This window comes from Streptosporangium sp. NPDC005286 (assembly GCF_040607515.1).
Classification (GTDB): Bacteria; Actinomycetota; Actinomycetes; order Streptosporangiales; family Streptosporangiaceae; genus Streptosporangium.
In genome coordinates this window covers 1-42,109 of record NZ_JBEXGU010000075.1, presented here as the reverse complement: position 1 = coordinate 42,109, position 42,109 = coordinate 1, and the positions used below count along the sequence as shown (strand labels likewise).

General features: G+C 69.3%; 33 protein-coding genes. 19 read left to right on the top strand and 14 right to left on the bottom strand.

Features of this window, described 5'->3' with window-relative positions:
• Positions 1–67 precede the first annotated feature (67 nt).
• Positions 68–442, bottom strand: coding sequence for an FKBP-type peptidyl-prolyl cis-trans isomerase (locus ABZU75_RS25480; RefSeq protein WP_343980220.1), 375 nt, complete (start codon positions 440–442; stop codon positions 68–70).
• A gap of 624 nt (positions 443–1,066) precedes the next feature.
• Between ABZU75_RS25480 and ABZU75_RS25475 the strand changes: the two genes are divergently transcribed.
• The 5 genes from ABZU75_RS25475 (at position 1,067) to ABZU75_RS25455 (ending at position 6,716) form a co-directional block, all read left to right on the top strand.
• Positions 1,067–2,371, top strand: coding sequence for an extracellular solute-binding protein (locus ABZU75_RS25475; protein ID WP_355558931.1), 1,305 nt, complete (start codon positions 1,067–1,069; stop codon positions 2,369–2,371).
• 102 nt (positions 2,372–2,473) lie between these two features.
• Positions 2,474–3,448 (top strand): sugar ABC transporter permease, encoded by a 975-nt coding sequence (locus tag ABZU75_RS25470; RefSeq protein ID WP_355558928.1) that lies wholly within the window; start codon positions 2,474–2,476, stop codon positions 3,446–3,448.
• Complete coding sequence (locus ABZU75_RS25465) at positions 3,445–4,296, top strand: carbohydrate ABC transporter permease (RefSeq protein WP_350964185.1); 852 nt, start codon at positions 3,445–3,447, stop codon at positions 4,294–4,296. Before ABZU75_RS25470 ends, ABZU75_RS25465 begins: the two co-directional genes overlap by 4 nt.
• A complete protein-coding gene (locus tag ABZU75_RS25460; protein WP_355558925.1) occupies positions 4,293–5,711 on the top strand; it encodes a GH1 family beta-glucosidase in 1,419 nt (472 codons plus the stop codon). Before ABZU75_RS25465 ends, ABZU75_RS25460 begins: the two co-directional genes overlap by 4 nt.
• Positions 5,712–5,720: 9 nt before the next feature.
• Positions 5,721–6,716, top strand: a complete 996-nt coding sequence (locus ABZU75_RS25455) for a LacI family DNA-binding transcriptional regulator (protein WP_355558922.1) — start codon at positions 5,721–5,723, stop codon at positions 6,714–6,716.
• On the opposite strand, the gene ABZU75_RS25450 is transcribed toward ABZU75_RS25455, so the two are convergent.
• Both ABZU75_RS25450 and ABZU75_RS25445 read right to left on the bottom strand, forming a co-directional pair.
• Positions 6,700–7,698 (bottom strand): LacI family DNA-binding transcriptional regulator, encoded by a 999-nt coding sequence (locus ABZU75_RS25450; protein WP_355558919.1) that lies wholly within the window; start codon positions 7,696–7,698, stop codon positions 6,700–6,702. The two genes, ABZU75_RS25455 and ABZU75_RS25450, sit on opposite strands and share 17 nt — an antisense overlap.
• Positions 7,695–9,074 (bottom strand): GH1 family beta-glucosidase, encoded by a 1,380-nt coding sequence (locus ABZU75_RS25445; RefSeq protein WP_355558916.1) that lies wholly within the window; start codon positions 9,072–9,074, stop codon positions 7,695–7,697. The genes ABZU75_RS25450 and ABZU75_RS25445 overlap by 4 nt, the downstream gene beginning before the upstream one ends.
• 193 nt (positions 9,075–9,267) lie before the next feature.
• Here ABZU75_RS25445 and ABZU75_RS25440 point away from each other — a divergent pair, with 193 nt between their 5' ends.
• From ABZU75_RS25440 to ABZU75_RS25430, 3 genes are all read left to right on the top strand, one after another.
• On the top strand, positions 9,268–10,623 hold the full coding sequence (locus tag ABZU75_RS25440) for an ABC transporter substrate-binding protein (protein WP_355558913.1): 1,356 nt from the start codon (positions 9,268–9,270) through the stop codon (positions 10,621–10,623).
• 82 nt (positions 10,624–10,705) lie between these two features.
• Positions 10,706–11,680 (top strand): sugar ABC transporter permease, encoded by a 975-nt coding sequence (locus ABZU75_RS25435; protein WP_355558910.1) that lies wholly within the window; start codon positions 10,706–10,708, stop codon positions 11,678–11,680.
• A 46-nt stretch (positions 11,681–11,726) separates the two neighbouring features.
• Positions 11,727–12,677, top strand: a complete 951-nt coding sequence (locus ABZU75_RS25430) for a carbohydrate ABC transporter permease (RefSeq protein WP_355558907.1) — start codon at positions 11,727–11,729, stop codon at positions 12,675–12,677.
• Positions 12,678–12,820: 143 nt separating this feature from the next.
• Here the strand turns inward: ABZU75_RS25430 and ABZU75_RS25425 are convergent, their stop codons facing one another.
• The 3 genes from ABZU75_RS25425 to ABZU75_RS25415 all read right to left on the bottom strand — a co-directional run bounded on the left by ABZU75_RS25425 (position 12,821) and on the right by ABZU75_RS25415 (position 15,968).
• Positions 12,821–13,108, bottom strand: coding sequence for a hypothetical protein (locus tag ABZU75_RS25425; RefSeq protein ID WP_355558904.1), 288 nt, complete (start codon positions 13,106–13,108; stop codon positions 12,821–12,823).
• Positions 13,109–13,482: 374 nt separating this feature from the next.
• Positions 13,483–14,286: a general stress protein gene (locus ABZU75_RS25420; RefSeq protein ID WP_355558901.1), complete on the bottom strand. Its 804-nt coding sequence runs from the start codon at positions 14,284–14,286 to the stop codon at positions 13,483–13,485.
• A gap of 242 nt (positions 14,287–14,528) precedes the next feature.
• On the bottom strand, positions 14,529–15,968 hold the full coding sequence (locus ABZU75_RS25415) for a GuaB1 family IMP dehydrogenase-related protein (protein WP_350964206.1): 1,440 nt from the start codon (positions 15,966–15,968) through the stop codon (positions 14,529–14,531).
• 134 nt (positions 15,969–16,102) lie between these two features.
• Here ABZU75_RS25415 and ABZU75_RS25410 point away from each other — a divergent pair, with 134 nt between their 5' ends.
• On the top strand, positions 16,103–16,570 hold the full coding sequence (locus ABZU75_RS25410; RefSeq protein ID WP_350925923.1) for an effector binding domain-containing protein: 468 nt from the start codon (positions 16,103–16,105) through the stop codon (positions 16,568–16,570).
• A 36-nt stretch (positions 16,571–16,606) separates the two neighbouring features.
• On the opposite strand, the gene ABZU75_RS25405 is transcribed toward ABZU75_RS25410, so the two are convergent.
• The 6 genes from ABZU75_RS25405 to ABZU75_RS25380 all read right to left on the bottom strand — a co-directional run bounded on the left by ABZU75_RS25405 (position 16,607) and on the right by ABZU75_RS25380 (position 20,965).
• Positions 16,607–17,140, bottom strand: a complete 534-nt coding sequence (locus ABZU75_RS25405) for a hypothetical protein (protein WP_355558896.1) — start codon at positions 17,138–17,140, stop codon at positions 16,607–16,609.
• A 12-nt stretch (positions 17,141–17,152) separates the two neighbouring features.
• Complete coding sequence (locus ABZU75_RS25400) at positions 17,153–17,383, bottom strand: helix-turn-helix transcriptional regulator (protein ID WP_350925919.1); 231 nt, start codon at positions 17,381–17,383, stop codon at positions 17,153–17,155.
• Between the two features lie 20 nt (positions 17,384–17,403).
• Positions 17,404–17,544 (bottom strand): hypothetical protein, encoded by a 141-nt coding sequence (locus ABZU75_RS25395; RefSeq protein ID WP_355558893.1) that lies wholly within the window; start codon positions 17,542–17,544, stop codon positions 17,404–17,406.
• A gap of 196 nt (positions 17,545–17,740) precedes the next feature.
• The gene (locus tag ABZU75_RS25390) at positions 17,741–18,979 is read right to left on the bottom strand and encodes a cytochrome P450 (protein WP_355558891.1); all 1,239 of its coding nucleotides are present in this window, start codon (positions 18,977–18,979) and stop codon (positions 17,741–17,743) included.
• 199 nt (positions 18,980–19,178) lie between these two features.
• Positions 19,179–19,832 (bottom strand): nitroreductase family protein, encoded by a 654-nt coding sequence (locus ABZU75_RS25385; RefSeq protein ID WP_355558888.1) that lies wholly within the window; start codon positions 19,830–19,832, stop codon positions 19,179–19,181.
• Complete coding sequence (locus ABZU75_RS25380; RefSeq protein WP_355558885.1) at positions 19,832–20,965, bottom strand: CaiB/BaiF CoA-transferase family protein; 1,134 nt, start codon at positions 20,963–20,965, stop codon at positions 19,832–19,834. The genes ABZU75_RS25385 and ABZU75_RS25380 overlap by 1 nt, the downstream gene beginning before the upstream one ends.
• A 204-nt stretch (positions 20,966–21,169) precedes the next feature.
• Here ABZU75_RS25380 and ABZU75_RS25375 point away from each other — a divergent pair, with 204 nt between their 5' ends.
• The 5 genes from ABZU75_RS25375 to ABZU75_RS25355 all read left to right on the top strand — a co-directional run bounded on the left by ABZU75_RS25375 (position 21,170) and on the right by ABZU75_RS25355 (position 29,650).
• Positions 21,170–22,834, top strand: coding sequence for a serine/threonine-protein kinase (locus ABZU75_RS25375; RefSeq protein ID WP_355558883.1), 1,665 nt, complete (start codon positions 21,170–21,172; stop codon positions 22,832–22,834).
• A 1-nt stretch (position 22,835) separates the two neighbouring features.
• Positions 22,836–23,816, top strand: a complete 981-nt coding sequence (locus ABZU75_RS25370; RefSeq protein WP_350964227.1) for an NAD(P)-dependent oxidoreductase — start codon at positions 22,836–22,838, stop codon at positions 23,814–23,816.
• 110 nt (positions 23,817–23,926) lie between these two features.
• Positions 23,927–25,285, top strand: coding sequence for an FAD-binding oxidoreductase (locus tag ABZU75_RS25365; protein WP_355558880.1), 1,359 nt, complete (start codon positions 23,927–23,929; stop codon positions 25,283–25,285).
• Between the two features lie 14 nt (positions 25,286–25,299).
• Entirely contained in the window at positions 25,300–26,559 is a 1,260-nt protein-coding gene (locus tag ABZU75_RS25360) for a cyclopropane-fatty-acyl-phospholipid synthase family protein (protein WP_355558877.1), read from the top strand.
• A gap of 700 nt (positions 26,560–27,259) precedes the next feature.
• Positions 27,260–29,650 (top strand): discoidin domain-containing protein, encoded by a 2,391-nt coding sequence (locus tag ABZU75_RS25355; RefSeq protein WP_355558874.1) that lies wholly within the window; start codon positions 27,260–27,262, stop codon positions 29,648–29,650.
• 94 nt (positions 29,651–29,744) lie between these two features.
• Here the strand turns inward: ABZU75_RS25355 and ABZU75_RS25350 are convergent, their stop codons facing one another.
• On the bottom strand, positions 29,745–31,277 hold the full coding sequence (locus tag ABZU75_RS25350) for a long-chain fatty acid--CoA ligase (RefSeq protein ID WP_355558871.1): 1,533 nt from the start codon (positions 31,275–31,277) through the stop codon (positions 29,745–29,747).
• 165 nt (positions 31,278–31,442) lie between these two features.
• On the opposite strand from ABZU75_RS25350, the gene ABZU75_RS25345 reads away from it, so the two are divergent.
• The 4 genes from ABZU75_RS25345 to ABZU75_RS25330 all read left to right on the top strand — a co-directional run bounded on the left by ABZU75_RS25345 (position 31,443) and on the right by ABZU75_RS25330 (position 36,543).
• Positions 31,443–33,005 (top strand): GMC family oxidoreductase N-terminal domain-containing protein, encoded by a 1,563-nt coding sequence (locus ABZU75_RS25345; RefSeq protein WP_355558869.1) that lies wholly within the window; start codon positions 31,443–31,445, stop codon positions 33,003–33,005.
• A 77-nt stretch (positions 33,006–33,082) separates the two neighbouring features.
• A complete protein-coding gene (locus ABZU75_RS25340; protein WP_355558866.1) occupies positions 33,083–34,339 on the top strand; it encodes a cytochrome P450 in 1,257 nt (418 codons plus the stop codon).
• A gap of 70 nt (positions 34,340–34,409) precedes the next feature.
• Positions 34,410–35,258: an alpha/beta hydrolase gene (locus tag ABZU75_RS25335; RefSeq protein WP_355558863.1), complete on the top strand. Its 849-nt coding sequence runs from the start codon at positions 34,410–34,412 to the stop codon at positions 35,256–35,258.
• 109 nt (positions 35,259–35,367) lie between these two features.
• The gene (locus ABZU75_RS25330; protein WP_355558937.1) at positions 35,368–36,543 is read left to right on the top strand and encodes a cytochrome P450; all 1,176 of its coding nucleotides are present in this window, start codon (positions 35,368–35,370) and stop codon (positions 36,541–36,543) included.
• A gap of 124 nt (positions 36,544–36,667) precedes the next feature.
• Here ABZU75_RS25330 and ABZU75_RS25325 read toward each other — a convergent pair whose 3' ends face one another.
• A complete protein-coding gene (locus ABZU75_RS25325) occupies positions 36,668–38,932 on the bottom strand; it encodes a hypothetical protein (protein ID WP_355558860.1) in 2,265 nt (754 codons plus the stop codon).
• A 555-nt stretch (positions 38,933–39,487) separates the two neighbouring features.
• Here ABZU75_RS25325 and leuS point away from each other — a divergent pair.
• The gene (leuS, locus tag ABZU75_RS25320) at positions 39,488–41,959 is read left to right on the top strand and encodes a leucine--tRNA ligase (RefSeq protein ID WP_355558934.1); all 2,472 of its coding nucleotides are present in this window, start codon (positions 39,488–39,490) and stop codon (positions 41,957–41,959) included.
• The last annotated feature ends 150 nt before the right edge of the window (positions 41,960–42,109 follow it).

Genomic DNA, 42,109 nt, shown 5'->3' with positions numbered 1-42,109 from the left:
GCCCCGTCACCGAAGTTCTTCGGTGACGGGGCGGCCCGCCCACCGGTGCTGTCCCGTCTCCTGGGCGTCAGCTCACGCCGAGCAGGTCCACGACGAAGATGAGCGTCTCGCCGGGCTTGATGCGGTTACCCGCACCGGCGTTGCCGTAGCCGAGGTGCGGCGGGATGGTGAGACGGCGACGGCCGCCGACCTTCATGCCCGCGACGCCCTGGTCCCAGCCCGCGATGACCCGGCCCCCGCCCAGCGGGAACTGGAAGGCGTCGCCGCGGTTCCACGACGCGTCGAACTCCTCGCCCGTCGAGAAGGCCACGCCGACGTAGTGCACGGTGACCTGGTGCCCCGGCTTGGCCTCCGGGCCGTCCCCTACGACGATGTCGACGATCTCCAGCTCCGAGGGCGGGGCGCCTTCCGGAAAGTCGATCTCCGGCTTCTCCAGTGCCACGTGGTTCTCCTTGGTTGGATACGCGCCGGTCGATTTCCGACCGGCCGGACGACTCTACGGGGTCCGGCGCCGCCACGAGAGCCACGGGGACGGGATGGCTCCCGCGTCGTCCTTCGGGAAAGGATCGTGGAGCGGGCGGGGAGGCGAGGCGCACGGGATTCACCACCGGAGTAACGGCGCGCGTGGGCATGCTGGGACCCGACCGCGGGACGAGTCGTCGGGCCACCTGGGCCACCTGGTCCACAGTCGGCGGCATCCACGCCGCGGGTGGCCGGCGACGGGTGGAGCCCTGTTGAGAGTCACTGGGGAGCGCTCTCTGGTTGAGAGAGTGACCCGGCTCGCGAGGAGTGTCAAGGGTGTGGAGCAGCATCGGGGAACACGATGGAAACGCGACCTTAATGTGACCTTTTATTGTGGGAGCGCTCCATCCACTGCTAAATCTAACTCTTAAACATGCTTGACCTGGGAAAACGCCCCAAAGTCTGGGAGAGCGCTCTCCAAGAAAAGCCGACTTCGGGACGCAGGTCGGCGTTCGGGGGGCCGTTGACACGCAACCCCGTTGGTATCAATCTGCTCAGGGAGCGCTCTCTCCATGATCATTTATGAGGACCCTAGGAGGGTTCCATGCGTAAGTCACGCCACCGGTTCCTCGCCCCGATGGTCGCCGTCTCCGCCCTGGCCCTGGGCCTCACCGCCTGCGGCGGCGGCGACGGCGGCGGTACCACCGCAGACGGTGGGGCGGCCTCCCAGCCGGCCGAGAAGATCAAGCTGACCGTCGGGCTGTTCAGCGACTTCCACTTCGCGCCGCTGTACGAGGAGTTCAAGAAGACCCACCCCAACGTGGAGATCGTGGAGCGCCGCGCGCAGTTCAACGACCACCACACCAACCTCATCACGCAGCTCACCACCGGCGCGGGCGCCGCGGACGTGGTCGCGGTCGAGGGCGGCTACATCGCCTCCTTCACGCCGGTGCCCGACAAGTTCTACAACCTCAAGGACTACGGCCTGGACTCGCGCCAGAGCGAGTACCTCGACTGGAAGTGGAAGCTGGGCGTCTCCAACGACGGCTCCTCGCTCATGGGACTGGGCACCGACGTCGGCGGCCTGGCCATGTGCTATCGCCCCGACCTGTTCAAGAAGGCCGGCCTGCCAACCGACCGTGACGAGGTGTCGGCGCTCTGGCCGACCTGGGATGGCTACATCGAGACCGGCAAGAAGTTCGTCGCGGCCAAGGTGGCGGGCGCCAAGTTCACCGACGGTCCCGGTGAGCATTTCCGCGCCATGGTCGAGCAGGCCCCCGTCGGTTTCTACGACGACCAGTACAACATCGTCGCCGCCACCAACCCCGAGGTGCGCAAGGCGTTCGACGCGGGCGTACAGATGATCGACAACGGTCTCTCCGCCAACCTCGCCGCCTTCTCGCCGCCGTGGAACACCGGAATCGCCAAGGGCACCTTCGCCACCATGGTCTGCCCGGCCTGGAAGACCGGCACGATCAAGGACCAGAAGCCCGGTGAGGGCACCTGGGACATCGCCGCGGTGCCCGGCGGCGGCGGCAACCAGGGCGGCACCCACCTGATGCTGCCCAAGCAGGGCAAGCACCCCAAGGAGGCCGCGGAACTGATCAACCTGTTGACCAGCAAGGAGAGCCAGATCAAGCTCTTCAAGGAGGCCAGCGCGCTGCCCTCGCTGCCCGCACTGTACGACGACCCGGCGGTGTCTGAGTACGTCAACCCGTACTTCGGCAACGCGCCGATCGGCAAGATCTTCACCGACGCCGCCAAGGCGCTCAAGCCGCAGCCCGTCGGTCCCAAGGGCGGTGACGTCCTGCAGGCGATCGGCAACGGTCTTCAGCGGGTCGACCAGGGCAAGCAGAACCCCGAGGAAGCCTGGAAGCAGGCGCTTGAGGACGTCAGCAGGATCAAGTAGCCGCCCCTTCGGCCGACTGGTCTCGCACCGGTCGGCCACCTGCTTGTCGTCCACCTGAGCCGCACGCCTGTCTTCCCCAGCGAATCATCGAAAGGAGCTGCCATGGCCACTCGGGCACCCGATCGCCTGGCGGCGGTCCCACCGGGCAAGCCGACGGGACCTCGTCGCCGCCGCCTCCAACGCCACCTGGTTCACCAGCTCGACGTCAAAGGCTCGCCTTACGCGTATGTGGCCCCGTTCTTCCTGCTGTTCTCCGCCTTCGGGCTGTTCCCCCTGGCCTACACCGCCTGGGTGAGCCTGCACGAGTGGACGCTGCTCCGGGACGAACAGCCCTTCGTCGGCCTGGAGAACTTCAGGACGCTGCTCGCCGACGACTACTTCTGGAACGCCACCTTCAACACCCTGTCCATCGGGGTGCTGTCCACGGTTCCGCAGTTGCTGCTGGCCATCTGGCTGGCCCACCTGCTGAACCGGCCGCTGCGGGCGCAGACCTTCTTCCGCGTCACGTTGCTGCTGCCCAACGTGACCAGCGTGGTCGCGGTGGTGGTCATCTTCAGCCAGCTCTTCGGCCGCGACTTCGGCATGATCAACTGGACGCTGTCGCTGTTCGGCGTCGATGGTGTCGCCTGGAACGAGGGCGTGCTGAGCTCCCACGTCGCCATCTCCATCATGATCATGTGGCGGTGGACGGGCTACAACGCGCTGATCTTCTTGGCGGCCATGCAGGCCGTGCCGCGTGAGCTGTACGAGGCGGCCACCCTCGACGGCGCGAGCGACATGACCCAGCTCCGCAGGATCACCATCCCGATGATCAGGCCCACGATCGTCTTCGTCGTGATCACCTCGACGATCGGTGCCATGCAGATTCTCGCTGAGCCGCTGCTGTTCGGCTCCTACCTCATCACCGGAGGGGTGGACCGGCAGTACCAGACGCTCTCGCTGTTCATCTACGAGAACTTCACCAAGCTCGACTTCGGCTACGCCTCGGCCATCTCCTGGATGATGTTCGTCTTCATCGTCCTGGTCGCCGGCGTCAACTACCTGATCACCCGCCGCGCGAAGGGAGGGTTGACGTGAGCGCCCGTACCGCCGTCTCCGGAGCCCGGCGCTCCACGGCCGCCCGCAGGCTCACCTATCTCACGCTGGCGGCGGTGGCGTTCTTCTCCATGCTGCCGCTCTACTACAGCATCGTGGTGGCCTCACGCGACAACGCGGCCCTGGCCGACGTCCCACCGCCGCTGCTGCCCGGCGGCAACTTCTTCGCCAACGTCGCCCGCGTCTTCGACACCGTCCCCTTCGCCCTGGCGATGGTCAACTCCGTCCTGGTCTCCGGCTCCGTCGCGATCGCGGTGATGTTCTTCTCCACGCTGGCCGGGTTCGCCTTCGCCAAGCTGCGCTTCCGCGGCCGCAACGCCCTGCTCCTGCTCACCGTGGCGACCATGATGGTGCCGACCCAGCTCGGCATCATCCCGCTGTACATGCTGATGGTGAAGCTGGAGTGGACCGGCACCATGTACGCGCTGATCGTGCCCGCGCTCGTCAACGCGTTCGGCGTGTTCTTCATGACCCAGTACCTCTCCCGGGCGCTGCCGACCGAGCTGCTCGAGGCCGGCCGGGTCGACGGCTGCAGCACCTGGGGCCTGTTCTGGCACGTCGTGCTTCCGACCGCCCGCCCGGCGGCGGCGGTGCTGGGCATGCTCACCTTCATGTCGGTCTGGAACGACTACTTCTGGCCGCTGGTCGTGCTGACCCCGGAGGATCCGACGGTGCAGGTCGCCCTGTCCACGCTGGCCAGCGGATACGTCAACGACTACGTGCTCGGCCTGGCGGGCACCACGCTCGGCACCCTGCCGCTGATGCTGGTGTTCGCTCTTCTCGGTAAACAGATCATCGGAGGAATCATGCAGGGAGCGGTGAAGGGATGACCGTCGTCGGCACTCGGGGGGCCACCCTTACGGAAGGGCGTGCGGACTTCCCCACCGGTTTCGTCTGGGGCGCGGCCACCGCGTCCTACCAGATCGAGGGGGCCGTGCGCGAGGACGGCCGCGAGCCCTCGATCTGGGACACCTTCTCGCGTACCCCGGGCAAGGTCGCCGGAGGCGACACCGGCGACGTGGCGTGCGACCACTACTTCCGTCACGCCGACGACGTCTCGCTGATGAGCGAGCTGGGCCTGGCGGCGTACCGGTTCTCGGTGGCCTGGCCCAGGGTCCAGCCGCACGGGAGCGGCCCTGTCAACGCGCGGGGCCTCGACTTCTACAGCCGCCTGGTGGACCGGCTGCTGGAGGCGGGCATCACGCCGTACGTCACCCTCTACCACTGGGATCTTCCGCAGGCGCTGGAGGACGCGGGGGGCTGGCCCGAGCGCGACACCGCCTACCGGTTCGCCGAGTACGCGGCGGCCGTGTACGCGCGGCTGGGGGATCGCGTCCACAACTGGACGACCCTCAACGAGCCGTGGGTGGCGGCCTTCCTCGGCTACGGCAACGGGGTGCACGCGCCTGGCAGGACCGACCCCGCGGCGGCCTTCCGCGCGGCCCACCACATGCTGCTGGGACACGGGCTGGCGGCACGGGCGCTCCGCGAGGCGGGCGCGCGGGAGATCTCGCTGGTCCTCAACCTGTCACCGGTGATCACCCCGGCCCAGGTGGCCGATCCGGGGGCCGCGCCCTCAGCGGCGGACGCGGAGGCGGTCGGCCGGATCGACACCCTGCTGACCAGGCAGTTCATCGACCCTGCGGTACGCGGGGAGTATCCCGCCGAGTTCCTCGACATCGTCGGGCGCAACGGTGGCGTCGACCACATCCGGGACGGCGACCTGGCGATTATCAACCAGCCGATCGACCTGCTGGGTATCAACTACTACAACCCATGCGTGGTGGAGTCGGGTCCCGGCCAGGCGGCCGACGCGGCGTGGCCGGGTAGCGAGGACATCAGGTTCTGCCCGGCGGACGGCGTGCCGGCCACCGCGATGGGCTGGCCGATCGTGCCGAACGGGCTCTCCCGCCTGCTGGTGCGGCTCTCCGACGACTACCCGGAGGTCGGCCTGATCATCACCGAGAACGGCGCGGCATTCGACGACGTCGTGGAGGACGGCCGCGTCCACGACGCGCGCAGGGCCGACTATCTGGACGGTCACCTGCGCGCCGTGCACGCCGCGATCGCGGACGGGGCGGACGTGCGTGGTTACCTGGTCTGGTCGCTGCTGGATAATTTCGAATGGGCCGAGGGGTACCGGCGGAGATTCGGGATCGTACATGTCGACTTCGCCACCCAGCGGCGCCTGCTCAAGGACAGCGCGCTCTGGTATCGCGAGGTCATCGCGCGCAACGGACTGTAGGGGAACACGATGAAACGACCCACCCTGGAGGCGGTCGCCGCCCGTGCCGGGGTCTCCCGGTCGACCGTCTCCCGGGTGGTGAACGGCCAGACCACGGTCACCGCCGACATCCGAGAACTGGTCATGCGCGCGGTGAACGAGCTCGGCTACGTCCCCAACGGGGCGGCGAGGAACCTGGCGACCCAGCGGACCAACTCGGTCGCGCTGGTCGTCTCGGAGTCGCCGAACCGGGTGTTCTCCGACGATCCGATGTTCTCCACGGTCATCCGCTCGGCCAGCCTGGAGCTGGAGGCCGTCAACAAGCAGGTCGTGCTGCTGCTGGCCGGGTCGCCGGAGAGCCACGCCCGGGTGGAGAACTACATAGCCGGCGGTCACGTCGACGGCGTCATGCTCGTGTCGAGCCACGGCGCCGACCCGCTGCCGGTCGCGCTCACCCGGCTGCGCGTCCCGGTCGTCTCCTACGGCAGGCCGGCCGTGCCGGTCGCGATGCCGTACGTCGACAACGACAACGTCGCCGGCGCCGCCACCGCCGTGCGGCACCTGCTGGAGCGGGGCAGGCGGCGCATCGCGACCATCGCGGGACCGCTGGACATGATCGGCGGCCAGGACCGGCTGACCGGGTACCGCGAGGTGCTCCGCGACTCCGACCGCCGCTCGATCATCGCGGTCGGCGACTTCACCCGGGAGTCCGGGGCGGTCGCGATGCGGCAGCTGCTCGCCGACGACCCGGAGCTCGACGCGGTCTTCGCCGCCAACGACCTGATGGCGATCGGCGCCATGCACGCGCTCCGCCAGGCGGGGCGGCAGATCCCCGGCGACGTCGCGATCGTCGGCTACGACGACATAGAGGCCGCCCGCTACACCGACCCGCCGCTCACGACCATCCACACCCCGCACGCCGAGCAGGCCGCGGCCATGGTCCGTCTCCTGCTCGGCCTCCTCGACGGGGGGCCCGCCGAAACCGTGATCGTCTCCACCGAACTGGTCGTCAGGGCGTCGTCGTAGATCCCCGGACGATCAGCTCGGTGGGGAGCATCACCTGTGCCTTCTCCTCCAGGTCGAGCACCATGCGGGCGAGCCTCCGCCCCATCTCGACGGTCGGCTGCCTGACCGTGGTCAGCGGGGGCTCGGTGTAGGACGCGGCGGGGATGTCGTCGAAGCCGACCACCGCGACGTCGCCGGGGACCTGCCGCCCCGCCTGGCGCAGGGCCGTAAGCGCGCCCAGTGCCATCAGGTCGTTGGCCACGAACACCGCGTCGAGCTCCGGGTCGTCGGCGAGCAGCTGCCGCATCGCCGACGTACCCGACTCGCGGGTGAAGTCGCCGACCGCGACGATGGAGCGGCGGTCGGAGTCGTGGAGCACGGCACGGTAGCCGTTGAGCCGGTCGATCCCGGCGATCATGTCCTGCGGTCCCGCGATGGTCGCGATCCGGCGGCGCCCCTGCTCCACCAGGTGCCGCACCGCACGCTCGGCGCCGCCGACGTTGTCCATGTCCACGTACGGCAGGCTGCTGGGCACGCTGGGCCGGCCGCTGCACACCACCGGCACGCCGCGCCTGGCGAGGATGCCGGGCAGCGGGTCGGTTCCGTGCATCGAGGCGATGATCACGCCGTCCACGTGGCCGTTGGTGGCGTAGCGCTCGACCCGCTGGTAACCGCCGGCCAGGCCGGTGAGCATCAGCACGAGCTGCTTGTCGGCCTCCTCGATCTCCATGCTGACCCCCCGGATGATCCCGGAGAAGGTGGGATCCTCGGAGAAGACCCGGGTGGCCGGTTCGGGGAAGACGAGGGCGATCGAGTCGGCCCGTTGGGTGACCAGGCTCCGCGCCGCCTGGTTGGGCACGTAGCCCAGCTCGTCCACGGCACGGTTGACCGCCTCGCGGATCTCCGGCGCCACGCGCGTGGAGCCGTTGACCACGCGTGAGGCGGTCGCCCGGGACACACCGGCCCGGGCGGCCACCTTCTCCAGGGTTGGACGGGCCCTCACAGTCCGTTCCGGCGTACTACCTTGCTGTACCACAGGGCACTGTCTTTGGGGGTACGGCGTTGGGTTCCGTAATCGACATGTACGACGCCAAAGCGTTTGCGGTAGCCTTCGGCCCACTCGAAGTTGTCCAGCAGGGACCAGACGAGGTAACCGCGTAGGTCCGCACCACCCTCGATGGCCGCGTGCGCCGCGCGCAGGTGCCCGTCGAGATAGGAGAGGCGGCCGACGTCGTGCACCTCGCCATCCTCGACGACGTCGTCGTAGGCGGCGCCGTTCTCGGTGATGATCAGTGGGGTGCCCGGATAGTCGCGCGAGAGCCGCAGGAGCAGATCGGTCAGGCCGAACGGCTGGACCGGCCAGCCCATCGCGGTCTTCGGCGCGTCGGCGAGGCCGAAGGCGATGCCCTCGCTGCCCGGGTAGACGGGGTTGGCGGGCTCACCGGTGCGGGCGGCCACGGTCTGCGGGTGGTAGTAGTTCACGCCCAGCAGGTCGATCGGCTGGCTGATGGTCTCCAGATCCCCGTCCCGCACGAAGGACCAGTCGGTGAAACGGCGGGCCCGCTCCACGACGTCGGCGGGGTACTCGCCGCGGAGCACCGGGTCCAGGAAGATCCGGTTCTGCAGGCCGTCGACGAGCTCGGTCGCCGCGACGTCGTCGCCGAGCACGGGGGCGAGGTTGAGCGTGATGCCGACCTTGGTGGCGCCCGAGGCACGCAGTGCCTGGACGGCCAGGCCGTGGCCGAGCAGCAGGTGGTGGGTGGCGGCGAAGCCCAGCGCGGGATCGGCGAGGCCGGGAGCGTGGATGCCCGAGGCGTAGCCGAGGAAGGCCGAGCACCAGGGCTCGTTCAGGGTGGTCCAGGTCTCGACCCGGTCACCCAGCCGGCCGTGCGCGATCGCGGCGTAGTCGGCGAAGTGCGCGGCGGTCTCCCTGCTGGTCCAGCCACCGAGATCCTCCAGGGTCTGCGGCAGGTCCCAGTGGTAGAGCGTCACGATCGGGGTGATGCCCGCGCCGAGGAGTTCGTCGACCAGGCGGTCGTAGAAGTCCAGACCGCGCGGGTTCACCGGGCCCGAGCCGTCGGGCTGCAGGCGGGGCCAGGAGATGGAGAAGCGGTAGGCCGCGAGGCCGAGGTCGCGCATGATGGCGACGTCCTCGGGATAGCGGTGGTAGTGGTCGCATGCGACGTCACCGGTGTGGCCCGAGTAGACCTTGCTAGGGGTCCGGGAGAAGGTGTCCCAGATCGAGGGCCCCCTGCCGTCGTCCCGGGCGGCGCCCTCGATCTGGTAGGCCGCGGTCGCGGCACCCCAGACGAAGCCCTCGGGAAACCTCAGCACGCCGGAGTCCCGAAGGTGGTAGGACTTTTCGGCGGACATGGTCATGTCCTCACCGTCCCATTCTGTGTGGCTGTTCCGTGAGAGCGCTCTCACGAGCATCACGGTAGCGCACGGATCGTGTCAAGAAAAATGAGACTGTAACCGTAATATCACAGTTCTTGACATTGAGTGGTGTGCGGACAATTCTTCCAGAGAGCGCTCTCTCACTCCCCGGCAATGTACATATGGAGGAAGGTCCATGTCGCTCCTCTCTCGGCCTAATCGTGCCGTCCTGGTGGCGGGCACCATAGGGCTGGCGCTGGTCGCCACCGCATGCGGATCCACGGAGGCCAAGCCATCGGCGGGCGGCGGCAGCAGCACGTCCCCCGAATGCGCCGCCTTCAGCCAGTACGGTAAGCACGAGGGCAAGACCGTCAGCATCTACTCGCCGATCCGCGACGCGGAGGCCGACCTCTTCGAGCAGGCGTGGAAGCCGTTCGCCCAGTGCACCGGCATCAAGATCACATACGAGGGCACCGGCGAGTTCGAGGCCCAGATCCAGGTCCGCGCGGACGGCGGCAACCCCCCCGACATCGCCTTCTTCCCCCAGCCGGGACTGCTGGAGCGCTTCGCCAAGGCCGGCAAGCTCAAGCCCGCCTCCGAAGAGGTCAAGAAGCTCACCGGCGAGGGCTGGTCTGCGGACTGGGCCAAGTACTCCACGGTCGACGGCACCTTCTACGGCGCCCCGCTGGGCGCCAGCGTGAAGTCCTTCGTGTGGTACTCGCCGAAGATGTTCACCGAGAAGGGCTGGGCCGTCCCCAAGACCTGGGACGAGCTCATGACGCTCAGCACCACGATCGCCGGCACCGGCATCAAGCCGTGGTGCGCGGGCATCGAGTCCGGTGACGCGACCGGCTGGCCGGCCACCGACTGGATCGAGGACATCCTGCTCCGGGAGATCGGCCCCGAGGGCTACGACGACTGGGTGAGCCACAAACTGCCGTTCAACGACCCCAAGGTCGTCGCGGCGGTGGACAAGGTCGGCGCGATCCTCAAGAACGACAAGTTCGTCAACGGCGGCTACGGCCCGGTCAAGTCGATCGCCAGCACCGCCTTCCAGGAGGGCGGCGTCCCGATCACCGAGGGCAAGTGCGCCCTGCACCGCCAGGCGTCCTTCTACGCCAACTTCTGGCCCGAGGGCACCAAGGTCGCCGAGGACGGCGACGTGTTCGCCTTCTACCTGCCGGGCAACGACCCGGCCAAGAAGCCGGTGCTCGGCGCGGGCGAGTTCGTGGCGGCCTTCGCCGACCGTCCCGAGGTCCAGACCGTCCAGGCCTACCTCGCCTCCGCGGAGTTCCCCGCCGCCCGGATGAAGCTGGGCACCTATGTCACCGCCCGCAAGGGCGTCGACCCGGCCAACGCCCAGAACCCGATCGACAAGCTCTCCATGGAGATGCTGCAGGACCCGAGCACGATCTTCCGCTTCGACGGCTCGGACCTGATGCCGGCCGCGGTGGGCGCGGGCACGTTCTGGAAGGGCATGACCGACTGGATCAACGGCAAGGACACCAAGACGGTCCTCGACTACATCGAGGCCTCCTGGCCCAAGTCCTGACATAAATCGATAGGTCCGGTCCCGCGTGATGCGGGACCGGACCGTCGTTCCCCCCGGCCCGATCCTCCCGGGAGATCCTCCGATGGACTTCGACTTCGCCGCCGAACTGCCCAAACTCGTCCAACTGCTGATCGGCGTCGCCGCGTTCCTCGTGGTGGTCGCGGTGATACTGGTGCTGGTCGACCGCGCCCCGATGCGACGGCGCGCCTGGACCCACGCCACCATCCTGCTGCTGCCCGCAGTCCTGCTTCTCACCATCGGCCTGGTCGTTCCGGCCGTGAGGACCACCCTGCTGTCGTTCATGAGCGGTGACGGCAAGCAGTGGGTGGGCATGGACAACTACGGCTGGATGTTCACCCAGCCGGAAGCGGTGACCGTACTGCGCAACACCCTCATCTGGGTGCTGCTCGTCCCGCTGCTGGTGACCGCGATCGGCCTGGTCTACGCCGTCCTGGTGGACCGCACCCGCTTCGAGTCGCTCGCCAAGTCGCTGGTCTTCCTGCCGATGGCGATCTCCTTCGTCGGCGCGGGCATCATCTGGCGCTTCGTCTATGCCTACCGCGCCGAGGAACAGGACCAGATCGGCCTGCTCAACCAGCTCGTGGTCGCCGTCGGCGGCGAGCCGCAGCAGTGGCTCCAGGAACCCCCGCTCAACACGCTCTTCCTGATCGTGGTCATGGTCTGGATCCAGGCGGGCTTCGCCACCGTGGTGCTCTCGGCGGCCATCAAGGGCATCCCCGCTGAGATCATCGAGGCCGCCAAGCTGGACGGGGCGACCCCGCTGCAGATGTTCTTCAGGGTGACGCTGCCGTCCATCCGCTCGGCCATCGTGGTCGTGATGGTCACCCAGTCGATCGGCACGCTCAAGCTGTTCGACATCGTCCGGACCATGACCGGCGGCCAGTTCGACACCAGCGTCATCGCCAACGAGATGTACAACCAGGCCTTCAGGTACGGCGAGACGGGCAAGGGCGCGGCCCTCGCGGTCTTCCTGTTCGTACTGGTCACCCCAATCGTGATCTACCAGATCCGCCAGCGCAGGGAGGCCCTGAGGTGACCGGGCGATCAGGCTGCGCGAGCACGCCCCGGACGGAGGAGGCCACGTGGCCACGTTGACCCATACCGCGGTGCGGACCCGGGCGGAGAACGCGCCGCAACGTGTACGGCGGCGGCTGAGCGGCCGGGTCGCCAGTGCCGTCGCGATCGTCATCGCCGTGCTGTGGACCACCCCGACCTTCGGCCTGCTGCTCTCCTCGCTGCGGCCGGAGGACCAGATCAAGACCACCGGCTGGTGGACGTTCTTCTCCGATCCGCAGCTCACGCTGGAGAACTACCAGCAGGTCCTGTTCGGCACCTCCTCGTCGTCCGGCCAGATGATGAGCTTCCTGATCAACTCGGTGGTCATCACGATCCCGTCGGTGCTCTTCCCGCTGGCGCTGGCCACCTTCGCGGCGTACGCGCTGGCCTGGCTGCCGTTCCGCGGGCGAGAGTGGATCTACATCGGCATCTTCGCGCTGCAGATCGTGCCGCTGCAGATGTCACTCGTACCGCTGCTGTCGTTCTTCTCCGAGGGCGTGGCCGTCTTCGGCGTCCAACTGCTGCCCGCCTGGGACCTGGAGGGGCCGGCCCGCTTCATCCAGGTCTGGTTCGCCCACACCTGCTTCGCGCTGCCGCTGGGCGTCTTCCTGCTGCACAACTTCATGTCCGAGCTCCCCGGCGAGCTCATGGAGGCGGCCAGGGTGGACGGGGCCAGCCACGGGAAGGTGCTGCGCACGATCGTCCTGCCGCTGGTCGGTCCCGCGCTGGCCACCTTCGCCATCTTCCAGTTCCTCTGGGTCTGGAACGACCTGCTGGTGGCCCTGATCTTCGCCGGCGGTACCCCGGACAGCGCGCCGATGACCGTACGGCTGGCGCAGATGGCCGGCACCAGGGGCAACGAGTGGCAGCGCCTGACCTCGGGCGCGTTCGTCTCGCTGGTCATCCCGCTGATCGTCTTCCTGTCGATGCAGCGCTACTTCGTCCGTGGCCTGCTCGCCGGCAGCGTCAAGGGCTGACCGGCCCCGGGCTCTCCTCGATCCGGGTGTTCACACACGCGGTGAACACCCGGATAAAGAGAGCGAGGTGCCCAGGCATTTCCGACAAATCTGGAAAATGCCCTATTCTGTCGCACGTTCTCGTCGGAGTTTCGTGCCCGGGGTCAGCGAACGGGCTTCCATCGCCATCTGATGTCCCCGCTGGCCTTTATGCACCTATATTTCTTGTTCGTCACCTTCGCGTATCCGTATTTGCCGTGCGCGGCCGCCGGGCAGAACGCGCCCGGTGTGATGCATCGCCAGACCTGACCGTCGCGCCGGTAGGTGCATCCGGCAGCCGAGGTCGCGACGGGCGCGGAAACCGTGGTGGTGGCGGCGTGGACGGCACCGACCGCAGTCGGCGCGATCATGGCGCTGCCGACCAGGGCGGCGACGGCGAGCAAACGTCTCAACAAGCAGGGCTCCTGAAAAAGGGGAATGTGCCGCTTGTGAGACGTCTTAGGCAAAGGGCTGGTTGACCGGAAAATCAGGCTTTGTTGGAGTGCTTTCGCTGGGAATCCGGATCATTATGCTTAGCGAGTGGATTGCCGGTTTTGTCTGGCAGTTGAATCGTTCCCGTTGTGGTTCCGGTGTTCGAAACGGTCAGGGATCGGCCGTCGCCCACCTCATCAGAGGGAGGCGAGAAGCGGGAGCGGAGGGGGCAGGTTCGGATTCCCGGCGGACCTCCGGGGCGAAGAACGATGTGCCACGCGCCTTTTCTGCCGCCCCTGCGGATGCCGGCGGCCCTCCGGTACGCCCCTGGCGTCCGGGGCGTACCGGATGTGTTTCAGGAGCGGGGCTGTTCCGGAGCGGGCCGGTCCGCGGTGCTCGGCGGCGTGGGGGCGGGGGCGTCCGGGGCGGAGGTGACCGGCCTGGCCGGAGGCGGAGTCGAGATGGCCGGGCGCGCGGAGAGGTCGGGAGTGACCGGCTGCGGGGGGAGGTCGGAGGTGACCGGGCGGCCGGAGAGACCGGGGGCGGTCGGCTGCGGAGGGAGGTCCGTGGTGAGCGGCTGCGCGGGGGTGGCGTGGCCGGGGGCGGTGGTCTGCGCGGCGGCGGGGTCGTACATGCCGGCCGACGGCGGGACCTCCACGACGACGGTGTCGGCCGGACCGGGGAGCGACGACTCCAGGATGGCGCGGGCGTGGTCCAGGTGCGAGGCTGTGACCAGCACGTCGTAGCGGCCGGCGACGATCGCGCTGCGCGAGGCGAAGTCCCGCTTGCCGCCGGTGAAGACGTGGTTGATGAACCCGAACGCGGCGCCCATCACGGCGCCCCAGAGGGCGGCCCAGAGCACGAGCACGATGAACGACAGCGTGGTCGAGGTGAACAGCCCGAGGAACATTCCGACCACGGCGCCGAAGGCCGCGCCGCTGCCCGCTCCGGTGAGCGCGGCCCGGCCGTTGGTCACCCTGCCGGTGACGGTCTCCTCAAGTTTCAGGTCGCTGCCGACGATCGCCACGTTCTCGACGGGAAATCCCGCGTCGGAGAGCCCGTCCACGGTTCGCTGCGCCGCGAGGTAGTTGTCGTAGCCTGCCAGGACCCTCCGGTCCACCACGACCTGCGTGTCCAGGCCGGTGGGCGTCTCGTTCATGGGTGCTCGCCTTTCGGGGGTGGGGGACGACTCGATGGTCGGACTACCCCGTGACCGGGGGAGGATGCCTGCCGGTATCGGCATCTTGTCGTGTGTGGCGACTCCGGGCGGGGCAGCGCGGTGCGAGCCCGGTGCCGGTCACCGGCGAGGGCGGACGGTGATGACCCACGGGGGACTGCGATCACCGCTGGGGACGGGGGTGGGCGCCGCGGGGACGGCGGCGCCTCACCCCGGCGGGTGAACTACCAGCTCTGGTGGAGCGGCATGCCCTCGGTGTAGCCGGACGCGCTCTGCACACCGATCACCGCGCGCTCGTGGAACTCCTCCAGCGTGGAGGCGCCCGCGTAGGTGCACGAGGAGCGCAGGCCGGCCACGATGGCGTCGATCTGGTCCTCGACGCTGGGCATGGCCGGGTCGAGATACATCCTGGAGGTGGAGATGCCCTCCTCGAACAGTGCCTTGCGGGCCCGCTCGAAGGGGGAGTCCTCGGCGGTGCGCAGCATCACCGCGCGGGCCGAGGCCATCCCGAAGTTCTCCTTGTACTTGCGCCCGTCGGGGGCGGTACGGGTGTCGCCGGGAGACTCGTAGGTACCGGCGAACCAGGAGCCGATCATCACGTTGGACGCCCCGGCGGCCAGGGCCAGGGCCACGTCGCGGGGGTGGCGGACGCCGCCGTCGGCCCACACGTGGCGGCCCAGCCTGCGGGCCTCGGCGGAGCACTCCAGCACGGCGGAGAACTGCGGGCGGCCCACGCCGGTCATCATCCGGGTGGTGCACATGGCCCCGGGGCCGACGCCGACCTTCAGGATGTCGGCTCCCGCGTCGACCAGGTCGCGCACGCCCTCGGCGGTGACGACGTTGCCCGCCGCGACGGGTACGCCGGGGTCGAGCGCGCGGACCGCCCGCAGGGCGCTGATCATCTTCTCCTGGTGGCCGTGGGCGGTGTCCACCACCAGGCAGTCCACCCCGGCGTCGAGGATCTCCTTGGCCCTGGCGGCCACGTCGCCGTTGACGCCGACGGCCGCGGCGACGCGGAGCCTGCCCGAGTCGTCGACCGCGGGCTGGTACAGGGTGGCGCGCAGCGCGCCGGTCCTGGTCAGGATGCCGACCAGCCGGCCGTCGCCGTCCACGACCGGGGCGAGCCGGTGGCGGCCCTCGTGGAGGCGGTCGAAGACCTCGCGCGGGTCGAGTCCGGCGGGCAGGGTGAGCAGGTTGTCGGACATCACCCGGGAGAGCTGCGTGTACATGTCCACGCCGGAACAGTCGCCCTCGGTGACCACGCCGACCGGGCGGTTCTCCCAGTCGACGACGATGATCGCGCCGTGGGCCCGTTTGGGCAGCAGGTTGAGCGCCTCGCCGACGGTGTCGTGCGGGGTGAGCGTCAGCGGTGTGTCGTGGACCAGGTCGCGCTTCTTGACCCAGTCGACGACGCCTGCGACCACGTCGATCGGGATGTCCTGCGGGATCACGGTGATGCCGCCCCGGCGCGCGACGGTCTCGGCCATCCGCTTCCCCGCCACGGCCGTCATGTTGGCGACCACGACGGGGATGGTGGTCCCGGTGCCGTCCCTGCTGGAGAGATCGACGGCGAGCCGTGAGCCGACGGAGGAGAGCGACGGGACCATGAACACGTCGCTGTAGGTCAGGTCGTAGGCCGGTACCGACTCATTGAGAAATTTCACGTTATTCCACCTTATCCCGCGAATTGCCAGAGGTGAGCGTTCCCCCTTTCCATGCTCTCCAAGAGGATCCAGCAGGTCGGAGCGGAGGCTAAGATCCGGTTTGCGTGAATAATGGGTGGCCAAGAGGAGGCGCTGTGATCCTGGTTGATCGGCCCGAGATGCTCGTAGTAGGCCATGCCGTACGAACGTCGAACGCCGACGAGATGGAGCCGGGTCGGGGGAGGCTCCGCGCGCTGTGGGCGAGGGCGGGGGCCCCCGGAGCCTTCGCGCACGTGCCGGGACGGGTCGACGAGAACATCTACGCCGTGCTCACCGACTACGAGAGCGACCACAACGGCGCCTACACCCAGATCGTCGGGGTCGCCGTGCGCAGTGCCGCGGCGCTGCCCGAGGGCATGGTGGCGGTACGGGTGCCGGGGGTGCCCTCGCTGAAGCTGGAGGCCAGAGGGCCGATGCCGGACGCGCTGACCGAGGAGTGGCAGCGGCTGTGGAAGCACACCGAGTCGGGAGGAACCCCGCCGAGGGCCTTCACCACCGACGTGGAGGTGCACCACCCCGGGGGCGCGGACATCTACGCGGCGGTCCTGTCCCCGATGCGCTGAGCGGTTCGGAGCGGCTCCCGTCGCGCCGGGGCGGGTTCAGTCGTCGTCGTTCGGCGGGTCGGGCAGCCGCCAGCCGGAGATGATCAGTGGCAGCACGAAGTGCGTCAGGAACAGTGCGATCGTCACGGAGACGAGCGCGTCCCATGGCAGGGAGTGGTCGCGGCCCCGGGCGATGCCCACCCCGATGGCGACGGTGGCGAGCGCGACCAGGATGCCGGTCGTGACGCGGTGGGCGATGGCGACCGTCCGCAGGCGCTCGCCCACCTGACGCTCGTCCAGGTCGCGCTCGCGCAACTCGACGACACCGCGGGTGGCGACGTTGAGCAGGGTGACGGCCGGTAGGTAGACGACCATCGCGATCGCCAGCAGGGCGAGGCCGGCCAGGGCACTCCGGTCGTCCCGGGGAACGGCCCAGGAGATGGCCGCGTCCACCCACAGCAGCGATGTCGCGAGGACCACCGCCGAGGCGAGCAGCCGCCTGCGGCCCCGGGTGGCGTACCAGCTGGGCAGGTAGTCGCGCTGCATGATCTCAACGCGGGTCGGGAGCTTGCCTTTTTTCCGGGTGTTCATGACTCCACCTGACTAGTTGCTGCCGAGCCGCGGGAACGGCTTGAGGGAGAAGACGACTTCCAGCGGCACCTCGAAGTGTTCGGCGATGCGCAGGGCGAGGAACAGGCTGGGGCTGTACTCGCCGCGCTCCAGGTAGCCGATCGTCTGGTAGTGGACCCCCAGCGCGGCCGCCAGATCCTTGCGTGAGATCCCGCGCTCGGCTCTCAGCACCGAGATCCGGTTGTACACGTCCTCCGAAGGCATCCGAGTGGGTCTCCCGGCGCTCAGGAGACTCGCGCGGCCGATGGCCGGGCCTGGTCGTGGGGGACGAGGGGCTCGTTCCGGAGACGCGGATCGACGCCCCGCGCCACCTCGGTCGCCCCGCACGCCGCCTGTGGTTTCTGACCGTTCGGTGCAGTACTCATGTGTACGAATGTAGTACACCTACTACATTCGAATCAATACCTACGACGAAAAGCGGCACGTCTATGGCAGACGTGCCGCTGGTGAGGTGGCCGAGTCGATCGGAAGACGAGGGGCGGGTCGGGCCGGTGGGCGGGGAGGCGTGTTCAGCGGGGTTTCAGGACGGCTGGAAAGGAGACGGCCACCGGGGGCGCGCGTTCAGCGGGGTTCCAGGACGATCGGGAAGGAGGTGACCCCCCGGACGAAGGCGTTGGGCAGGATGCGCGGGCCCCGCTCGTCCGCCCGGGCGGCCGAACCGATCCGGCGGACGAACTCCTCGAAGAAGATCCGCAGTTCCAGCCGGGCCAGTGCCGCCCCCAGGCAGAAGTGGGTGCCGAGACCGAAGGCGATGTGGCCGCCACCGGGACGGGTCACATCGAAGACGTCCGGGTCCGTGAAGACCGAGGGGTCCCGGTTGGCGGAGCCGTACATCAGCAGGACCTGACCGCCCGCGGGGATCCGCCGGCCGTGCAGGATCGTGTCACGGGTGGCGCTCCGGCACATGTTGAGGATCGGGGTGGTCCAGCGGATGAACTCCTCGACGGCGTTCCCGATCAGCGAGGGGTCCTCGCGCAGCATCCGCCACTGCTCGGGGTGGTCGATCAGCGCGCCGATGGCGGTGGCGATGACGGTCCTGGTGGTCTCGGCGCCGCCGTCGAGCAGCAGCAGCGCCTCGTTGGCCAGGTGGTCGTCGTCGTAGCCGGCCTCCCGGCTCCAGATCGACGTCAGGTCGTCGCGCGGGCAGCCGCGCCGCTCGGCGGCCAGCTCCAGGACGGCGGTGGCGAACTCCCCGGCGGCGACGGCGGCCTCATGAGTGACATAGCGCAGGCCGCCCCCGGCCGCGACCGTCGTCTCCGACCAGTGCACCAGCTCCGGCCAGCGTTCCTCGGGGAAGCCGAGCAGCCAGCCGATCATCCGGCCCGGCAGCGGCGCGGCCAGCGCGGGCACGGCGTCCACGGCACGCCTCTCCAGCGCCTCGTCGATGAGTTCGGTGACGACGGCGCGTATCCGGCCGGCGTACCGCTCCGCCACGTGGCGCGGGGTGAAGCGCCGGTAGACCAGGCGTCGGCGTTCGGCGTGTTCCGGGTCGTCCATCCCGATCATCGACGGGTCGCTGGGGAGTTGCGGCCGGTAGCCGCCCGCGTTGGACCACAGTTTCGGATCGCGCTCGATCGCCGAGATGTCGGCGTGCCGGGAGACGCCCCACAGTGCGTTCTCCGCGTCGTGATAGACCGGCGCGTGCTCGCGCAGCCAGGCGTACACCGGTCCAGGGGCGCCGGCGTACATGTCGCCGTCGAGCAGATCGATCCCGGCGGCACCGGGTGACTCGGGAGACGCGGGCGCCGCCGCGACGCGGCGCCCGATCTCCTGGCCCACCTCTGAGAACGGGCTGGTCATCGAAGATCCCTCCCTAGCCCTTCGAGGCGTCCCGGGAGGGAGGCGGGGCCACCGGCGCCCGCCGCGGTGTGAATGGCGTGATCAAGCATGGTCAGCTCCGGAACATCGGGTGATTGTGCCGAGCCGCCCGATCGGTCGCGCCAACGCGTCCGGGCGAGGTCGTGCCGTCGTCGGATGGGCGGCCCCGCGCCGCCGGGGCTCAGTCCGCCGGCCTCCACAGGGGTTCGGAAATCTCGAAGCCCACGTCCTGGCCCCATTGGTTGCGGTAGCTCACCTCGTGCACCGGGCGGCGGGGCGCGACGCCCCATCGTCCGGTCGGGTAGCCGAAGGTGACCGTGGCGGCCAGGGTCCAGCCCTTGCCCTCGGGCACGCCGAGCACCCGCAGCGTCTCCTCCGCGTGAAAGAGGCCGAGCACGCTGGTCAGCGCGCTGCCCACGCCGTGGGCGCGGGCGGCCAGCTGCGCGTTCCACACCGCGGGGAAGATCGAGCCGCCGGACGGGTCGTTGCGGTTGAACGCGAACAGGAGCAGCGGGTAGCCCTCGAAGTGGTCGGCCAGGTGCTTCGCCGAGTTCAGGACGCTGAGCGTCCGGGTGTCGCCCTCGGCCTCGGCTCTCTCCCGCATCGGACGGTAGTGGCCCTCGAAGAGCTGTCCGAGCGCGTTCCGGTAGAGCGGCCCGAGCCGCTCCTTCACCGCGAGGTCGTCGACCAGCAGGAAGCGCCAGCTCTGTACGTTGCCGCCGCTGGGCGCGCGGACCGCGGCGTCCAGGATGCTCCGCTGGACCTCCTCGGGGATCGGGTCCGGCTTGACCCGGCGCATCGCCCTGGTCGTGTAGAGAGCCTCGAAGACGTCCATCAGGCCAGCACCCCCGCTTCGCGCAGCTCGGCCGCGGCCTCGTCGGACAGGCCCCAGGAGGTCAGATCCGCCAGCCGGGTGGCGGGGGAGAGGTCCTGCTCCGCCACGCCGAGCAGGCGCGGCGCGGGGGCGGGCTGCCGGATGCCGCCGACCTCGACGAACGTGCCCCTGGCCTTGTTGTGCGGATACTCGGCGGCCTCGCCCACCTCCAGGACGGGGGAGACGCACGCGTCGGAGCCGTCGAAGACCGCCTCCCACTCGGCGCGGGTCCTTGATCGGAAGGCCTCGGCCAGCCGCTCGCGAAGCGCGGGCCACTGCTTCCTGTCGTTGCGGTCGGGCAGGTCCTCAAGCCCCATCAGTTTGACCATCTCCGCCCAGAACTGCGGTTCCAACGGGCCGACGGCCAGATGTCCGCCGTCGGAGGTCTCGTAGGTGTCGTACATCGGCGCGCCGGTGTCGAGCAGGTTCGTGCCGCGCGGGCCCCAGAAGCCGGTCTGCACCCCGTGGTAGAACATCGCGAACAACGTCGCCGCGCCGTCCACCATGGCGGCGTCGATCACCCGGCCCTCACCGGTCCGCTCCCGCTCGATCAGCGCGAGCAGCACGCCGTACGCGAGCATGAGGCCGCCCCCGGCGAAGTCGCCGAGGATGTTGATCGGCGGAGTGGGGCGCTCGCCGTCGCGGCCGAGCATCGACAGCACGCCGGAGACGGCGATGTAGTCGATGTCGTGCCCGGCGGTCGGCGCGAGCGGGCCGTCCTGGCCCCAGCCGGTCATCCGCCCGTAGACCAGGCGCGGGTTGATCGCGTGCAGGTCGTCGGGGCCGATGCCGAGGCGTTCGGCGACCCCGGGCCGGAAGACCTCGATGACCACGTCGGCATGGCGGGCCAGTTCCTTGAACGCGGCCACCCCCTCGGGGGACTTCAGATCCAGGCCGACCGTTCTCTTGCCCCGGTCCATCACGTCGGCGCGTGGGCTGTCCCCCACCTTGGCGACGACGCTCGCGCGCTCGACTCGCAGCACCTCGGCCCCATGGTCGGCGAGCATCATCCCGGCGAACGGCCCGGGGGCCAGCCCCGCCAGTTCGAGCACGCGGACTCCGGCCAGCGGGCCCTTCCTGGTCACGCGCTCCATCGATATTCTCCTCGGATGCGGTATTGACTCTAGTCCGGTACAGTGCACACAAGCAAGCGCTTGGTGTGATGTGTGACCGTTCCCTCCGCCCAAGTAGAACAACATTCGGCTTTCCGTGGCAAGACACATCGCGATGAGCCATGTGGTGCCCGCGTGCGTATGGGAAACTTGCGCCTTCGCCGAATGGGACCTAGGGGTTTTGCGATGACATATCCGCACAGTGAACGGGTGGTCGCTGGGCGCTATCGACTGCTGCGGGAGCTCGGCAGGGGCGGCATGGGCGTCGTCTGGGAGGGCTACGACACCCTCCTCAACCGCTCGGTCGCCGTCAAGGAGGTGCTCCTGCCGCCCAACCTCTCCCCGGCCGAGCACCAACTCCAGCTGACCCGTACCTCCCGCGAGGCCAGGACCGCGGCCCGGCTCAACCACCGGAGCATCGTGGCGATCTACGACGTGGCGGAGCAGGACGGTCGTCCCTGGATCATCATGGAGCTGGTCAGGGCCCGCGGGCTGGACGAGGTCGGTCTGCTGCCGGTGCGCCAGGTCGCCGACATCGGCCGTCAGGTCCTCTCGGCCCTGCGCGCGGCACACGAGGCCGGGATCCTGCACCGCGACGTCAAGCCCAGCAACATCCTGCTGGAGGCCGACGGCCGTGCGGTGCTCTCCGACTTCGGCATCGCCACCATCGAGGGCGACACCTCGCTGACCCAGACCGGCATGGTGACGGGCTCGCCGAGCTTCCTGCCGCCCGAGCGCGCCACCGGCACCGACGCGGGCCCCTGGTCCGACCTGTGGGCGCTCGGCGCCACCCTCTACGCGGCACTGGTCGGGCACGGCCCCTTCGAACGCCGAGACGCCATCGCCACCCTCGGCGCGCTCCTCACCGAGGAGCCCGACTTCGGCAGGGTGCCCCTGGAGATGCGCGCGGTGCTCACCGGCATGCTCCAGCGCGAGCCCGCTCACCGGCTGACCGCCCAGCAGGCCGACGCCATGCTGGCGGAGGTCCTTGACGACCCGTCGGCCGCGGCCCGGCGCACCGGGGAGAGGGCGATCCACCGTACGGCACGGACCGCTGAGAATCCGCACGGTGCCGGGGAGTGGGACAGGCGCGAGACCGAGACCTCGCCCGCGTCCGGCCGCCGGCGCGGTGGGGGGCGGCGCGGCGGGGGGCGAAGCGGCGGCCGGATCCCACTGGTCCTGGCGGCCGTCGTGCTCCTGGCCGCCGGTGGCGCCGTCGCGGCCGTGGCGATGTCACAGCCGGAATCGCAGCCGGTGGCGCGCGCCGAGCCCGCCCCCGCGGAGGCGACGCCCGAACCGGTGGAGGAGACCAGGCCCCGGACGCCCACCCCCACTCCCACCCCCACTCCCACCAGGACCAGAGCGGTGGTGCCCACCGGAGGGTTGAAGGTGTGGCGGGCCCGTCCGCCGGAGAACTGGTCCATCAGCTATCCGGCCGGCTGGAACGGCGACTGGGCGGCCGAGACGGGCTACACCCAGTGGCTGCGCAGGGACGGGGCCGCCCATCTGTCGGTGGAGGTGCTGGAGGCGAACGCCGACGGTCTGGCCTCCCTCCAGGAGATCGTCAAGGAGAACGTGGTCCAGTGGAGCGAGATCCACTCCGAGGACACGGCGAAGATCCCCCTGGCCTACGGCTCCGGACTTCAGTGGGAGTTCACCTGGAGCATGAAGGACAACGGCGGAGCCCCCTGGGCCACGGCTGGAGTGACCTACCACGAGGTGCAGCGTTTCATCGAGGTGGGCGATACGGTCATGCTGCTCAGCTGGACCACCCACGACGACGACTGGGATGCCCAGCGGTCCCTCATGAACCGAGTGTTCGGCAGTTTCCACCCCCGCGGAGGCGAGTGACATGACCTGGAAGGTGCTCGCGCTACCGCCGCTCCCCGAGGGGGCGGTGCGCAACCTGCTCGGCTCGCTGGGCGACCGGGTCGCGGTGTCGGTCCCCGCGGCCCGCGACCGGGAGTCGCTGCTCGCCGCGCTCGGCGAGGCCGAGATCGTGGTCGGTGACTGGAGCGGCGAGCTCGTCCTGGACGCCGAGGCGGTCAGGTCCGCCCCGAACCTGGCGTTCGTGCAGCAGCCGTCGGTGGGCGTGGACGGCCACGACCTCGCCGCGCTCGCCGAGGCCGGTGTGCCGCTGGCCAACACCGCGGGGGTGAGCGCGACAGGGGTGGCCGAGTGGTGCTTCGCGGCCGCGCTCGCACTGTCGCGGCGGCTGATGGAGGCCGACGCCGCGGTCCGCGCCGGCCGCTGGCCGCAGCTGGATCTCGGGCCCACCGAGCTGTACGGCTCGCGCGTCGGCATCGTCGGTTTCGGCCCGATCGGCGAGACCTGCGCGCGGATGTTCGCCGCCCACGGGTGCGAGGTCTCCTACTGGACGCGCACGCCGCGCGAGGTGCCCTACACCTACCGGGGGCTCGCCGAGCTGGTCGCGAGCTCCCAGGTCCTCGTCCTGGTCATCCCGCTGGTGGAGGGGACCAGGAGGCTGATCGACCCGTCCCTGATGCCCGCGGGATCGCTGCTCGTCAACGCGGCCCGGGGGCAGGTGGTCGACTCGGCGGCGCTGCTGTCGGCCCTGGAGTCGGGGCACCTGGGCGGCGCCGCGCTCGACGTGTTCGACACCGAGCCGCTGCCGCCGGACGACCCGCTACGGAGCAGTCCCAGGGTCCTGCTCTCACCGCATGTGGCGGGGGTGACCCCGCAGTCGACCGGCCGCCTGATCCGTTGCGTGCTGGACAACCTGGAGGCCGCGATCGACGGCCGCCCGGTGACGAACGTGGTCAACGGGGTTGATCCGGTGGTCGGCCGCAGGTTCCTGGAAGGGCAGTCGTAGAGTTTTCCAGTGTTTAACGCGCCCCGCCTGGCTCCGGAGACATCCGAGATATAACGTGCCTAGGGGCGATCTTTCCAACGATGGTCATGGGGGTGATTACCGTGCGACAGATGACAGAAATGTCGGCGCACCGGCAAGCGGTGGAGCAGATCAGGGATTCCTACGCCGCCATTCCCGGCGACGCGGTGCCCCGGCTCTCCAAGGCCACCACGAACCTGTTCCGCTTCAGAGAGGGTGCCCGGTCGGCGAAGCTTTCCGCCAGGGACCTGGACCAGGTCATCGCGGTCGATCCGGAGACGATGACCGCCGAGGTCCAGGGGATGACCACCTACGAGCACCTGGTGGACGCCACGCTCGCCCACGGGCTCATGCCGTACGTGGTGCCGCAGCTGAAGACGATCACGCTGGGCGGGGCGGTGACGGGGCTCGGCATCGAGTCCACCAGTTTCAGGGACGGGTTGCCGCACGAGTCGGTGGAGGAGCTGGAGATCCTCACCGGCGACGGAAGGATCGTCGTGGCCCGTGACGACAACGAGCACCGCGACCTGTTCCGGGCGTTCCCCAACTCCTACGGCACGCTTGGCTACGCCCTGCGGATCCGGATCAAGCTCAAGCCCGTCCAGCCGTACGTCAGGCTGACCCACATCCCGTTCGGGGACGCCGACAAGTGCATGCTCGCGATGCGCGAGATCTGTGAAAGCGGCGAGTACGAGGGCGAGCGCGTCGACTTCGTGGACGGCACGTTCTTCGGTCCGGGCGAGCTCTACATCACCGTGGGACGCTTCGCCGAGCGTGCTCCGTACCTGTCCGACTACACCGGGATGCGCATCTACTACCGGTCGATCCAGACCAGGACCCGCGACTGGCTGACCGTCCGCGACTACCTGTGGCGCTGGGACACCGACTGGTTCTGGTGCTCGCGCGCCTTCGGCGTGCAGACCGCGCTGGTGCGCTCCCTGATGCCGCGTAAGTGGATGCGCTCGGACGTCTACCGCAAGCTCGTGGGCCTTGACCGCAAGTACGGGGTGATCGCCAGGATCGACCGCTGGCGCGACCTGCCGGTGCAGGAGTCGGTCATCCAGGACATCGAGGTGCCCGTCGAGCGCGGTGCCGAGTTCCTGAGTTTCTTCCACGACAAGGTCGGGATGGCGCCGGTCTGGATGTGCCCGCTGAGGTCCACCGGCGAGTGGCCGCTCTATCCGCTGGAGCCCGGCCGGCTGTACGTCAATTTCGGCTTCTGGGGAACGGTCCCGTTGCCCAGGGGGCAGTTCGACGGTTACCACAACCGTCTCATCGAGAACCGGGTCCACGAACTGGACGGCCATAAATCGCTGTACTCCACCTCGTTCTACCCAGAGGATGAATTCTGGCGGTTTTATAACGGAACCGCCTATTGGCCGGTCAAGCGGGCATACGACGGGGGTGGCCGGTTGCTCGACCTCTACGACAAGTGTGTTCGGGGGCGTTAAGAGAGGCTGATTCTGTGTTGCTCGCAGAGATCTTCGAAAAGGTGATGGGCCCTGAGGCGGATGTACGCTTCGTCGCCTACGACGGAAGTAAGGCCGGTCCTGCCAGCTCCGACATCAGCGTCGAGGTGAAGACCCCGGCGGCCGTCGCGTACCTGGCACAGGCCCCCGGGGAGCTGGGACTGGCCAGGGCGTACGTGTCCGGCCACCTCGATGTCCAAGGGGACATGTACACGCTGCTCTCCCGGATGTGGTCGCTCACGATCAACGACCTCCCGGTCGGGCAGAAGCTCGCGGCCGTCAGAGCCCTCGGGGTCCGCCCGCTGCTCACCCGGATGCCGCCGCCTCCGCAGGAGGTGCGGCGCAGCATGCTCGCCCGGATGGGCAGCAGGCACGCCAAGCAGCGCGACGCCGAGGCGATCCACCACCACTACGACGTCTCCAACAAGTTCTACTCGTGGGTGCTCGGCCCGTCCATGGCCTACACCTGCGCGGTCTTCCCCGAGCAGGAGTCCACCCTGGAGGAGGCGCAGCACGCCAAGTTCGAGCTGGTCGCCCGGAAGCTGGGCCTGAAGCCGGGGATGAGGCTGCTGGACGTCGGCTGCGGCTGGGGCGGCATGGTCATCCACGCCGCCCGTGAGTACGGGGTGAAGGCGCTGGGCGTCACCCTCTCGCGCCAGCAGGCCGAGTGGGGGCAGAAGGCCATCGCGGAGGCCGGTCTCGGCGAGCTCGCCGAGGTCCGTCACATGGACTACCGCGACGTGCCGGAGACGGGCTTCGACGCCGTCAGCTCGATCGGCCTGACCGAGCACATCGGCAAGGAGCAACTGCCCTTCTACTTCCGCTTCCTGTACGACAAGCTCGTCCCCGGCGGGCGGCTGCTCAACCACTGCATCACCCGGCCGACGGGCACCGAGAAGACCCTCAACGCCGGCGGCTTCATCAATCGCTACGTCTTCCCCGACGGGGAGCTGGAGTCGGTCGGCTACCTGGCCCGTCAGATCGAGGACACCGGTTTCGAGATCCGGCACGAGGAGAACCTGCGCGAGCACTACGCGCAGACCCTCCGCTACTGGTGCGCCAACCTCGACGAGCACTGGGACGAGGCGGTCCAGGAGGTCGGCGAGGGTACGGCACGGGTATGGCGCCTCTACATGGCGGCCTGCGTGGTCGGCTTCGAACGCAACAAGATCCAGCTCCACCAGGTTCTCGGGGTGAAGCTCAACGACGACGGCACGGCCGGCGTCCCGCTCCGCCCCTCGCTCGACTGGCCCTGATCCCCCGGGACACGCGCTCACGCGGGACCCCGCGCGGGAGACGCTCATATGGGATGTTCCTATACGAGAATCCGCGCGGGCCCTCACGCGGACGCGTTCACGCCGGACCGACGGCCCCCGTCGCGGATATCTCGCGGCGGGGGCCGTACGGCTTCGTGGCGTAGGACGAGGGATCGATGGCCTTCACCCGCCTGCTCGCCACGGAGGTCTCCGGGGAGCCGGCCGCCGCCGAAGCCCACCTGGGAAACCGCCGGTCACCGGTTCGTCGACTGCTCCCCATCCTGGAACGGTCCGGCCGCGGGTCGCGAACGCAAATTCTTGCGTAGAAATGCCGCTAGATTTCACGAACGTTTCTGACTATTGCGTTTATGTATCTCGTCCTGTCAGGATGACGCAAGCGGACCGCTGTCGCGCCGGGGACGACGCGTGCCGCCCCGTGCCCCTGGTGTGCGGCTCCCTCCTGCCCGGAACGTGTCCGGGCAGGAGGGAGCCGGCCGCGGTGCTCCTTGCCCCGGCCGACCCGGCGACCGATCTCCGTGTCGTGAGCCGGGGTCCGCCGCCGTCGCCCGGTCAGGCCCCGCTCCCTCCGTGACACGCGGGGGAGCGCCGGCCGAACGCGCAGGCCCACCGGCACGGCACCCCCCGCCCCCCGGATGGAGCGGTGAAGCACGGATGGCCGCTCCGGACGAAAGGAGTTCACGTGGCCGTCTCGCGTCGGAGGTTCATGACCTCCGTGGTGCCCGGGTCCGCTCTCGCCGCGGTGTCGTCGTCGCAGCTACTGTCCGCGCTGGGCAGCGCGGCCCGCGCCGACAGCCCCGTCGGGGACGTGGTCGGGAAGATCACCGTCGGCTACCAGGGCTGGTTCGCCTGCAAGGGCGACAGCGCCCCGATCAACGGCTGGTGGCACTGGAGCGACGACATGAGTCAGAGCCCCTCCCCCTCCAACACCACCATCGTCGCCTGGCCCGACATGCGCGAATACACCAACACCTACCCCACCGCGTACGCCAACCTCAACAATGGCCGGCCCGCCACCCTGTTCTCCTCCTACGACCAGCAGACCGTCGACACCCACTTCCGCTGGATGCGTGAGAACAACATCGACACCGCCGCCCTGCAACGCTTCAACCCCATGGGCGGCGAAGGCCCCACCCGCGACGCCATGGCCGCCAAAGTCCGCACCGCCGCCGAGGCCAACGGCCGCAAGTACTACATCATGTACGACGTCACCGACTGGACCAACATGCAGCCGGAGATCAAAACCGACTGGCTCAACAAAATGAAAGCCCACACCACCTCACCGGCGTACGCCATGCAGAACGGCAAACCCGTCGTCGGCATCTGGGGATTCGGCTTCGACGACCCCAAACGCCCCTGGGCGCCGGCCCCCTGCCTGGAGGTCGTCAACTGGTTCAAGAACCAGGGCTGCTACGTCATGGGCGGCGTGCCCACCCACTGGCGCCGCGGCGTCGAAGACTCCCGCCCCGGCTTCCTGGACGTCTACCACGCCTTCCACATGATCTCCCCCTGGATGGTCGGCCGTATCAGCACCATCGCCGAGGTCGACAACTTCTACACCAACGTCAACCTCCCCGACCAAGCCGACTGCGACGCCCACGGCATCGACTACCAGCCCTGCGTCCTGCCCGGAGACATCACCACCCGCCAGCGCCGCCACGGCGACTTCATGTGGCGCCAGTTCTACAACATGGTCCGCGTCGGCGCCCAGGGCATCTACATCTCCATGTTCGACGAGTACAACGAGGGCAACCAGATCGCCAAAACCGCCGAAACCCTCGCGAGCGTCCCGGCCAACTCCGGCATGCTCGCCCTCGACGAGGACGGTACCGCCTGCTCGGCCGACTACTACCTGCGCCTGACCGGCGACGGCGGCAGAATGCTCAAGGGCCAGATCGCCCTCACCGCCACCCGCCCCACCCCACCCGTGGTGTCCGGCGGGGGCGGCGACAACCTGGCGCGGGGCAAGGCGGTGACGGCGAGCAGCCACAACATGAACTTCATCCCGCCGAACGCGGTCGACGGTGATCCGAACACCTACTGGGAGAGCCCGAACAACGCGTTCCCGCAGTGGATCCAGGTCGACCTGGGGGCGGCGGTGCCGGTCGGCAGGGTGGTGCTGAAGCTGCCGCCGTCGGCGGCGTGGCAGGCCCGCACGCAGACGCTGTCGGTGCAGGGCAGCGTCAACGGGGCGTTGTTCACGACGCTCGCGGGATCGGCGGGCCACTCCTTCAACCCGGCCTCCGGCAACACGGTGACGATCACGTTCCCCGCGACGTCCACCCGGTACGTCCGGTTGGACGTCACCGGCAACACCGGCTGGCCGGCCGCACAGCTGGGCGAACTGGAGGTGTACGGGCCCGCCACCGGCGGCGACACGCAGCCGCCGAGCACACCGGGCAACCTCACCGTGACCGCGAAGACGGCCACCAGCGTGTCGCTGTCGTGGTCGGCCTCCACCGACAACGTGGGGGTGGCCGGCTACCAGGTGCGCCGCGACGGCACCGTCGTGGCCACCGTGCAGGGCACCACGCACACGGTGACCGGGCTGAGCCCCGCGACGGCGTACGGCTTCACCGTCACCGCCTACGACGCGGTACCCAACGTCTCGCCCCCGTCGAACACCGTGACCGTGACCACGGACGCCGCCCCCAACGTCAACCTGGCGCGGGGCAAGGCGACGTCGGAGAGCGGCCACACGCAGAACCTCGGCTCGGCGAACGCGGTCGACGGTGACGCGAACAGTTACTGGGAGAGCCCGAACAACGCGTTCCCGCAGTGGATCCGGGTCGACCTGGGGGCGGCGGTGCCGGTCGGCAGGGTGGTGCTGAAGCTGCCGCCGTCGGCGGCGTGGCAGGCCCGCACGCAGACGCTGTCGGTGCAGGGCAGCGTCGACGGGGCGTCGTTCACGACGCTCGCGGGATCGGCGGGCCGCTCCTTCAACCCGGCCTCCGGCAACACGGTGACGATCACGTTCCCCGCGACGTCCACCCGGTACGTCCGGTTGGACGTCACCGGCAACACCGGCTGGCCGGCCGCGCAGCTGTCCGAGTTCGAGGTCTACCCGGCCTGACACCTTGGGACCGGGTTCCGGGACGGCACGTCGCGTGCCTCCCGGAACCCGGCCCCGCCGCCGTGGCCTCATCGGCCAGGTGGGTGCGGACCGTTCAGCGCAGCTCGCGCTTGAGGATCTTGCCCGTCGCGGTCATCGGCAGCGCGTCACGGAACTCGATGATCCGCGGATACTTGTACGCGGCCATGTTCTCCTTACCCCAGGCGATGAGCTCGTCCTCGGTGATCGTCGCGCCGGGGGTGCGGATGACGTACGCCTTGACCTCCTCGCCGTGCGAGTCGTGGGCGACTCCGACCACCGCGGCGAGGGAGACCTCCGGATGGGTGATCAGGACCTCTTCGAGCTCGCGCGGGTAGACATTGAAGCCACCCCGGATGATCATGTCCTTGGCCCGGTCGACGATGGCGTAGTAACCGTCCGCGTCGCGGGTGGCGATGTCGCCGGTGCGGAACCAGCCGTCCCTCATGACCTCGGCGGTCGCCTCGGGCCGGTTGTAGTAGCCCTTCATCACGTTGTGGCCGCGGATCGCGATCTCGCCGGGGCCCTCGCCCTCGATCGTCTTCCAGTCGCCGTCGACCAGCTTCATCTCCACACCCCAGATCGGCGTGCCGATCGTGCCGGGCTTGGTGGGCCTGCCCAGCTGGTTGAAGCTGGCCACCGGAGAGGTCTCCGACAGGCCGTACCCCTCCAGGATCCCGATCCCGAAGGTCTGCTCGAAGTCCCTGAGCACCTCGACGGGTGAGGACGCACCACCGGCCACCGCGACCCTGAGCGAGGTGGGCACCTCGTCACCCTCGGCGTGGATCTTCGTCAGCATGGCCCAGTACATGGTCGGCACGCCCGCGAACAGCGTGATGTTCTCGGCGCGCATCAGCTCCAGGGCGGGTCCCGGCTCGAAGCGCGGCACGAGCACGATGGTCGCCTGGCGCCGGAAACCGGCGTTCATGATGACGGTCTGCCCGAAGGAGTGGAAGAGCGGCAGCACCGCCAGGTAGGCGTCGCCGCTTTCGGTGCGGGGGAACATCTCATCGGAGACCATGGCGTTGAGCAGCATGTTCTGATGGCTGAGCTCAGCGCCCTTGGGGTGGCCGGTGGTGCCGCTGGTGTAGAGGATCACGGCGGTGTCGTCGGGTGCGGTCTGCACGGTCTCGAACTCGCCGGACACGCCGTCGAGCGCCGCCCAGAGCGTCTCGCCGTACTCGGACTCGGTGGCGAACGCGGTGGCGGGCAGCACGAAGAAGTGCTCCGCCGACGATCCCTCGAAGCCCGCCTTGCCCCGCTCGCCGAGCGGCAGCTCGGGAGTGCCCTCGAAGCAGAACAGCGCCTTGGCCTGGGAGTCGTCCAGGTGGTAGGCGATCTCCCTGGACTGCAGCAGCACGTTGAGCGGCACGACCGTGGCACCGGTCTTGAGAATGCCGTAGTAGACGAAGGGGAAGTACGGCAGGTTGGGGCAGGCCAGCGCGACCTTGTCGCCCTTCCCGATTCCCCTGGAGACCAGTAGGTTGGCAACCTGGTTCGCGACGGTATTGACCAGGGAGTACGGCAGCCGCAGGTCACCAAAGACCAGTGCGGTGCGGTCGGGGTTCTCCCGGGCGCTGTCCTCCAGTGCGATCGACAGGTTGAGCATCGTGCGTCCTCCTCCGAGCGAGCTCTGACTCGCCCATACTGGCAGTCCCTAGATACCTACTGGTAGGTAACTTTGGTTACAAATTGACGGGCAAACCATGGGGGAGTAAGTAGATAAGAGCCCGCTACGGGGAGGCGAGCTGACCGTCTGTGCGAGGAGGGGTCAGTGAGCGTGGAGTACGACTACGTCATCGTGGGCGCGGGGTCGGCGGGGTGCGTGCTGGCCAACCGTCTCTCCGTGGACCCGGGCACGAGGGTCGCCCTCATCGAGGCGGGCGGTTCCGACAAGAGGCTCGAGGTCCGGATGCCGGCCGGCTTCGCCAAGCTGTTCAAGACCGAACACGACTGGAACTTCACCACCGCCAAGCAGCCCGAGCTCTCCGGCAGGGAGCTCTACTGGCCACGCGGCCGGATGCTCGGCGGTTCCTCCTCGATGAACGCCCAGATGTGGGTACGCGGGCACCGCGCGGACTACGACGGCTGGGGGGTGCCCGGCTGGTCCTACGACGAGGTCCTGCCCTACTTCCACCGGATCGAGCGCCGCGCCGGCTCCAACCGCGGTGGTGTGTACGGCACGGAGGGCCCGATCCACATCTCGGAGCTGCGCTCCCCGAACCGCGCCACCGCACTCTTCCTGCGGGCCTGCGAGGAACTGGGCATCGCCCGCCTGGAGGAGCTCAACGGCCCCTCCAACGAGGGCTGCTCGCCGACGCCCGTCACCCAGCACCGGGGACGCCGCTGGAGCTCCGCCGACGCCTATCTCGGACCCGCGGCCAACCGGCCCAACCTCACGGTGCTGACCTCCTCGCAGGTGAGCCGGGTGCTCATCGAGGGCGGGCGTGCGACCGGCGTGGAGTGCGGCGGTGACGGTGACGGTGGCACCGTGGTGCGGGCGCGCAGGGAGGTCGTGCTGTCGGCGGGGGCGATCGGCTCCCCGCACCTGCTGATGCTGTCGGGCCTCGGCCCGGCCGACGAGCTGCGGGCCGCCGGCGTCGAGCCGGTCCACGAACTTCCCGAGGTCGGCGCCAACCTCCAGGACCACCTGGCCTCGGGGGTCGTCCTGCACTGCCCCGAGCCGATCACGCTCGCCGGCGCCGAGTCGGCGGGCAACCTGCTCCGCTTCCTGGTCGGCCGCCGGGGCATGCTCACCTCCAACGTCGGTGAGGCCGTGGCGTTCATCCGCACCTCTCCCGAGGAGCACGCCCCCGACATCGAGCTGATCTTCGCTCCGGGCCCCTTCGTCAACCACGGCCTCACCCCGCCGCCCGGCCACGGCCTGACCATCGCCTCGATCCTGCTCCAGCCCGAGAGCCGCGGCCGCGTCTCGCTGGACGGCCGCGACGTCGTGATCGATCCCGGTTACCTGACGGCGGAGGCCGACGTCCGGCGGCAGGTGGCCGGGCTGCGGAAGGCCGGGGAACTGTTCGCCACCGAGGCGCTCCGGCCGCTCGCGGGGCCCCCGATGGACCCGTACTGGGGGGCGAGGAGCACCGAGGAGCTCGTCCGCTGGATCCGCGAGCGTAGCGAGACCCTCTACCACCCGGTCGGCACCTGCCGGATGGGTGAGGATCCCGAGTCGGTGGTGGACCCCGCCCTGAGGGTCCGCGGGATCGCGGGTCTGCGGGTGGTCGACGCCTCTGTCATGCCGGTCATCAACCGAGGGCATACCCACGCGCCCACCGTCATGATCGCCGAGAGGGCCGCCGACCTCATCGCCGCAGACCGCTAAGGGTGCCGACTATAAGCACACAAAGTGTGCTATGGCTCACACTTGACGTAAGTAAGTACTTGCATGAATCTAGGGCAATGACCGTGAACATGGCGGATATCGACCTGTCGGAGATTCCGTTCTGGGGGCTTCCCCAGCGGGAGCGCATGGAGGCATTCCGGCGTCTCCGCGCGCTGGACCGGCCGGTGTTCACGAAGGAGAACAAGATCCCCTTCATCGGGCACGGGGCCGGCTACTACGCCCTGGTGCGGCACGCCGACGTCTCCGAGGCCAGCAGGAACGCCGGGGTGTTCAGCAGCGAGCCGACCGCCAACAGCATCGCCGACATGCCCCGCTGGCTGGCGGTGTACTTCGGCTCGATGATCAACATGGACGACCCCCGGCACGCCAGACTCCGCCGCATCGTCTCCAGGGCCTTCACCCCCAGGGTCCTGGCGAAGATGGAGGAGGACCTGCAGCGGGCGGCGACCCGGATCGTGGACGAGGCGATCGCCGAGGGGCCGGGTGACTTCGTCACCCAGGTGGCCGCCCGGCTGCCCGTCGAGGTCATCTGCGACATGATGGGCATCCCACCGGAGTTCCATCACCGGGTCCTGCGCGCGACCAACATCATCCTGGGCAACGCCGACTCCGAGTACACCGGGATCGATCCCGAGTTGAACCGCTGGAACGTGGCCCGGGGCCTGGTCAAGCTACTGGCCGCCGGGCGCGAGCTGAGCAGGCTGGCGGCCAGGCTCGGCCGCGAGCGCCGGGGCGCCTCCACGGGCGACCTGACCAGCATGCTGGTCAACGGCGATGAGCACCTCACCCCGCAGGAGCTCGGCTCGTTCTTCATCCTGCTGGTGGTCGCCGGAAGCGAGACCACCCGCAACGCCATCTCGCACGGCCTCAAGCTGCTCACCGACAATCCCGGGCAGCGCGAACTGCTCGTCGGCGACTTCGAAAAGCACATTCCCGGCGCGGTGGAGGAGATCATCCGTTACTCCACCCCGGTCATCCAGTTCCGCCGTACGGTCACTCGCGACCACGAGATGAACGGGCAGCAGTACCGCAAGGGCGACAAGGTCCTGCTCTTCTACAACTCCGCCAACCGCGACGAGAGCGTCTTCACCGATCCCGACGCCTTCGACATCACCCGCCACCCCAACCCGCACGTGGGCTTCGGCGGCCCCGGCCCCCACTACTGCCTGGGCGCCCACCTGGCCCGCCGGGAGGTCACGGTGATGTTCCGCGAGCTGTTCACCCGCCTGCCCGAGATCCGTTCGGCCGGTGAGCCCTCCTATCTGCTCTCCAACTTCATCAACGGGGTCAAGCACCTGCCGTACACGACCTGACCGCCGGCGCCGGGCGAGGGGGTGGGGCGATCACCGCCGCGTCGGCCAAGCGAATGCTAGGTTCCGCCTCATGGACATCAGCACCGTCACCGCCAATGGCGTCGAGTTCGCGTACCTGTCGGCGGGGGAGGGGCCGCTCGCACTCTGCCTGCACGGCTTCCCCGACACCGCGCACACCTGGCGGCATCTGCTGCCCGAGCTCGCCGGGCGTGGCTACCGCGCGGTCGCGCCGTTCATGCGCGGCTACGCGCCCACCTCGATCCCCGCCGACGGCGCCTACGAGGGCGGGGCGCTGGTCGCCGACGCCTGCGCGCTGCACGAGGCGCTCGGCGGCGACGGCGACGCCGTGCTCATCGGCCACGACTGGGGCGCCTTCCCCGTCTACGGCGCCACCGCCTTCGCCCCGGAGCGCTGGCGCAGGGCGGTCGCGATGGCGGTGCCCCCGATGGGCGCGATGCTGGCTGCCTTCCTCGACTACGAGCAGCTCAAGCGGTCGTTCTACATCTTCCTCTTCCAGACCGGGCTCGCCGAGGCCGCCCTGTCGCGGGACGGGTTCATCGAGGGACTGTGGCGCGACTGGTCGCCGGGCTACGACGCGGCCGAGGACGTCACGTTCGTACGGCGCGCCCTGGGCTCCCCGGAGAATCTCGCCGCCGCGATCGGCTACTACCGGGCGATGCTCGGCACGGTGGCCTCCACCGGCCGCTACACCGCCGAGCAGTCCGCGACCGGCGGGCAGGTTCCGATCCTCTACCTGCACGGGGTCCGTGACGGCTGCCTGGGGATGGAGCAGGTCGATCAGGCCGCGGCCTTCCTTCCGCCGGGCTCCAGGGTGGAGCATGTTCTCCAGGCAGGGCACTTCCTGCATCTGGAACGGCCCAGGGAAGTCAACGACATCGTTCTCAAGTGGTTGCGCTGAGGATCCTGTGACAGGATCGGTAAAACCGAATAGGATTCTAGTGGAGGCTGGCGTGACGGTTTCACTCGCGGACATCGACCTGTCGGACATCGCTTTCTGGGAGCGTCCGATGGCCGAACGGGAGGCCGCCTTCGCGGTGCTCCGCGCGCAGCCGGGCCCGATCCTGTTCGCCGAGCCGGTGATCTCCTTCATGCCTCCCGGCCCCGGTTACTACGCCCTGGTCCGGCACGCGGACATCACCGAGGCCAGCCGCCACCCCGAGATCTTCTCCTCGGGCCGGGGGGCGACGTCCATCCAGGACCTCGGCCCCGACTTCAGCGAGTACTTCGGCTCGATGATCAGCATGGACGATCCCCGGCACGCGAGGCTCCGCCGGATCGTCTCCCGGGCATTCACGCCGAAGATGATCAAGCAGTTCGAGGCCGACGTCGAGGCGACCGCCGTGCGGATCGTGGACGAGCTGATCGCCAGGGGGCCCGGCTGTGACTTCGTGACCGAGGTGGCCGCCAAGCTGCCCCTGAAGATCATCTGCGACATGATGGGTATCGGCCCCGAGCACTACCAGACGGTCTTCGACGCCACGAGCATCATCCTGTCGGGCGGCGACCCCGAGTTCATCGCCGACATCAGCCTCGCGGCCGAGTCGCTCCTCGGTGCGGGGCAGCGGCTCCAGGACCTCGTCGTCTCCCTGGCCGCCGAGGGCGGAGAGAACCTCACCACCTCTCTGACCAGCGCCAACATCGACGGCGAGAAGCTGACGATGCAGGAGCTCGGTTCGTTCTTCATCCTGCTGGTGGTGGCGGGCAACGAGACCACCCGCAACGCCATCTCGCACGGCCTGCACCTGTTCACCGAGAACCCCGACCAGCGGGCCCTGCTGCTCGAGGATCTCGACGGGCGCCTGCCCGGCGCCGTCGAGGAGATCGTCCGCCTCGCCTCGCCCGTCGCCTGGATGCGCCGCAGCCTCACCCGTGACCACGAGATGAACGGTCACCTCTACCGCGAGGGTGATAAGGTCCTGCTCTACTACTGGGCGGCCAACCGCGACGAGAGCGTCTTCACCGAGCCGCACCGCTTCGACATCCTGCGCACCGAGGGCCCGCACGTCGGCTTCGGCGGACCCGGGCCGCACTTCTGCCTCGGTGCCCACCTGGCCCGCCGCGAGATCACCGTGATGTTCCGCGAGCTGTTCACCCGCCTGCCCGCGATCCGCTCGGTCGGTGAGCCCGACCGCCTGCGATCCAGCTTCATCAACGGAATCAAGCACCTCGACTGCGACTTCTGAGGTCCTGCCGCACCCCGCCGGTGGTGATGGGCGAAACGAGACCGCCGACGGGACGGCGGGCCCGGGCGACTCCAGCCCGGTCAGAACATGGAGTGCGCCCGCTGAGCCGTTCGAACCGGCGAGGTCACCGCCCCGGCACGCGGATCGACTTGAAGACCGTGTTGATGTCGGGGAGCAGTTCCTTCCTGCTGTCCGGCACCGACATGTAGACGATCGCCGGCAGGTCGGCGCCGGTGCTCACGGCCGCCACGACCATGGTCGTCTTCGAACCGCCCGAGGTGATCTCGTACGCGGAGAGCTGGCCGGGCAGGCCGTTCACGGACAGGGTCTGCTGGGCGGTCTTGCGGGCGGTGTTGTCCTCGGGGAAGAACCGCTTGCGACCGGTGGAGGCCACCGCGTTGATCACCGGGGCGAGGTTCTCCGGCGAGGTGTACTTGCTCTTCAAACGAGGCGAGAGCGGGCCCGACATCAGCTGCGCGAACTGGGTTTTGCCCGTGGAGTCCGTACCGGCGGGGAGGTACTGGCGGGTTGTGAAGCCGTAGGTGGTGGGCACGCTGGGGCGCTGGTCCTGCCGCCACGGGGCACCGAGCTGGGCCAGGGTGATCCCCGCCGGCTGGTCGGTGAGCGTACCGGCCACCGGCGAGGGATCGCCGGTGAATCGTGGCAGGCGACCGATGGCGGCGGGCTTGGTGGTCTTCTGGGGAGCCGCCGAGGGCTTGGGCTCGGCGATCTCCTCCTCGGCGGAGGCCAGCGGCCCGGCCAGGAACGCCCAGAGCACCGCGCCGACCAGCGCGATGATCACAGATCCGGCCAGCGCGAAGATCCAGACGGGCCGACCCCGCTCCTCGAACTCGTCCTCGTCCTCGATGGCCTGGTAGTTGTCGCCGAAGACCGTGTTCCACAGCTCCTGCTGGCGCTCGGGCGGAGGGGTCTTCGGGCCGCTGATCTGGCCGGCGGTGACGAACGGCTTGTTCGGGTCGGAGGGGTCGCGGCTCAGGTGATGGCCGGGCTGCCCCGGATGCGCGGGCTGTCCCGGCTGGGGCTGTGGCGGTTGGGGAGCGGCTCCGGGGTGAACGGGAGCCCCCTGGGGCGAGGGGGCCTGGGAGGCCGCCGCCGCGTTCGCCGCGGCCATGGCCCACATGGCGGGGTTGTCCGGCACGCCGTAGCTGCGCCGCGCGTTTCCGGCGCCGTTTCCACCGCCCCCGTCCGGGGGGACGGTGCCCGCGGAGGCGTCGCCGAAGTGAGCGGCGGGGCCCTCGGCGGGAGGACCGGCCCAGGAGGAGGGGAACGTCGAGGTCTGTGCCTCGGCGAAACCCTGGTTTCCCATGGGGGGAGCGGGCGGCCAGGCGGTGCCGGACGCCGGAGGGGTGGGCGGCCAGCCGGCGTTCTCCGCCGGCGGAGTGGGCGGCCACACGCTGTTCTCCACCGGCTGAGCCGGAGGGCGGCCGGAGGCGTCGCGCGGCGGTGCGGCCTGCCACGCCTCACTCCCGCCGGGAGCCTGCTGCCCGCGCGCGTCCCCCTGCGGGCCTGACGGGTGCGTCCGGCCGTCGTTCTGCGGGGTGGACGCCTGCGCCCAGCCGTCGTGCGAGGGCGCGGTGGCCTGTGCCCAGCCGTTGCCGCCCGGGGAGGCCTGGCCCCGAGGGTCCGACTGGGGAGTGGGGATGGATTGTGGCCACCCGTTGCCGGGAGAGGACGGATTGTGGTCGTCGGCGCCGCCCTGCGGGCCGGACGTCTGTGACCAGCCGCCGCCCTGTGACGAGGTGGGCTGCGGCCACCCGTTGCCGGGGGAGGTCTGGTGCGGGTCGCCGCCGCCCTGCGGGCCGGACGCCTGTGCCCAGTTGTCGTTCCGCGGGCTGAAAGCCTGCCCCCAACTGTCGTTCTGCGGGCTCGAGGCCTGTGCCCAGCCATCGCCGGGGGAGGTCTGTGCCCAGCTGTCGTTCTGCGGGGTCGACGCCTGTGCCCAGCCGTTGTTCTGCGGGTCGGAGGCCTGTGCCCAGCTGTCGTTCTGGGGAGCCAATGCCTGTGCCCAACCATCGTTCTGCGGGGCCGGCGCCTGTGCCCAGCTGTCGTTCTGGGGAGCCACGGCCTGCGCCCAGCTGTCGTTCTGCGGGGTCGACGCCTGTGCCCAGCCGTTGTTCTGCGGGTCGGAGGCCTGTGCCCAGCCGCCGCCCGGGGAGGTCTGGCCGGGCGAACCGGCCTGCGGGTCGGAGACTCGCTGCCCCCCGCCGGGCGAGGTCTGCCAGGAGCCGTTGCCGCTCTGCGGCTCCTCCTGCGGGCGGGGGAGCCGGGGGCCGGTGCCAAGAGGGTCGTTCGTCCACGAGGGTGACGGTTCGGCAGCCTCCGGCCATGCCGGAGGCAGGTGGGACTGGCTGGACTGCTCCGAGGCCATGCTTTCCTTACCTCCCGCGTGGGTGCCCGAATTAGGCGTATTGGGCATGATCTCACGTGAGACGGGGGGGCTCGCAGGGAAACTGGAGAACGCCCCTCTGAACTGGAGTCCGGTTGGGTCGGTCGGTGGGTCCTGCATGGGCAGGCCGACCTCCAACGGATCCGGGCCCCGCCCCGGCTCTACTGAATGTGCCACGGTGAAAAGAGTAAACGCGAAGGACGTACGAGGTCACAACAGGTGCATAGCCATCGGGTCTCGTTCGCTCCGGAGAGTGCGGAAATCCTCATTCTGCCGACCTGCTCGGACGGCTGTCTCCTGTTTGCCGCGATCGGGCCTGTTTCCCCAGGCCACGAATATGCCTTGCGGGCTGCGATAGTCTTGCTCTATGCGTGCCGCGAGCCTGCTTACCGGGCCGCATCGGCCTCCCCGCCCCTGAGCGCCCTGCCGATGCGGCCGCCCTCCGCGTGAGCGGGGGGTTTTTGCATTGGGCCAGGCGGGTCAGACCATCCACGCAGACATACCCGAGGGAAAAGCGACGTGAGCGAGCGAGCCGACATGCAGAGCGACGAGCAGCACTATGACCCGCAGGCCCTGCAGGTCAAGTGGCAGCGCCGGTGGGAGGAACTGGACCCCTTCCGGGCCTCCGACGACCCCGCCGACCCGCGTGAGCGGCGCTACATGCTCGACATGTTCCCCTACCCCTCGGGCGACCTGCACATGGGACACGCAGAGGTTTTCGCCATCGGTGACGTCGTGTCCCGCTACTGGGTGCAGCGCGGCTACAACGTGTTGCACCCCATCGGCTGGGACTCCTTCGGCCTGCCCGCGGAGAACGCCGCGATCAAGCGCGATGCCCACCCCGCCGAGTGGACCTACGCCAACATCGAGACCCAGGCCAACTCCTTCAAGCGCTACGCGATCTCCTTCGACTGGTCCAGCCGCCTGCACACCAGCGACGCCGAGTACTACAAATGGACCCAGTGGCTGTTCATCCGCTTCTTCGAGCGCGGCCTGGCCTACCGTAAGGGCGGCCTGGTCAACTGGTGCCCCAACGACCAGACCGTGCTGGCCAACGAGCAGGTCAAGGACGGCAGGTGTGAGCGCTGCGGTGCCGAGGTCGTCCGCCGTGAGTTGACCCAGTGGTACTTCAAGATCACTGACTACGCGGACCGGCTGCTGGACGACATGGCCCAGTTGGAGGGGGGCTGGCCCGAGCGCGTGCTGACCATGCAGCGCAACTGGATCGGCCGATCCGAGGGCGCCGACGTCAACTTCGTGATCGAGGGCCGTGACGAGCCGGTCACCGTCTACACCACCCGCCCCGACACCCTGTACGGCGCCACCTTCTTCGTGGTCGCCCCGGACGCGCCGCTGGCCGAGGAGATCGTCGCCGATGACCGGCGCGAGGCCTTCGAGGCCTACCGGGCCGACGTGTCCAAGCTGTCCGACATCGACCGGCTGTCCACCGAGAAGGAGAAGACCGGCGTCTTCCTGGGCCGGTACGCGATCAACCCGGTCAACGGGGAGCGCATGCCGGTCTGGGCGGCCGACTACGTGCTGTCCGACTACGGTCATGGCGCGATCATGGCCGTGCCCGCGCACGACCAGCGCGACCTGGACTTCGCCCGCGCCTTCGACCTGCCGGTACGGGTCGTCGTACACACCGGCCTGGCCGACCCCGGTGAGACCGGCATCGCCACCGCCGGTGACGGTGCGATGGTCAACTCCGGCCCGCTGGACGGCCTGACCAAGGCCGACGCGATCCGGAAGATCATCGAGGTGCTGAGCGAGCGGGGCACCGGCCGCTTCACGGTCAACTTCCGGCTGCGCGACTGGCTGCTGTCCCGCCAGCGCTTCTGGGGCTGCCCGATCCCGATCATCCACTGCGCCGACTGCGGCGAGGTCCCCGTCCCCGACGACCAGTTGCCCGTCACCCTGCCCGACCTGCGGGGTGAGGCCCTGGCACCCAAGGGGGTCTCCCCGCTGGCCTCGGCCGAAGACTGGGTCAACGTCTCCTGTCCCAAGTGCGGCGGCCCGGCCAGGCGCGACACCGACACGATGGACACCTTCGTCGACTCCTCGTGGTACTTCCTGCGCTATGTCAACCCCTCCTACGAGGACGGCCCGTTCGACGTCGAGGGCGTCCGCAGGTGGGGCCCGATCGACCAGTACGTCGGGGGTGTCGAGCACGCCGTGCTGCACCTGCTGTACGCCAGGTTCTTCACCAAGGTCCTGCACGACATGGGGATGGTCGACTTCGTCGAGCCCTTCACCCGCCTGCTGAATCAGGGGCAGGTCATCAACCAGGGCAAGGCGATGTCCAAGTCGCTGGGCAACGGCGTCGACCTGGGTGAGCAGATCGACGCCTACGGTGTCGACGCGGTCAGGCTGACCGTCGTCTTCGCCGGCCCGCCCGAGGACGACATCGACTGGGCCGACGTCTCGCCGGCCGCGTCCCAGAAGTTCCTGGCCCGGGCGTTCCGCGTGATGGCCGAGGCGGGGGCGGCCTCCGCTCCCGGCGTCGACTTCGCAGGTGGAGACCTGAACCTGCGCAAGGTCGTGCACCGCACGATCGACGAGGTCACCAGGCTGGTCGACTCCCACCGCTTCAACGTCGCGGTGGCCCGGATGATGGAGCTGACGAGCGCGGCCCGCAAGGCCATCGACTCCGGGCCCGGCGCCGCCGACCCCGCGGTCAGGGAGGCCGCGGAGACGCTGGCGGTCATGCTCTCCCTGGTCGCGCCGTACGCGGCCGAGGAGGGCTGGGAGCGGCTGGGACACAGCGGCTCGGTCGCGGTCGCGGGCTGGCCGGCGGTGGATCCGGCGCTGCTCGTCCAGGACTCCGTCACCTGCGTCGTCCAGGTCGCGGGCAAGGTGCGCGACCGGCTGGAGGTCTCTCCGGAGATCTCCGAGGCGGACCTGAAGGCGCTGGCGCTGGCGTCGGAGAAGGTCCAGGCGTTCCTGCCCGGTGGCGCGCCGCGTAAGGTCATCGTGCGCGCGCCCAAGCTGGTCAACATCGTCCCGTAGACGTTCGAGAGGGGCGCGCGTCCAGCGTGCGCCCCCGAACGTTCATGGGCCGGCCGACGTTCGGCTCATCCGGCTCGGGCACTGCCCGCCGCTCGTCGTACCGTCATCCGAAAACACGCCGGGCGACCGGCACCCCGACGTCGGGGTGCC

Bases quoted from the DNA above. Each gene is read 5' to 3' on its own strand.
- ABZU75_RS25470 (WP_355558928.1), top strand. From the start codon at position 2,474: ATGGCCACTCGGGCACCCGATCGCCTGGCGGCGGTCCCACCGGGCAAG.
- ABZU75_RS25330 (WP_355558937.1), top strand. From the start codon at position 35,368: ATGGCCGAACGGGAGGCCGCCTTCGCGGTGCTCCGCGCGCAGCCGGGC.
- ABZU75_RS25400 (WP_350925919.1), bottom strand. From the start codon at position 17,383: ATGCCTTCGGAGGACGTGTACAACCGGATCTCGGTGCTGAGAGCCGAG.
- ABZU75_RS25335 (WP_355558863.1), top strand. From the start codon at position 34,410: ATGGACATCAGCACCGTCACCGCCAATGGCGTCGAGTTCGCGTACCTG.
- ABZU75_RS25390 (WP_355558891.1), bottom strand. From the start codon at position 18,979: ATGACCAGCCCGTTCTCAGAGGTGGGCCAGGAGATCGGGCGCCGCGTC.
- leuS (WP_355558934.1), top strand. From the start codon at position 39,488: ATGCAGAGCGACGAGCAGCACTATGACCCGCAGGCCCTGCAGGTCAAG.
- ABZU75_RS25375 (WP_355558883.1), top strand. From the start codon at position 21,170: ATGACATATCCGCACAGTGAACGGGTGGTCGCTGGGCGCTATCGACTG.
- ABZU75_RS25325 (WP_355558860.1), bottom strand. From the start codon at position 38,932: ATGGCCTCGGAGCAGTCCAGCCAGTCCCACCTGCCTCCGGCATGGCCG.
- ABZU75_RS25405 (WP_355558896.1), bottom strand. From the start codon at position 17,140: ATGAACACCCGGAAAAAAGGCAAGCTCCCGACCCGCGTTGAGATCATG.
- ABZU75_RS25460 (WP_355558925.1), top strand. From the start codon at position 4,293: ATGACCGTCGTCGGCACTCGGGGGGCCACCCTTACGGAAGGGCGTGCG.
- ABZU75_RS25370 (WP_350964227.1), top strand. From the start codon at position 22,836: ATGACCTGGAAGGTGCTCGCGCTACCGCCGCTCCCCGAGGGGGCGGTG.
- ABZU75_RS25385 (WP_355558888.1), bottom strand. From the start codon at position 19,832: ATGGACGTCTTCGAGGCTCTCTACACGACCAGGGCGATGCGCCGGGTC.
- ABZU75_RS25395 (WP_355558893.1), bottom strand. From the start codon at position 17,544: ATGAGTACTGCACCGAACGGTCAGAAACCACAGGCGGCGTGCGGGGCG.
- ABZU75_RS25455 (WP_355558922.1), top strand. From the start codon at position 5,721: ATGAAACGACCCACCCTGGAGGCGGTCGCCGCCCGTGCCGGGGTCTCC.
- ABZU75_RS25340 (WP_355558866.1), top strand. From the start codon at position 33,083: ATGACCGTGAACATGGCGGATATCGACCTGTCGGAGATTCCGTTCTGG.
- ABZU75_RS25365 (WP_355558880.1), top strand. From the start codon at position 23,927: ATGACAGAAATGTCGGCGCACCGGCAAGCGGTGGAGCAGATCAGGGAT.
- ABZU75_RS25445 (WP_355558916.1), bottom strand. From the start codon at position 9,074: ATGACCATGTCCGCCGAAAAGTCCTACCACCTTCGGGACTCCGGCGTG.
- ABZU75_RS25435 (WP_355558910.1), top strand. From the start codon at position 10,706: ATGGACTTCGACTTCGCCGCCGAACTGCCCAAACTCGTCCAACTGCTG.
- ABZU75_RS25350 (WP_355558871.1), bottom strand. From the start codon at position 31,277: ATGCTCAACCTGTCGATCGCACTGGAGGACAGCGCCCGGGAGAACCCC.
- ABZU75_RS25475 (WP_355558931.1), top strand. From the start codon at position 1,067: ATGCGTAAGTCACGCCACCGGTTCCTCGCCCCGATGGTCGCCGTCTCC.
- ABZU75_RS25420 (WP_355558901.1), bottom strand. From the start codon at position 14,286: ATGAACGAGACGCCCACCGGCCTGGACACGCAGGTCGTGGTGGACCGG.
- ABZU75_RS25380 (WP_355558885.1), bottom strand. From the start codon at position 20,965: ATGGAGCGCGTGACCAGGAAGGGCCCGCTGGCCGGAGTCCGCGTGCTC.
- ABZU75_RS25440 (WP_355558913.1), top strand. From the start codon at position 9,268: ATGTCGCTCCTCTCTCGGCCTAATCGTGCCGTCCTGGTGGCGGGCACC.